Raw genomic sequence first — 57,671 nt, 5'->3', positions numbered from 1 at the left:
CTTTCTAATACTCGAACAAGTAAACCAATATTTATTTCATCCGCTGGTTTAGCAAGGCGAAATCCCCCATTTCTCCCTCTTATTGTTTCTAGCAATTCCAGTTTATTTAATTGATGTACTATTTTACCTAAATGATTTGGAGATATATTAAATACTTGAGAGATTTCCTTTATATTAGCAAGTTCCTCTCCCGACTTCATACCTGTGAAAATTAAAACACGCAACGAGTAATCTGTATACTTTTTTAATTGCAAATTATCTTACCTCACTTAAATGTGTGTTTGAATAACCTCTTTATCGCTTTCACAATATTGTAACACAATTACCGTTTTCCCTATTGCTACAATGTAAATATTTTATATACAATAAAGATGTATATAAAATACATGTTTAAAAAACCTATAGAATGGAGTGGTTTTTAATGGCTACAGAAACATTAACATTAGACCAAAAAACAATCGATACTGTAAAGGCAACTGTTCCAGCACTTCAAGAACATGGTACTAAAATAACAAAACATTTTTATAAAACAATGTTTAAAAATCATCCGGAATTAAAAAATATTTTTAACCAAACAAACCAACGAAAGGGAGATCAACAAAAGGCGCTTGCAAATACTGTTCTTGCTGCAGCGATGTACATTGATAACCTTGGAGCAATTTTACCCGTTGTAAAACAGATTGGCGAGAAGCATAGAAGTTTAAATATTAAACCAGAACATTACCCAATCGTCGGTGAAAATCTATTAATTGCAATTAAAGAAGTATTAGGAGATGCTGCAACAGACGATATCATGACTGCCTGGGAAAAGGCATATGGTGTTATTGCTGATGTATTTATCTCTACTGAAAAGGAAATGTATGAAGAAGTTGCAAATAAAAAAGGTGGTTGGGTAGATTACCGTGACTTTAAAGTAGTAGAAAAAGTAAAGGAAAGTGATGTTATTACCTCATTCTATCTACAACCTGTTGATGGTGGGGAAATAGCAACGTTTTTACCTGGACAATATATTACTGTTAAAGCAGAAATAGAAGATCAACCTTATAATCATCTACGTCAATATAGCTTGTCTTGTGCTCCAGGACAAAATTATTATCGTATTAGTGTAAAACGGGAAGACGCAATTGGTGATAATCCAGCTGGTATTGTTTCTAATTTCTTACACAAACGTTTGGAAGAAGGTAGTGTTCTCCCAATAAGTGCACCTGGTGGGGATTTCGTTTTAGACTTAGAAGATAATCGTCCGCTTGTCCTAATCAGTGGTGGTGTAGGGTTAACACCAATGATGAGTATGCTTGAAACAGTGATTAAAGAACAGCCTGAACGTGAAGTCTACTACATTCATGCAGCAAAAAATGGAAAATTCCATGCTATGAAAGCTCGAGTAGATGAAATTACACGTAATCACTCACAAGTAAAAAGCTATACCGTTTATGACAATCCAGTTGAAGGAGATCAATTTGATAAAGAAGGCTATATTGATTATGAATGGTTACGCACTATTTTACCAACTAACGATGCCGCATTTTACTTCTGTGGACCAAAAGGATTTATGAGAGCTATGTACCAAAACTTAACTAAATTTGGTGCGAATGAATCAGATATCCATTTCGAAATATTTGGACCCGCTGACGATATAACGAATTAATATCGTTTCATGGTAGATTACTAAAAGGTAAAAAATAATAAGCGTGATGCCTTACAACTATTTGCTTGTAGGTAATACGCTTATTATTTTTAGCAAGAAGGAAAATATAAAAGTCCTTCCCATGTGAGACTCCGATTACTCGTCCCACTGTAAAGATTTGCATAAGTACAACTTGGCATTCGCTCAAGCTAAAGCGAACGCCAAGTTTTTTAACATTCTTTAATTTTCTAATGTAGACGTGTCGCCTGTTGGCAACCCTAACTCCCAAGATTTCAATAAACGGCGCATAATTTTCCCGCTACGTGTTTTTGGAATACTATCCGTTATTTCTATTTCACGTGGAGCGGCATGTGCACTTAAGCCAGTTTTTACAAATTGTCGAATATCCTCTAATAACTCAGGCGATTCTTCATATCCCTCATTTAATGTAATAAAGGCTTTTATAATTTCCCCACGCTCTGGATGTGGTTTACCAATCACACCAGCTTCTGCTACCGCTTCATGTTCAATTAATTTACTTTCCACTTCAAATGGACCAACTCGCTCACCAGAGGTATTAATGACATCATCCAATCTACCTTGGAACCAGAAGTACCCATCTTCATCACGGTAAGCACTATCCCCAGAAACATACCATCCATTAATAAAATAACTTTCATATTTAGAAGGATTATTCCAAATCTTACGCATCATTGCTGGCCATCCAGCTTTTATAGCCAAGTTTCCCATCTGATTTGGAGGTAACTCATTCCCCTCATTATCGACGATAGAAGCTTCGATACCAGGAATTGGTTTACCCATGGATCCGGGACGTATTTCTAAGGCAGGTATATTAGCAATAAGTTGTGCACCTGTTTCTGTCATCCACCATGTATCGTGAATTCTTAAATTAAATGCCTTCATTCCCCATGTAATGACTTCAGGGTTAAGTGGTTCCCCAACACTCATAATATGTCTAAGGGAAGTTAAATTATATCTTCTTAGTTTATCCTCGCCATAGCTAACCAACATGCGTAGCGCTGTAGGTGCCGTATACCAGACTGTAACTTTATTTTTTTCTAATGTTTGATACCAATCATCAGGTGTGAATCTCCCACCACGAATGACGTTTGTCACTCCATGCAACCAAGGAGCAAATATTCCATAGCTAGTCCCTGTAACCCAACCAGGATCAGCAGTACACCAATAAATATCATCTTGTTTCAAATCTAAAACCCATGATGCCGTAGCATAATGCTGAATCATTGCATTATGAACATGGTACACCCCTTTTGGTTTTCCTGTAGATCCGGAAGTATAATGAAGAATCATTCCGTCCTCTAAGTCAACCCATTCCATTTCAAATTCCTCTGAAGCGTCCTCCATTTCTTCAGCATATCGAATATATTTTTTGGAGTTATCATTTATTTCCCCGACAATAATGATTTTTTCCAAGTCTGGTAAGTCGGCTTGTGGTACCCTTTCAAGAAGATCAGGTGTTGTAATAAGAATTCTTGCCTCACTATCTTTTAAACGGTCACGTACCGCCTGCTCCATAAAGGCTTCAAAAAGCGGACCTGCAACGGCACCCACTTTTAAAATACCAAAGAAGGCTGTATAAAATTCAGGACTCCTTGGCATGAAAAGAAATACTCTATCCCCTTTTTCAGTACCATATTTCTTAAGAACATTAGCAAATTTATTACTATCCTTACTCAATTGAGAAAAAGTTAATGTTTCTTCCCTCTCTGGTGAAGAATATAATAAAGCAATCTTATCTTTAGTAATTGGATTTTCCGCATGACGGTCTAGCGCCTCATACGCCATGTTTACTTTTCCAGTCTCATACCAGGAAAAGTTCCTTTCTATAGCATCCCATGAAAAATTCTCACGGAACTCATCATAATTCTTTAAGTTATAATCTCCCTCTCTTACTGAAACCACTTTCATATCCATTACTTTCACCTCACCATTTGGAATCGATTACATTTCTAATTAAATAAAATAATTAAAATATTAGGTATCTTAATTCCATTTTAGAATATTTTGTGACAATTTTAAAGTGTGAAGTTTTAAAAATTAAAAAAAGCATGCTAAATTAATAAGCATGCCTTAATATAAGTGGCCCCGGCAGGATTCGAACCTGCGGCACATGGTTTAGGAAACCATTGCTCTATCCCCTGAGCTACGAGGCCATATCGAATGAAATCCGTATCTTATATTATACAAAAAACTTCACAAAATGAAAAGACCTATAACTAATCTTATTCAACTGAATTTCAAAACTAGCTGTTCATTTAATAGAACAACTAGTTTTTTATATGAAGATTAGTTTTTTCCCAATTCCTCAGAACGTTCTTTAGCCTTATTTACACAATCCATCACAATACGTTGAAAATGGTTTTGTTCTAAGACATTTATCCCGGCCTCTGTAGTGCCATTTGGGCTAGTTATTTTTTTTCGTAATGTACTAGGAGAGTCATCCGATTGTTGCAACATTTCTCCAGCACCTTTTATCGTTTGTGTAATTAGTTCTTTTGCTGTTTGTTGATCAAAGCCTGATTCTACAGCAGCCTTTACCATAGCTTCGACCATATAGTAAAAGTAAGCAGGACCACTACCAGCAATTGCTGTTACAATATGCATGTCATCTTCTTTCACTAGAGTTGTTGTTCCAATGGTTTTAAAAAGTTCCTCAGCTATCCTTAAATGCTCTTCTGAAGCATGCTGACCTTTACTTAATGCAGTTGCAGAATGCCCGATCATTGCCGATGTGTTTGGCATTACTCGAATAACAGGGGAAGCCATTTCTAATTCTTTCGTTATCGTATCTGTTGAAATACCTGCAAGAATAGAAATAATTAATTGTCCTTTATGAATAAACCCTTTAAGACCCTGTAAAGATTCGTGAAGATCATATGGCTTCATAGCTAAAATAAGTATATCGGCAGAACGGATTGCCATTTCTTTATTCTGTACCGTTGTTACTCCGTACTTTTCCTCTAAATACTCTAAGCGTTGTTGATTACTTCTATTTGTAACAAAGATGTTTTCCTTTTCAATTATCTCCGCATTTACAATTCCAGATAAAATTGCCTCAGCGATTGACCCTGCCCCTAAAAAAGTTATGTTTTTTTTCACTTCACTTCCCCCTTTTTGAACAACCTCTTATAAAATAATATAAAAAACCCATTCCGCCCTATCATAACATTTAGGACGGAATGGGTTCCGCGGTACCACCTAATTTGGTAAATTCATTACCCTCTCTTTTTTGATAACACAGTATTCTGTGGTTAGCTTCTTAACTAACGACTCATAGGTAGGTTCATACACTTTCTTTCGTAGGAAACTTTCAGCCTATGGCTTCCTTCTCTTTTCGAATAAATATGTACTACTAGCCTATTCTTTGCCTTACTTATTTAGTTATTTAAAGTAATATATGCTTTATTAAAAATAATGTTCGTATATTAGAAGACACCATTACAATAAGTAACGGTGTCCTTTTATCTCCAAAGTTATGTGCGCGTTAATTAAAAATGGAGGAGGTAGAGGGATTCGAACCCCCGCGCGGTTTGACCCGCCTCTCGGTTTTCAAGACCGACCCCTTCAGCCAGACTTGGGTATACCTCCGTAACAACAAAAATTAATATACCATCTTTCGACAAGCATGTCAATAATTTTTATGAAAAAAAGGGAGAAATACTCCCCCTTTTTTTACTTCAAATATTCTAAACCACCCATATAAGGAACCAAGACTTTTGGTACTTTAACTGAGCCATCTTCCTGTTGATAGTTCTCAAGAATTGCTGCAACTGTTCTTCCAATTGCTAATCCGGATCCATTCAATGTATGAACAAATTCAGGCTTACCATTTGCTTCTCTACGGAATCGAATTCCTGCACGTCTTGCTTGGAAGTCTTCAAAATTAGAACAAGAAGAAATTTCACGGTACGTATTTTGATTCGGAATCCATACCTCTATGTCATACTTTTTAGCTGCTGTAAATCCTAGGTCTCCAGTACACATACTCATTACTCGATAAGGTAATTCAAGTAATTGTAGTACTTTTTCCGCATGATTTGTCAATGTTTCTAATGTTTCATAAGACTCTTCTGGCTTCACAAATTGGACCAATTCTACTTTATTAAATTGATGTTGGCGAATTAATCCTCTTGTATCGCGACCAGCAGATCCCGCTTCAGAACGGAAACATGCACTATATGCTACATATTTTCGTGGTAAATCATCCACATTTAAAATTTCATCACGATGATAATTCGTAACAGGGACCTCTGCTGTAGGGGCTAGGAAATAATCCCAATCTTCTACTTTAAATGCATCTTCTTCAAACTTTGGCAATTGTCCAGTACCAGTCATGCTTGTGCGATTTACAATAGACGGTGGGAGGACTTCGGTATAACCATGTTTATCTGCATGTAAATCCATCATAAAGTTAAGAAGTGCACGTTCTAATCTAGCACCCAATCCTTTATAAAAAACAAACCGACTTCCCGTAACTTTTCCAGCTCGTTCGAAATCTAAAATATCAAGATCTGTTGCGATATCCCAATGTGCTTTATCCTCAAAATCAAATGTTGGAACGTCACCCCACCTGCGAACTTCCACATTATCATCCTCATCTTCACCTACAGGGACACTTTCATGGGGAATATTAGGGATAGAAAGCATGATCTGTTGTAATTTATCTTCTAACTCTTTTAATTCTTTGTCTAATTTCGCTATTTGGTCTCCTACTTCACGCATTTCCTTTATTGCAGGCTCAGCATCTTTTTTCTCCCTTTTTAGGGCGGAAATTTGCTTAGTCACTTCATTTCGTTTTGCTTTTAAAGTTTCTGTTTCTAAAATAAGTCGTCTACGTCTTTCATCGACCTCACCAAAATGGTCTAATTCTGATAAATCTTCACCGCGGTGGTTAAGTTTTGTTTTTACTTCTTCAAAATTATTACGTAAATATTTTAAATCTAACATGACACTTCCTCCTTAAATTTTGGATAAATACAAAAAACCCCCGTCCCAAATAGATAGGGACGAGAGTATAATTCCCGCGTTGCCACCCTTATTGAAGAGATAATCTCTTCCGGCTTTCACGTTGTAACGGCACTTACCGGGTTTACTTACTTGGAGGGAATTCCTTTCCGTAAACCAGTTCAAGGATGGATTCACAGCACTCTAACATCGATTTCCACCAACCATCGACTCTCTTTAGATAGGTGTTACTGTTACTAATTCCTTTCAACACTGTTGATAAGATTGTTTTATTATCATTATCATAATCATTTTTTAATAAAGATGCAAATTAAAATAAACCTTTAATCCAATCTACTGCTGAAGAAAATATATTAGCAAAGAAGTCACCAATAGCTCCGATTGTAAGCATAAACCAATTTGCTTTTTCTACCGCTTGGTCTGTTACAATTGGTACAGACCCTTGATCATCCGTAATATATCCATAATCATTATCGCCTTTATAAACAAGTTTAGCTGTACCAATTACTTCGCCTTTTTCAATTGGTGCAATTAATTCACCATCTTCATTTAATTTGGATTTATCTAATTCATATTTAAGAGTATAATTTTCAGCATCGTCACCTTTAACTGGTACGGTAATGCCTTCAGCTAAAGAAACCTCTACATTCTTTTCTTTCCCTTTAGATACAGGAACCTCCGTTTGTCCTTTTAGTTGATAACCTTTAGGGAATAATTCCTGTGCTGTAAAGTTATTATAACCATAATCTAAAAGTTTACTTGTTTGTTGGAAACGTTGTGCTTCACTTTCCGACTTCATCACAACAGAAATTAATCGTTGTCCGTTTCTTACAGCTGTTCCTGTAAAATTATATCCACCACTATCCGTAAAGCCGGTCTTTAGTCCGTCTACACCTTCGTAATAAAACTGTTTAAAGTTTACTCCCTCATGTGGAAGCATTCTATTCCAGTTATCTATCTCTTGTCCATCAAATGTTGTTTTCGGGATAGAAGCAATTTCTAAGACCTCTGGGAAATCTTTTATAAGGTTATATGCTAGTATTGCCGTAGAACGGGCAGTTAATAAATTTAAATCTTCCACACTAGTACCTTCCGGCTGATTTCCTTCTAAATCTTTATTGTCTAATCCTGAAGCATTAACAAATTTGGATTCTAGGCCTAATTCCTTGGCCTTTTGATTCATCATTTTAACAAATTCAGTTTCAGAGCCGCCAACAAGTTCCGCAAGTGCAATTGTTGTTGCATTGTCTGAGTTAATCGCCATTGCTTGATATAAGTCTTTTACAGTATACTGCTTATTTTGTACTAAACCTACGCCTGATAATGAGGTGTTAGCTGAGATAGCATAAGCATAATCACTAATTTGTGTAGTTGTATCCCATGAAATTTTTCCTTCTTTAATTGCCTCCATTACTAAATACTCTGTCATCATTTTCGTCATACTTGCTGGAGGAAGTAACACGTTCTCATTTTTTGCGTATAATATCTTCCCTGTATCAAAGTCAACTAGAATAGCTGCCTCTGCATCTATATCTAAGGAAGCCTCCGCTTTTATATTATTAGGATGATAGGTAAGAATTCCTAGTGAAACCGTTAGTAGGAAAAATAACGATATAATTTTCTTGTGATGTTTAAACATTTTTTACCTCCAAAAATTCCCTTTGTCTATTTTTATTAGGTAGAAAGAAATAAAACTTTCTTTTTTTACAAAAATGGCATGTTTTCTATATAAAATTTCACAGATACTTTGTTATTTTAACATAGCATCTCAAAAAAAAATAGATGAGGAAAGTCCTCACCTTAAAAAAATTTTATAGAGGTTGTTCAAAAGGTTTTACCTAACCATTTAGTTATTGAACGGAATAGTTAGGAGCCTCTTTTGTAATTTGGACATCATGTGGATGGCTTTCACGTATACCAGCATTAGTAATTCTTACAAATTGAGCTTCATTTCGTAAAGCATCAATGGTTGCTGTTCCACAGTAGCCCATACCAGAACGAAGACCACCGCTTAATTGATGAATCGTATCTGCTAACGAACCTTTATAAGGTACTCTACCTTCAATACCTTCAGGAACTAGTTTTTTATTATCTGTATCGCCTTGGAAATAACGGTCTTTAGAGCCGGCTTTCATAGCCCCGACAGATCCCATACCACGATATACTTTATATTTTCTTCCTTGATAGATTTCTGTTTCACCAGGACTTTCAGTAGTACCAGCAAACATACTACCCACCATAACAGCATGCGCACCTGCTGCCATTGCTTTAACGATATCTCCAGAATATTTAAGACCACCATCTGCAATAATTGGTACACCATATTCTTGTGCCGCCATAGCGCAATCGTTTACCGCTGTAATTTGTGGTACTCCAACACCCGCTACGACACGTGTCGTACATATTGATCCCGGTCCGATACCAACTTTAACAATGGAGGCACCCGCTTCAATAAGTTCTCTAGTACCATCTGCAGTTGCAACATTACCAGCAATAATATTTAATTCAGGGTATTCTTTACGTACTTCTTTAACCTGGTCAAGAACACCTTTAGAATGACCATGTGCTGTATCGATGACAATAACGTCTACACCCGCTTCTACTAGCTTATCGATACGCTTCATTGCATCCTTCGTTACCCCAACAGCTGCTCCGACTAAAAGTCTGCCTTGAGCATCTTTAGCAGCATTTGGGAACTCAATTACTTTTTCAATATCTTTAATCGTAATTAAACCTTTTAATACGTTATTCCCGTCCACTAATGGTAATTTCTCAATTTTATATTTTTGGAGGATTTTTTCCGCTTCTTCCAATGTTGTTCCAACCGGCGCAGTAATTAAATCAGTACTAGTCATCACTTCAGAAATAGAAATAGAATAATCTTGAATAAAGCGTAAATCACGGTTGGTAATAATACCAACTAATTGTTGTTCTTCTACAGAATTTACAATTGGCACACCTGAAATACGGAATTTACCCATTAAATGTTCGGCATCATATACTTGATGTTCTGGTGTTAAGAAAAATGGATTAGTAATAACACCACTCTCTGAACGTTTTACACGGTCAACTTGTTCAGCTTGTTCTTCAATCGACATGTTTTTATGAATGACTCCAAAACCACCTTGACGAGCCATAGCAATTGCCATTTCAGCTTCTGTTACGGTATCCATTCCGGCACTTATAAATGGCGTATTTAATTTTAAACTTGGCGTAAGCTCCGTACTCAATTGAACTTGATTAGGTAAAACTTCAGATTTCGCTGGTATTAATAATACATCATCAAACGTTAAACCTTCTTTTGCAAATTTATCTTTTCGCAATGTAACTCCTCCTTCTCAAATTTAAAAGGTATTTAATAAAAGATGAATGACTAAACTAGTAGATAATCTCTATTTTTATATACAATACGCCAACTATCCTTCTTTTTCAACAACATATTATTGAAAAATGAGAAGTAAATAGATTCTGAAAATTACCTTAGGAGATTATTATGAGTAAATCAGATGGATTTTTTTCATTTTTAACCTCACAACAAACTGCTCAAGTTTACTTACAAAGCTGTTATAAAAAGATAAATGAACAGGATGTTGAAGCTAAAAGTTACCAAAATTATAATGCTTTATTATATTATCTTGATCATGGTAGGAAATTTTATGAAATTGGCCATAAGGTAGAGCTTTTTGCTAAACCTGTTTTATATTTTTATGGATTAACCCATTTATTAAAAGCCTGTTTATTAACTAAGCGTCCGAATTACCCAGAATCTACCGTTTTATTGTCACATGGAGTTACATCTAGGAAGAGAAAAAAGCGTAATTATACATTTATGTCGGATGAAGTGAAAGTCCAAATTAATGGGCTTTTTCCATACCTTTCGAAGCATCTATATTCTATTAATCCTGTTCCTTTTGACAAGATTCAAATGGTGGACTTATTTTCCCTTATACCAGAAATGCAAACCTTCTTTTCCTTCCAAGGAACTGAAAAAATGGTAGTGGTTGGTTCAAAGGATTCTCCAATACTTCAATTTCCTACTACAATACTGGATTATTATCACATAACGAAAGATGCTTTTCTCAATCGAATCAAACCCTATTTATCGGTAATCAAACATATGGAAGAGCGTCAGTCCGTCATTACTGTTCAGTTGGAAGAAAGGCTAGAATCATTTAATGGGCCTTTTTACAAACACATGGACGATGATAAAATATATTTTCCACTTAATAGAGAACATTTTCTACCAATATCGGATGTCATGATTCATTATTTACTTTTATATAATCTAAGTATGCTTTGTCGTTATGAAGCCGAATGGTGGGGGGACTTATTATCATCAAAACCGGAAATGGATTACCCTTTCATATTACAGTTTTTAGATATAACAGCAAAAAAGATTCCAAAAATACTAGAAGATGAATTATACAAAAATATGGATAAAGGAAATTAAAATATGGCAATTCCTATGTCCATTTTATTTAAAAAGCTTTGGTGGACAGGGAAAGCCCTTCTTACCAGCTAAAAAAGGTGGCTTTAAAGCCACCTTTTTTATTCATCTATTTTGTTATCTGTTTCCGTTTCAGTTTCTTCTTTAGACCCTAATTCAGTAGCATCTTCATTTTCAGCATCATTTTCTTCTTGTTCAATTTTAGCAACTGTAGCTACCTCTTCATCATCATGTAAGCGAATGAGTCGGACACCCATTGTACTTCTTCCAGTTATAGAAATATCTTTTACAGGAATACGAATGAGTACGCCTCCTACAGTAATTACCATTAAATCTTCTTCGCCATTAACAGCTTTAACAGCAGAGACATGCCCTGTTTTATCATTTAACTTACATGTAATAACGCCTTTACCACCACGGTTTATTCTACGATATTCAGATTCCGGTGTTTGTTTTCCGTAACCTTTATTCGTCACATGAAGAATATGAGAGCCTTCTTCTAATACTTCCATTGATACTACTTCATCATCATCACGTAAAGATATACCTCTTACACCTGCAGCAGTTCTACCCATCGCTCTAATCTGGGTTTCCTCAAAGCGAATAAGATACCCTTGTTTCGTTGCAATCATAATATCTTTACTTCCATTGGTCAATTTAACGGATATAAGTTCATCATCTTCTCGTAATCCAAGAGCAATAAGTCCACCTTTACGTATGTTAGCAAACATAGATAAAGATGTACGTTTGGTAATACCAAATTTTGTAGTAAAGAATAGATAGGCCTCTTCCTTATATTCACTTACCGAAATAACTGCATTAACCCATTCTCCACTTTCTACTTGAAGCATATTAATGATTGGTATACCTTTTGCCGTTCTTGAAAACTCAGGAACTTCATATCCCTTAGCTCTATAAACTTTTCCTTTATTCGTAAAGAATAGAATCGTATCATGGGTAGATGTAGAAACTAAATGTTCTACAAAATCATCTTCATTTGTACCCATACCTTGGATTCCACGTCCACCCCGTTTTTGGGTACGATAAGTTGAGGACGGAAGACGTTTAATATACCCTTTATGAGTTAATGTAATGACGATATTTTCTTCTGGAATAAGGTCTTCATCTTCAAAGAAATCAGTTCCACCAACGACAATTTCTGTACGTCTATCATCATTATATTTTTCCTTAATTTCTAATAGCTCTTCACGGATAATTTCAAGTATTTTCTCGTCATCCGCTAAAATTGCTCTTAATTCAGCAATAAGCTTTTGTAATTCAGTATATTCCTCTTCAATTTTATCTCGTTCTAGTCCTGTTAAACGTTGCAAACGCATATCCAAGATTGCTTGTGCTTGTTTTTCGGATAGATGGAATGTTTCCATTAAACCTGTACGAGCAATATCAGTTGTTTTCGAATTACGGATAAGTGTAATTACTTCGTCTATATGGTCTAAAGCAATGCGTAGTCCTTCTAAAATATGGGCACGTGCTTCTGCTTTCCTTAATTCAAATTCCGTTCTTCTTCTAATAATCACTCTTTGGTGGTTTAAATAATGTACTAAACACTCTTTAATGTTCAATACCTTAGGTTGACCGTCAACAAGAGCTAGTGTGTTAATACCAAATGTTGTTTGCATAGAGGTTTGTTTATATAAATTATTTAAAACGACATTGGCATTTGCATCTCGACGTAATTCAATTACGATTCGCATTCCATTACGGTCAGATTCATCTCTAAGATCTGTAATACCTTCAATTCTTTTATCACGAACAAGTTCTGCTATTTTTTCAACCAATTTTGACTTGTTTACTTGATAAGGGAGTTCAGTGACAATAATGGAAGACTTCCCATTAGCATGTTCTTCAATATTGGCCTTTGCACGAACGGTAATAGAACCTTTTCCTGTCTCATAAGCCTTACGGATACCACTTCTACCGAGAATTTGCCCAGCAGTAGGGAAATCAGGTCCTGGCAAATAGCTTTCCATGATTTCTTCAATTGTAATTTCTGGATCTTTACTTACGGCTAATACCGCATCAATGGTCTCACCTAGATTATGTGGAGGAATATTGGTTGCCATTCCAACGGCAATTCCCGAGGTCCCATTGACTAATAAATTAGGAAAGCGAGATGGAAAGACAACTGGTTCGCGTTCTGAACCATCATAGTTATCCTGATAATCAATGGTATCTTTGTTAATATCACGAACTAATTCCATAGATATTTTGGACATTCTTGCTTCTGTATAACGCATTGCAGCTGCGGAGTCACCATCAACCGATCCAAAGTTGCCGTGACCATCAACAAGCATATATCGATAACTAAAATCTTGTGCCATACGTACCATCGTTTCATAAACTGCTGAATCACCATGTGGATGGTATTTACCGATTACTTCACCAACGATACGAGCTGATTTTTTATGAGCCTTATCTGAATGCATACCTAAATCATTCATTGCATATAAAATTCTACGATGAACAGGCTTCATTCCATCCCTAACATCTGGGAGGGCACGCGATACAATAACACTCATCGCATAATCTAAGAAAGATGTACGCATCTCTTTACTAATATTAACATCCTGTACACTAGGACGGCTTTCTTCAGCCATATATTTTATACCTCCTATGAAAAGCAAAAGAGTAAACATTAGAAAAACTCACATTCGCTTGTCCTTAAGCGAATGTGTTAGCTTTTCTTATACTTGGAACATTAAAATTTTTTGCTACACCGAATCCGCTTCTCGCTCAAATTTTATCCTTTGCCAAGTATAAAAGAATGAGCTAATTGCTCATTCATATATCTTTTACTTCTACTTACCTATCTTTAAATATCTAAATTCTTCACATATTGAGCATTTTCTTCTATGAACTGACGTCTTGGCTCTACTTTATCACCCATTAACATATCAAATACTTGGTCTGCATCAATCGCATCTTCTAATTCAACCCTTAGTAAAGTACGTTTATCTGGATCCATTGTTGTTTCCCATAATTGTTCTGCGTTCATTTCGCCAAGACCTTTATAACGCTGAATACCAGGTTTTGGATTTTGAGGTAATTTATCTAAAATTTCTTGTAATTCCTTGTCATCATAAACGTAATGAACGGCTTTTCCTTGTTTGATCTGGTATAAAGGTGGTTGTGCAATATAAATATATCCATTTTCTATTAATGGGCGCATATAACGATAGAAAAATGTTAATAGTAATGTACGTATATGTGCTCCATCTACGTCAGCATCTGTCATGATAACTACTTTATGATATCTTGCTTTAGAAATATCAAAGTCCTCAGAAATCCCTGTCCCTAAAGCTGTAATCATCGCTCGAACTTCATTATTTGACAGAATTCGGTCTAAACGTGCTTTTTCTACGTTTAAAATTTTGCCTCGTAAAGGGAGAATTGCTTGGAAGTGACGGTCTCGCCCTGATTTAGCTGAACCACCAGCTGAGTCTCCCTCAACGATATAAAGTTCACTAATAGATGCATCCCTAGAAGAACAATCAGCTAGCTTCCCAGGTAAACTTGACACATCTAAGGCACCTTTTCTTCTTGTTAATTCACGTGCCTTTTTAGCTGCCATACGTGCTCTTGATGCCATTAATCCCTTTTCTACAATAATTTTCGCAACGCTAGGGTTTTCAAAAAGAAATGCAGAAAATTTATCGCTGAAAACAGCATCCGTTACTGTTCTTACTTCACTATTTCCAAGTTTTGTTTTCGTTTGGCCTTCAAATTGTGGATTAGGATGTTTTATAGAGACAATTGCGGTGATACCTTCTCTCACATCATCCCCAGTAAGATTGGCGTCTCTCTCTTTGATTAAATTATTTTTACGCGCATAATCATTTATTACACGGGTTAACCCTGTTCTAAATCCAACTTCATGTGTTCCGCCTTCATACGTGTGAATATTGTTTGCAAAAGAGTATATATTTGTAGCAAATCCATCATTATATTGGATGGAGACCTCTACAGAAATTTCCTGATCTTCTCCTTCAGCATAAAAGGGCTCATGTAAGACTTCCTTTTTGGAGTTAATATATTCAACGTAAGATTTAATTCCACCTTCATAATGGAAACTTACAGGTTCTTGATCAATTCTTTTATCTTCAAGTGATATTCTTAGTCCTTTATTTAAGAAAGCTAATTCACGAACACGTTGAGTTAGTGTTTCCATGTTATATTCCAATGTTTCAGTAAAAATTTCTGGATCTGGCTTAAAATGTGTAACCGTGCCTGTTATATCCGTTTCTCCAATTACTTTAATTTCGTTTTGTGGAATACCTTTTTCATAACCTTGAAAGTGGATTTTACCATCACGATGCACATAGACCTCCATATTAGCTGATAAGGCATTAACAACCGATGCACCAACACCATGAAGTCCACCAGAAACCTTATATCCGCCACCGCCAAACTTACCGCCAGCATGGAGAACCGTCATAATAACTTCTAAAGCTGGTCTGCCTGTCTTCTTCTGAATATCTACTGGAATACCACGTCCATTATCTTGAACCGTAATACTATTATCTTTTTCAATAGCGATTTCAATGTGATCACAATATCCAGCCAAGGCTTCATCGATACTATTATCAACAATTTCCCAAACAAGATGATGCAATCCACGTTCAGATGTAGAACCAATATACATTCCGGGTCTTTTTCGAACAGCTTCTAACCCTTCTAAAACTTGTATTTGATCAGCATCATAAGCTTGTTCTGTTGTTGTATTTTCTTCCATTGCCATTCTCTCACACTCATTTCTTATGAAAACTAAATCTATTTTAAGAGGTTGTTCAAAAGTCCGATTAATAAAGACACTTCGGTACTAAAGACTTTAGCCGACTCGATCCTTTTTATTCTCCTTTTTGAACCTCGTTTTAATGATAGAAATCATGAATTTATTTGAAATCAAATTTATAGAGAAATTTCATCAGAAAAATCTTGTTCATTACTAATTCCCTGTGTTATGCCTGTACGTTTTTTAAGTGTTGAAACGGAAACTGCCGTATAATATATTTGATTTTCCGTTACAATAACTGATTTGGCATTACTTTTTGGTCCAACAATTTTCTTTTCCTTTTTCCAAGCTTGTATCATTTCTTCCATAATCACAGACGAAGAAATGCTTTGATAATCGATAATTGCTATGACATCTTTAGATTGAATAACATTACCATTTCCTATATGAATAAACATTTTCCAAATCCTTTCTAATTGATTTGGCTAAAGTTCAATGTTACCTTTACTGACACGAAATAACTCCGCTTTTTTTAATGTTTCGTGGTGAATACCATCTACGCTAGTAGTAGAAACAAAGGTTTGTACTTTTCCTTGAATGGTATTTAATAAATGTGATTGTCTATAATCATCTAATTCGCTTAAAACATCATCAAGAAGTAATATGGGATATTCTCCAACTTCTTTATGGATCAATTCAATCTCTGCTAGCTTTAAAGATAGGGCTGTTGTCCGTTGCTGTCCTTGTGAACCGTATGTTTGAACATCTTTCTCATTAACTAAAAAAATTAAATCATCACGATGAGGACCGATAAGAGTGGTTCCCCGTTCTATCTCTTTGTCTCTTATTTCCTGAAATTTATCAAAATAGATACTATTTATTTTCTCCTTATTTCCATCGTCTGATACTTCTATTGTCGCACTATACTTAATTTCTAGTTTCTCTAATCCTCTACTAATGCCATGATGAATGGAATTAGCCCAACCCTTTAGTAAATTTAGAAATATAAAACGTTTCTCTAAAATAATAGCTGCGTGTTCAACTAATTGTGTCGTTAATACTTCTAACATGGCCATATCTGTTTTTTCTCTTCGTTGCATTTGTTTTAAAAGAAAGTTTCTTTGTTTTAAAATTCTTTGATATTGCCCTAGATGATAAATATAGGTAGGTTGAATTTGCCCTAATTCCATATCAATGAATCTGCGTCTAATCTGTGGTGGCCCTTTGACAAGAGTTAAATCTTCGGGCGCAAACATGACGATATTCATTGCACCTATATAGTCACTTAATCTTTTTTGCTCGAGATGATTCAATTTTGCCCTCTTGCCCTTTTTAGAAATAATAAATTCCAATGGGACAGATTGATTTCTCTTCTTTACTCTACCTTCTATTTTAGCATACTCTTTATCCCATTGGATAAGTTCTTTTTCATGTGAAGTACGGTGAGACTTTGTGAAAGCTAATACATAAATTGCCTCCATCAAATTTGTTTTGCCTTGGGCATTTTCTCCAATGATGACATTTACTTTGTCATCAAATTCAATAGATTGACTCTCGTAATTCCGATAATTTTTTAGCTCTAGCCTTTCTATGTGCATAATTAGGCCTCTTTTTTTACAATATAAGAACCATGCTCTTCTATTTCTACGACATCATTTGGATATAGCTTTCTTCCTCGACGATGTTCTTTCTCACTATTAACCATTACACCAACATCTTGTAAGTAAGCTTTAACCATACCACCCGAATCAAAAATGTTTAGAAGTTTAATTAATTGTCCTAATGTAATATAATCCGTTCCAATTTTTACTTCTTCATGCAAATTTCTCACCACAATCTATTTTAATATTTTTATGTCTATTAACCTTCTTATCCTTCTAAAACTTTTATATACCTATTTTACTAAAGTTTTTGCTTTTAGGGAAGGTAAACCCCTAGAAAATAAAATAAATCGCTTAAAAAGGCCTATATTTGATTTTTAGCATAAGGTTTATTTCAGAATACAAAAAAGGAAATTAGTATGAACCAATTTCCTTTTTTCTTTCTACATAGTTTTTTAATACGTTCTTACTGGAAGTATAAGTTGTAAAATAGAATCATCATTTACAGGGCGGATGACAAATGGTCTCATTGCACCAGTAAATGCAATAGATACCTCATCATATTCAATTGCCTTTAATGCATCAATCATATATTTGGAGCTGAAAGAGATCTTTAATTCTTCTCCTTCCATTAGTTGAGCCATTATTTCTTCCGTTACATTCCCAATTTCTGGTGAGTTACTACTAATTTCAATTAATTGTGATTCCTGTGTAGTTAATCGGACAACATTATTACGTTCCTCTTTTGCTAGTAACGAAGCACGATCAATAGTACTCAAAAGTTCTTTTGTTTTGACTTGAATTTGTGTTTTATATTGTTCTGGAATTAAACGTGCAGTTTCTGGATAATTCCCATCTAATAAACGAGATAGGAAATTTAAGTATTTTGTACGGAATAATATTTGATTATTTGTAACACTTATTTCTACCGTTTCTTCTGAGTCAACTAATATTTTATTTAGCTCATTTAAACTTTTTCCAGGTACTACAATATTTTTAAATTCAAGATTTGTATTAGAAATAGGTACTTCTCTTGAAGCTAAACGGTGACTATCTGTTGCTACAAACTTTAATACATTATTGCTTAAATTTAAATTAACCCCAGTTAAAATCGGGCGTGTTTCCATGGTAGAGACAGCAAATACGGTTTGTTTAATCATACCTTTTAATAAATCAATTGGTATTTCAAAACTATCGTCTGTTTGAATTGTTGGTAGCTGTGGATATTCATCCGCATCTTGTCCATTTAGAATAAATTCTGCTTTACCTGATCGAATCGTTACTTTTAAATTAGGATCCGATTCAATTTCGACTGTTTTCTCTGGCAATTTACGTACAATATCAGGGAAATATTTAGCCTGTAAAACAATGTTACCTTCTTCAATTTGCTCTACATTAACATTTCCATCTTCTTCACGTGGAATATAGGATTCAATTGACACATCTGAGTCACTACCTGTTAACGTAATTCCATGTTCTTTTGCTTCAATCTTAATTCCTGTCAAAATCGGAATAACTGGTCGGGATGATACAGCCTTCATTACATTTTGAACACTAGAAATCAATTGCTCTCTTTGAATAATAAATTTCATAAAAAAATCCTCCTAGTTGGAAGTTCTATTTATATTATTTATTTATAAAAATATAATAATAATAGTAATAATACCTGTTATTATGTGGATAAGTGCATTTTATAGTTTTAAACCTTTGTTTTCCACATGTGGATATAGTGTTTATAATTATGATGTTCCATTAACAATATTCACATGTGGATTACTGTTAGTTTCGTCATAATGATTTAATTGTTTCTTTAAGATCTTCAATATCTCGATTAAAATCGGAGTCTTTTTCTAGTAATTTAGATATTTTTTCATGAGCGTGTATAACTGTTGTGTGATCACGCCCACCAAATTCTTCTCCAATTTTAGGCAATGAAAAATCTGTCATTTCACGTGATAGATACATTGCTATCTGCCTGGGAAAGGCAATAGATTTCGTCCTTTTCTTAGCTGCAAAATCCTCCAATTTCACATTATATTTTTCACCAACTGCTTCTTGAATCCCTAGAATCGTTACTACTTTTGGTTTATTTGAAGGAATAATATCTTTTAATGCATCCGCTGCAAGTGAAGCATCAATGTCTTTATTTACTAGAGAAGAATACGCTACTACTCTAATTAGCGCTCCTTCTAATTCACGAATATTCGTATCGATTTGATTAGCAATATAAAGCATAACTTCATTAGGAATATCAAGTCCGTCTGCTTTAGCTTTTTTATTCAAAATAGCAATTCTTGTTTCTAAATCAGGTGGTGTAATATCGGTAATTAATCCCCATTCAAAACGAGAGCGTAAACGATCTTCTAGTGTAGGAATCTCTTTAGGTGGACGGTCACTAGAAATAATAATTTGTTTACTTTCCTCATGTAATGTATTGAATGTATGGAAAAATTCTTCCTGAGTTGATTCTTTTCCGGCTATAAATTGAATATCATCTATTAATAGGACATCAACATTTCGATACTTATTGCGAAAACTTGTTGTTTTATTATCCATAATCCCATCAATAAATTCATTCGTAAATTTTTCAGATGTAATATATACTACTTTTGCTTTAGGATTATGTTCTAATACATAATGGCCAATTGCGTGCATTAAATGGGTTTTTCCTAAACCAACGCCCCCATAAATAAAAAGAGGGTTATACGCCTTAGCAGGTGCTTCTGCAACAGCTAAAGATGCTGCATGAGCAAATCTATTACCAGCACCTATAACAAAAGTATCAAACGTATACTTTGGATTTAGCATCGTTTTTGGAAAATCATTTGCTGTGTCTTTAACCTTTGGAATTGGTTTTAATTCTTCTACTTCCGGGGTTATATCCGGAATAATGAACTTTGTTTTAAGACGTGATCCGGTTATTTCACCGATAATGTCAGAAATTAAATCAGTGTATTGGTTTTCTAGCCAATCTCTAGCAAATTCATTTGGAGCCGATACAACTAACGTATCTTTTTCTAGTGCTTCAGCTTTTGTATTCTTTAGCCATGTATCAAAACTTGGTTTACTAATTTTTTCTTCGATTTTTTCTAAAGTAGCAACCCAAAGCTCCTCAATATTTTCCAATACGGAGTTCACTCCTTTCAAAAAATAACAGAAAAAGCATCCCTCATTTCATACCGAATGATGGAAAAGGCATGCTGAATATAAAGTATATGATGATTTTTGTAGAATTCTTTTGTGGATAATTAAAATATGAATAAAGAAGGGTTAGAAAAGGTTATATACGTTATCCACATGTATGTTTATAAAATTGTTATATAGGGTGTTAATAAATATCCACAGCTTATTCACAGTTTGTGGATAAATTATTTACCAGTTATTTTTTCCACAAGTGAAAACATTAATATGATAACAAAAAAAAACTAGATGTGCAATGGTTTTTGAACACTTATCCACAAAGACAACTACTTGTGCAAAAACACTATCCACACTACTATATTTTGTTATTTACTTGTCGATAATTGTTGTGGATAGAAAAATATTGTCGATTTTTTGTTAAGATAGGATTGTGGATAAAAAATTAATTGAAATATATAGGCGTTTTGGGGGAAGTTAAAATATTTGGGTGGATCTGAGTGAGGATATTAATTTGGAGTAAAGGATGTTCAATTGAAGGAGCTTTAAGTGGGTGATTAAAAAGAAGGATGAAGCGAGGTCGACTAAAAGCGTAATGTATATAGTTAATAGATGAGCAAGTGCACTTCATTCCAGAAAAGTGAGCCAACTAGAAACTTCGAAGTATTATTTCCATTGAACTTTTTGAAAAGAAAGTATAAAAAAATAGCTTATTAAATCTTGTCATAGGGAGGACCACGTCCGGCTCCAGCGCCCAGCGACTAGCGAGACTTCCTTCACCTCCGTACGATAAGTCAACATCGACTCACTCCGTTCGTCGTGTTTCCTTTATCTCCTGCGGAAGTGGAATGTCCGATTAAAACCGCCGCTTTGCGCGGCAACATCGGACCACCTGGCATGGCCAGGCGCAGTCCGTACGTCGCTAAACGGGCGCTTTCGCCTTTGTTCAAAAATAGATTTGACAAATCACCTAGAAATTACGTATAATTACAAAGACTGTCTGATAGATAAGTTATGAACATTAATTTTAGATATGAAGTTTTCCCTTAGGGAGGTGCAAGATAAATGAAAAGAACATTCCAACCAAATAATCGTAAACGTAAAAAAGTACACGGTTTTCGCGCTCGTATGAGCACAAAAAATGGACGTAAAGTTCTAGCTCGTCGTCGCCGTAAAGGAAGAAAAGTATTATCAGCATAGGCCACTGTTGACTCAGTGGTCTTTTTCTACATATCATTACATTAATGAAAGATTGTACATATTAAAAACAAATAGGACAGGCTTGTAAGGGTTAGATAGGTGGTAAGAATGAAAAAAAGATTTCGTATTAAAAATAATGAGGAATTCCAGTTTGTGTTTAAAAAAGGTAAATCCTTTGCTAACCGTCAGCTTGTTATTTACTACATAGAAAAACCTGGACAGAGTCATTTTAGAGTTGGACTTTCGGTCGGTAAAAAAATCGGAAATGCTGTGACACGTAATAGAATTAAAAGATATTTGCGTCAAGCTTTTCAAGAATTGGAAGGTCAAATAAAATACCCACATGATATCGTAATTATTGCTAGAAATCAGACGAAAGATATGGGGTATGAAGAAGTAAAAAAGAGTTTAACCCATCTTTTATATAAAGAACGTTTATTAAAAAGGTAAATGTTTTGGTTAGGTATAAAGTCCTTCCCATTTCATAAGTGCAACAAGGCATTTGTTTAAAGGCTTGGTAAATGCCAAGTTGTTTAAGTTTAAAATAGAAAGTTATGTCTTTTTAATATAAAATATCAATTAGTATATATCCGTGTTTATTTGAGGAGGAAAAGAATTGCGCAAGAAGTATTTATTGCTTCTGGCTTTCGTTGGATTGGTCGTACTACTCGCCGGCTGTACGCAAACTGGCCAACCGATAACGTCAGAAAGTGAAGGTATTTGGAATGAGGTTTTTGTTTATCCGCTTTCATGGGTAATTATTAAAATAGCCCAAATATTTAACAATAGTTATGGTCTATCTATTATTATTGTTACTATTTTCCTTAGACTTTTGATATTACCTTTAAGTGTGAAGCAAATCAAAAGTTCAAAAGCAATGCAGGAAGTTCAACCTAAATTACAAGAAATTCAGAAGAAGTATAGCTCTAAAGATGCTAACACTCAACAAAAGCTTCAACAAGAAACAATGAAGTTAATGCAAGAGCATAATGTAAATCCACTCGCAGGTTGTTTGCCAATTATCGTTCAAATGCCGATTTTAATTGCGATGTACCATGCGATTGTTCGTACTTATGAAATTAGTAACTATAGCTTTCTATGGTTTGAATTAGGATCACCAGATAATATTTTACCATTTATTACAGGTATTCTTACTTTTTTCCAATCCAAATTAATGATGTCAACTAATACATCTGCAAACTCTAACCCACAAGTAGCAATGCAGATGAAAATGATGTTATATGTGATGCCAATTATGATTACGGTTATGGCATTCATGTTCCCAGCTGCGTTAGCTTTATATTGGGCAACTGGTAATGTCTTCATGATTTTACAAACTATTCTTATCAATAAACCTTTGATGAGTAACAATAATAGTGGAGGAGTTAAAAAGTGAAAGAGATAACTGCTAGTGGACAAACAGTTGAAGAGGCGGTCCAATCAGCATTAGAGCAGTTAAACACCACGAAAGACCAAGTGGAAATTACCATTATTGATGAAGGCAAGAAGGGAATATTGGGTTTATTTGGTGCAAAGCCTGCCATTGTAAAAGTTGAAATGTTACCTGATCCAATTGAAGAGGCTGAAAACTATATTAAACAAGTGACAGCTAATATGAATCTGGATGTTCATATAAATACAACAGTAGATGGAAAGCATGTAACATTTGAGTTAAATGGGGGAAATCTTGCAATTATTATCGGAAAACGAGGACAAACATTAAATGCACTTCAATATTTAGTTCGACTTGTGATTAATAAAAATAGTAAAAAGTATTACACTGTAACATTAGATGCGGAAGGCTATCGGGAGAGAAGAAGAGAAACATTGGAATCATTAGCTTCACGAATGGCGGATAAAGTTATTCGTACAAAGACGAAAGTTGCTCTTGAACCAATGCCAGCTTATGAGCGGAAAATTATCCATAGTGTTTTACAGGACATCCCCGAAGTTTCGACTTGTTCCGATGGTCAAGAACCACATCGTCATATTGTAATTAAACCATCTTAAGAACAAAAGCGGAAGCCCCCTTACAGGCTAAAAACGAGACGTACGGGCTGGACGTGGCGATTCTTAAGAAAAGCTTAAACAAACTAAATCTAATACTTACTTTTAAAACCTTGGAAGATCTCCAAGGTTTTTTGTTTAAAAATCGCTAATTAGCATAAATTAATATCAAATTCCTTTTTCACATTATGAATGCAATAGGAGATAAATCTAATACTATGCATAATGATTAATTGAAAAAGGAGTTTTTTTTATGGAGCAATATAACGGAGATATATTTAGTGGGGAATTTCTTGAAGACAATGAGAACTTTTATTTAACACAAGTAAAAAGTATGGAAACAGGATCTGAATTGTCTTTAACCCAGCTTATTCAATTACGTAATTATTTAGCGAAACAACAGGATAGCTTTATGCTCACAGTGAATGATCAAATACCTATCATGTTAAAAGAAGAGGAAATGGATTTATTATTAGACGATCTCTCTAACATCTTAAATATTTTAGAATACGGAGGAACTGGACATGCCTAAAAAGGATAGAACAAAATCGGTAGTAGGAGATAAGACGTATCAGCATTCGGATTATCATAGTAATGACCAGCTTTCAAAAGGGATGGCAGAGACCCATGAACAAGTTTCTGATTCGTATATGGAAGGATCAATAGAAGAACATAATATAACCGATGGTAAGGATGGGAAATTACCAAGAGAGTAATTGTCAAAGAGGTGTTCAATAATAGGGAAAAGGTGGATAAAATGGCAAAGAAAAATAAAATTCTTGTCCCAGAAGCTAGAAATGGCCTTGATCAACTTAAAGCAAAAGTAACAGAAGCGAATAGTCCAGACCAAGCTAAATATGAGGTTGCTAAAGAACATGGTATTCCGCTAAGCAACGGTTATAACGGAAATATAAAAGCAAAAGATGCTGGTAAGATTGGCGGAAATATTGGTGGAAACATGGTTAAAGAATTGGTACAAATGGCTAAAAACGAATTAAATAAATAAGATTAAAGCTCTGCAAAAAATTGCAGAGCTTTTTAATGGAAAAATATATGGTTGATAATTTTTTATAGGGCGTTATAATAAAGTGTCTGAAATATTATCCACATGTTGATAATATATTTATTGATTGTTTTTATACCGATTATTGTGGATAAGTTTATTATTTTGAATTTATGTGTTATCCTATTATGTTAGAGACTAAAATTTAAAGTTTATCCACTTAAACGGGCAGTAAGACTTCCACTTCAAGTTTCTAGGGAAATAGAGTAGGTGGTAGGTCAACTGCCCATAAAGGTTCGATAAGTACAATTAACCATCAGTGGGGATGAAGGGCAACTCCTACTGATGGAAGTTTTCTTTATAATATAGATTAGTGTTGAGGAAATGTTGGAGGTGAAGGTAATGATGGAGGCAGATACAATTACTGCAATTTCAACCCCAATTGGTGAAGGGGCCATTGCGATTGTTAGATTAAGTGGGAAAGAAGCAATTCAAATAACGGCTAAGGTATTTAAGGGGAAAGATTTATTGAATGTGGATTCGCATACGATTAATTATGGGAAAATCATCAATCCGGAAACGAAGGAATTAGTGGATGAAGTGATGGTTTCCATCATGCATGCGCCTAAGACATTTACTCGCGAAGATGTAGTAGAAATCAATTGTCATGGTGGTATGGTGGCAGTTAATCGTATTTTAGATTTATTATTATCGAATGGTGCTAGACTTGCAGAACCGGGTGAGTTTACGAAAAGAGCATTTTTAAATGGACGAATTGACTTATCTCAGGCGGAAGCAGTAATGGATTTAATTCGAGCCAAAACAGATAAAGCAATGAATGTGGCATTAAAACAAATGGATGGTAGATTATCAGGTCTCATTCAACGTTTACGACAAGATTTACTAGAAACGGTTGCTCATGTTGAGGTAAATATTGATTATCCAGAATACGATGATGTGGAAGAAATGTCGCATGAAATGATGCGAACAAAAACGAAAGAAGTTCATGCTGAAATAGAAAAGCTTTTAGAAGTAGCAAAACAAGGGAAAATTTTACGAGAAGGTCTTGGAACTGCTATTATAGGTAGACCAAACGTAGGGAAATCTTCTTTAATGAATACACTTGTTCAAGAAAATAAAGCAATTGTTACAGAGGTTCCGGGCACTACCCGTGATATTATAGAAGAATATGTAAATGTAAGAGGGGTTCCATTACGATTAATAGACACAGCTGGTATCCGAGAAACAGAGGATATTGTTGAAAGAATTGGTGTGGAACGATCAAGACAAGTATTAAAAGAATCAGATCTCATTTTATTTGTTTTGAATTATAATGAAGAACTATCTGAAGAAGATATTCGATTATTCGAAGCAGTAAAAGGTCTAGAATATATCGTAATCGTAAATAAAACAGACTTGGAGAAAAAACTCGATCTGGAGCAGGTTAAAGAACTTGCTCATGGTAAACTATTGGTTACTACCTCATTATTACAAGAGGAAGGTATTAACGAATTGGAAAAGGCTATTGCCAACACGTTCTTTTCTGGTGAAATTGATGCTGGCGATATGACGTATGTTTCAAATGTTCGACATATACAACTATTAAATAAAGCCAAAAAAGCCTTAGAAGATGCGATGGAGGGCATTGAACTTGGGATGCCTTTAGATATTGTTCAAATAGATGTGACAAGAACATGGGAATTTCTTGGTGAAATTATAGGTGATACAGCTAGTGATAGTTTGATTGATCAATTATTTTCACAATTTTGTTTAGGAAAATAAAAATAATAGTGGTTGTTCAAAAGGGAGGATGAAAAGGACCGAGGTCGGCTAAAGTCGCAACGTCCTGGGGCTCCGATTACTCGCCCCACCGTAAAGATTTGTTGCAACGCCGACACTAGCACGTCCTGTGCGTCGCAGTTCGAGGCGGCGTAGCTCCCGTTACCGGAACGTATGCAGTTAATACGTAGGGAACGGTGTGTCTTGCCAACTAGAAACGTCGAAGTGTCATTTTCACCGGACTTTTTGAACATATTCTTATAGAGAGGATGAAAATATATGACATACAATGCAGGACGTTATGATGTCATCGTTGTAGGTGCTGGTCATGCTGGTGTAGAAGCTGGTGTTGCGGCAGCACGAATGGGAGCAAAGACATTAATGCTCACACTAAATTTAGATATGATCGCTTTTATGCCATGTAATCCATCCATTGGGGGTCCTGCAAAAGGTATTGTTGTTCGTGAAGTGGATGCTCTAGGTGGAATCATGGGCAAAATGATTGATAAAACCTATATTCAAATGCGTATGCTAAATACTGGGAAGGGCCCCGCAGTACAGGCATTGCGTGCACAAGCGGATAAAGCTTTATATAGTAGAGAAATGAAAAAGTTAATTGAAAATGAAAAGAATTTAACTATACGTCAGGCAATGGTGGAAGAAATTATTGTAGAAGACGGGGTATGTAAAGGAGTTATAACAGAAACTCATGCTGCTTATTATGCAGATGCAGTTATTTTGACTACTGGGACATACATGCGTGGTAAAGTATTGATGGGGGACCTTGAATATGAAAGTGGTCCAAACAACCAACGTCCATCCCTTAAATTATCAAGTAATTTAGAAGCATTAGGATTGGAATTGGTTAGATTTAAAACGGGAACTCCACCACGTGTAAACCATCATACGATTGATTATTCCAAAACGGAGATTCAACCAGGGGATGAAAATCCTAAATATTTTTCATATGAAACAACGGAAAATTTGGTTGAACAAATCCCATGTTGGTTAACTTATACGAATGAATTTACTCACCAAGTTATTAACGATAATTTAGGGTTATCTGCTATGTATTCAGGGGCTAAACGAGGAACAGGTCCACGTTATTGCCCATCTATTGAAGATAAAATTGTTCGTTTTAATGATAAACCTCGTCATCAAGTGTTTTTAGAACCTGAAGGAAGAAACACAGAAGAGGTTTATGTACAAGGATTGTCTACCTCATTACCAGAGGCGGTTCAGCATAAGCTTGTCCGTTCTATTCCTGGTTTAGAAAATGCTGAAATCATGCGTCCTGGTTATGCCATTGAATATGATGCAGTAGTTCCAACACAATTATGGCCAACACTTGAAACAAAGGCAATCCCCGGACTATTTACAGCTGGACAAATTAATGGTACATCTGGATATGAAGAAGCAGCTGGTCAAGGTATTATGGCTGGTATTAATGCAGTTAGAAAAGTATTTGAGAAAGAGCCTATTATTTTAGATAGATCACAAGGTTATATTGGGGTTATGATTGATGACCTTGTTACTAAAGGAACGAACGAACCCTATCGTTTATTAACTTCTCGTGCGGAATATCGTTTATTGCTAAGACATGATAATGCAGATTTACGTTTAACAGATATAGGATATGAAATTGGTTTAATTTCGGAAGAACGCTATGAAAAATTCCTTAACAAAAAACGTTTAATTGAGGAAGAAAAAGCTCGCTTGAAAACAGTAACGATTAAACCAACCGAAACAGTCTTACAAATGATGAGTGAAGCAGGGGCATCACCATTAAAAGAGCCGACAAAAGCGTATGATTTATTGAAGAGACCGGAACTCGAATATGAAAATATCGAAGGAATCATTGAGTCGAACCCTGAGTTAAATAATGAAGTAAAAGATCAAGTAGGTATTCAAATTAAATATGAAGGGTATATTAAAAAGGCAATCGACCAAGTAAGACGTATGCTAAAAATGGAGGATAAGAAGATCCCAGAAAACATTGATTATGATGCTATTAGTGGTTTAGCAACAGAAGCTAGACAAAAACTAAAGAAAATCCAACCATTGTCTATTGGTCAAGCATCACGAATTTCAGGGGTAAACCCAGCTGATATTTCCATTTTACTTGTGTATATTGAACAAGGAAATATAGCAAGAGTCGCTAATTAATAGAATGAATTTGTCCATTAGCCAAAGACGGTTAATGGACGACTTTACATATGTAACATAAATTTTAAAAAACTTGGCATTCACTATTAGACTGGGTGAATGCCTTAGTTGCACTTTTGCAGATTTTTACGTCGGTGCGAGTAATCGGAGCCCCAGAAAGAAAGTCTTATACTTTCCTACCTGCCAAATTAGTATAATAAAGGAGTTTATTACTCTATGAACCCAGAACAATTTAAAAATGCCTTAAAGGAAAAGGGAATAGAATTAACTAAAAAACAACTAGATCAATTTGCCGAGTATTATAAAATCCTTGTGGAATGGAATGAAAAAATTAATTTAACCGCACTAACAAGTGAAGAAGATGTTTATTTAAAACATTTTTATGACTCTATTTCTGCTAGCTTTTTTTATGATTTTACTAAGGAGCAGACTTTATGTGACGTTGGAGCGGGAGCTGGTTTTCCAAGTATTCCTTTGAAAATTGTTTTTCCAAACATAAAGGTGACTATTGTTGATTCATTACAAAAACGTATTGGGTTTTTAAATCATCTTGCAGCTCAACTAGACTTAACAAACATAGCATTTTACCATGATCGGGCCGAAACATTTGGGAAAAATAAGGATCATAGGGAATCATTCGATATTGTTACTGCTAGAGCTGTTGCGCGTATGTCGGTATTAAGTGAACTTTGTCTACCATTGGTTAAAAAGGGTGGAAAATTCATTGCAATGAAAGGCGCACAAGCAACAGATGAATTATCGGATGCGAAGAAAGCCATTGACTTATTAGGTGGGGAGGTAGAGGAATCACATACATTCTTACTTCCAGAAGAGGAAAGTGAGCGAAATGTCATTTTGATTCACAAAAAAGGAAAAACACCAAATAAATATCCAAGAAAGCCTGGCACACCAAATAAAATGCCATTATAATGAACGAATTTAAACATAATTTTTCTTGCTTGTTGTCTAGGAAGTTATAAAATTTGTATGGCTGTGGCTAACTTAGATACAGAAATAGCCACGTCCGGCTCCAGCGCCCAGCGACTAGCGAGACTTCCTTCACCTCCGTACGATAAGTCAACATCGACTCACTCCGTTCGTCGTGTTTCCTTTATCTCCTACGGCTCAGTCCAGTCCGTACGTCGCTAAACGGGCGCTTGCGCCTTTGTTCTGTAAAACTAGGTATTTGCCAAAGGACTTGGCGAATGCCTAGTTTTCTAATAATGTTAACTTTTTGATGCCTTTATAAGTCTATATATGGTAAAATGGAATGTGAGATTAATACCAATCTAGTCGTATATAATTAGTTTCATATACTGAATTTTTATTATATATATTTAAAGCAAATTGTTTCACGTGAAACAATTTTTTACATAGATAAAAACTAGTCTTATAGAATTTAAGGTGGTGTCAAATGTGGTGCATCCTTTTAATCGATTTTTTGGATTGGGCGATAAAACATCTTCCAAAGACATAGATGAGGAATCTTACCAGTCAGATGAAGTAATTCAACTTCCTGTAAAAGATATAATACCAAACCGTTATCAGCCGAGGTCTATTTTTGATAATGAAAAAATTCAGGAATTAGCGCAAACGATTCATACACATGGGATGATACAACCGATTGTTGTTAGAAAATATGAAAATGATCAATATGAAATAATTGCTGGTGAGAGAAGATGGAGAGCTGTCCAATCATTGGGCTGGGAAACAATCTCTGCTATTGTACGTGAAATGACTGATACAGAAACGGCTTCAGTTGCTTTAATTGAGAACTTACAACGTGAAGAATTAACAGTAATAGAGGAAGCCTTCGCATACTCTAAATTATTAGAAATGCATTCATTAACCCAAGAAGCGCTAGCACAAAGGCTTGGAAAAAATCAATCTACCATTGCTAATAAATTACGGCTTTTAAAACTCCCAAAAGAAGTACAAGATGCATTATTGAATAAATTAATTACAGAACGACATGCTAGAGCTTTAATTAAACTTAAAGACGAAGAAAAACAAAATAAAATTTTACAAATTATTATTGAAAATGAATTGAATGTGAAACAAACAGAAGAACGAGTTGCAAAAATGCAGGAGCCGAAAGAACCTAAAAAGAAACGTCCGAAACTAAAAGGTATTAATAAAGATATTCGTATTGCAATGAACACCATTCGGCAATCATTGAGTATGGTTACCAAAACTGGTGTGGATGTAGAATCCGATGAAAAGGAATTTGATGAGTACTATCAAATAACTGTAAAAATACCGAAAAAGAAATAGCAATTATACACTTCTAATCTAACCCATCTTACAGATATAAGGTGGGTATTTGTATAGGATTAAGAAATATAATTTTCCACTAGGCTATTCTCTATAAAGAGGCTGTGGTTACTTGGCAGATGGGAAAGTATAAAACTTTCTTTCTGGGGTCCTCCACTGTAAAGATTTGCATAAGTACAACTATGTCATTCTCCCAGCTTAATAGAGAATGCCAAATTTTCTAATTCAACCGAATAAATTTGTCAGTTAATTACTCAGCTACGTAAAGATTTTTATATAGAGTAGCTGCCTGCAGAAAGCTAATTAGCAAAGTATACCCAAACAGCCTTTAACTATAAGGATATGAAAAAAGTGTAAATAATATAACCGTTTTAATAGAAAGAGTGATAGAATAACAGTATATAGTTTTAGGAAGGTGTCAACATGGGGAAAATAATGTCCATCGCTAATCAAAAAGGTGGCGTAGGAAAAACAACTTCATCGGTGAATTTAAGTGCATGTCTTGCCCACTTAGGAAATAAAGTGTTATTAATCGATACAGATCCACAAGGGAATGCAACAAGTGGAGTAGGGGTTAATAAGGCAGATGTTAGTCATTGTATATATAATGTCCTTGTTGATGATGTAGAAGCAGAGGATGTTATCATTTCAACTAATGTAAATAATTTAGATTTAATTCCGGCTACCATTCAACTAGCTGGTGCAGAAATTGAACTCGTTCCAGTCATATCTAGGGAAATTCGTTTAAAAAGAGCATTAGAAAGTATAAAGGATTCTTATGACTATATAATAATAGATTGTCCTCCTTCGTTAGGCTTACTCACTTTAAATGCTCTAACAGCTTCAGATACAATCATTATTCCGGTTCAATGTGAATATTATGCTTTGGAAGGTTTAAGCCAATTATTGAATACCATTCGGTTAGTTCAAAAACATTTAAATAAATCATTAATGATTGAAGGAGTACTTCTAACGATGTTAGATGCCCGAACAAATTTGGGGCTTCAAGTAATCGAAGAGGTTAAGAAGTATTTTCAAGATAAAGTATATCAATCTATCATTCCAAGAAATGTACGATTAGGTGAAGCGCCTAGTCATGGACAACCAATTATTACGTATGATCCAAAATCAAAAGGAGCAGAAGTATATCTTGAATTAGCAAAGGAAGTGGTGGCTAGTGGCGAAAGGGTTGGGTAAAGGTATAAGTGCATTATTCCCAGAAGTCGAAGATACAGGTAAAGCTTCCGTTCAGGAGATAGCTATTAAAGAGTGTAGGCCAAATCCGTATCAGCCGAGAAAAACGTTTCATGCTGATGCTATTGAGGAGTTAAAAGAGTCTATCATTCAACACGGCATTCTTCAGCCGATTATTGTACGTCAAAGTATAAAAGGGTTTGAAATTGTAGTAGGGGAAAGACGATTCCGAGCTGCAAAAGAGGCTGGATTAAAGAAAGTTCCTGCCATCGTTAAAGAACTAACAGATGAAAAAATGATGGAGCTTGCTTTATTGGAGAATTTACAGCGAGAGGATTTAACACCAATTGAGGAAGCACAAGCTTATTCGAATTTAATGAATGAGCTAGGCATTACCCAGGAGGACTTGTCAAAGCGACTAGGAAAAAGTAGATCCCATATTGCTAATATGGTTCGCTTATTATCATTACCAGAAAATATTGTTGCTTATATTAACAATGGAGAGCTCTCTATGGGGCATGGTAGAGCATTACTTGGTTTAAAAGATAAAGAACGGTTGATTCCTTTAGTTAATAAAATCAGAAGTGAGAAGTTAAATGTTAGACAAGTTGAAAGGTTAATTTCTACTTTAAATGAAAAACAGCCAATAAAGAAGAAGGATAATCCTAAAAAGGATATATTCCTTGCAGAAAGGGAATCTGTTCTACGTGACCATCTAGGTACAGCTGTATCTATTCATCGTGGAAAACGTAAAGGGAAAATTGAAATAGAATTTTATACAGATGATGATCTTGAGAGAATTATTGAGTTATTAGAAAAATAATAAGAAATGAATGAAGGCTGATGTAAAACATCAGCCTATTTTGGTGTTAGGAAGGTTATCTTACATAAGTACAACTAAGTGTTAAATGTCCATAAAGATGTTTCATTTAAAATAATGTTGTTAAAAGCTACAATCTTTTTATTCCATTAAAGGTACAGATGGTTGGGTAAATTAATTAAGTGAGGTGGTTACTATACCAAATGTAGTTAATAAAACTGTTTTTAAAAGATCAATTAAGTTTTTAATAATTGCTGTAGTACTAACAACTGTTGCAACGGTAATAACATACATAATCAATCCGGATTTAAAAGAAATAACAGAAGGAATTGGAAATAATTTACCGGATCAAGTGAAAGAATCTAATGGTATTAAGAAAGTATGGTCATTTATTGTTAATAACGGATTTATGGTTCCTTTACAAATGCTTATCTTGGCTTCAATTCCAATACAATTTCTATATCTCTTGAATATAATTTCAACTGTTTCTCTTCCCGGAATTCTTTTTGGGATTGCTTTAAAGGCCAATTTCAAAAAAGGCCTTGGCATAATCATTTCAACTATCCCTCATTATATTTTTGAGGTTTACGCCTTTTGTTTACTTGCTGCAGTTCTATTTGAATTAAATCAAGTTGTTAGAGTTAAAATAAGAAGTGTATTTAAGGCAGACGAAGTAGAAACATCCCTAATAATGAAGGTTCTAGAGACAATAAAGATTTACTTCCTTTTAATTTTACCGATAATTATTATGGCGGCATTTTTGGAAACTTATATAGCTGATATTATATTTAGCTTATTTGAATAGCAGATTTTAATAAAAGGAGTGTGAATGTGCAATGCACCTTCCATATTTTCGGATGGTGTATTGCACATTTTTAGTTCGAAAAATAAATAACTTTATTGACATTTCATACTAAGGTGTTCGCTCAGTAGTAATTTCCAGGCTTTCCAAGTGTTCGACAAATTATATGAGAATATAAGTTTTTTAAACATAAATTGTTCCACGTGAAACAATTTGTTATTCTTATAAGAAAGAAAAAATAGTTTAGGTGTTAGTTCTTCATAAATTAATCTTTTTAAAAAATAGGGGATGTTGAGAGAATGGCGTTGTTTGGTACTTTAGTTAATGGGGGATTAATTATTCTGGGGTCTATTATAGGCTTGTTTTTTACTAAAATTCCAGAAAGAATGAAAGAAACAGTTATGCAAGGAATTGGACTAGCAATTATTTTGATAGGATTACAGATGGCCTTTTCCACAGAGCAAATTATTATCGTTCTACTAAGTTTATTAACAGGTGGTATTTTAGGAGAATTAATCAATGTGGAAGAATGGCTTAATAGATTTGGGAATTGGTTAGGAAGTAAATTTACAACAAAAAATGAAAAAATAAGTGTTTCGCAAGGATTTGTAACAGCAACTTTAATCTTCTGTATTGGAGCTATGGGTATCATTGGTGCATTAGATGGCGGAATTAGAAATGATCATGAAGTATTAATTACGAAAGGGATATTAGATGGTTTTACTTCTTTAGTTTTAACTACTACGCTCGGATTTGGAGTTATATTTTCAGTTGTTCCTGTTGTACTATACCAAGGATTTATTGCATTATTCGCTACACAAATTGAAAAATTCCTACCAGAGGCTTTTTTAAATGGTTTAATCACGGAATTGACTGCGGTTGGAGGGTTAATGATTGTGGCAATTGGATTAAATATGTTGAAAATCACTCAAATAAGAATTGGAAATTTACTTCCAGCTATCGTTTCCGTCGTAGTCATTTTTTACATATACCAATTATTCTAACGAGAGAGATAAAAAGTTGGTTGCACTTATGCAGAAAGAAGGTTTTATACATTTCTATCTGCTAAAAAGATACACCATGATGTTAGGTTAAATATCCCATCACGTGTATCTTTTTTTATGAAGGTAATTCTGCTGTCTGTAAACGTCCGATAAGTTCTTCTTTATATTGTTCGTTTCTCCTCTGAATTGCTCCTTAATACAATGGACATTGGGTAGTGGTGTTTTAAATGTTGATCAATAAAATCTAAAACATTCGCCAACTGTTTTGCCATATCCATTACAAATGATAGTCTTGTATTTTGTAAGACTGAATATTCCATAAAGCCCCCAATATTAACAACCGCAGTAATGTGCATGTCGCCGACTAGAGGGAGGGTTTTATTTAATGCTGCACCTGGTTTTAGTGGCCCTTTTGCAGCGATTAAATGTCCAATGGAACTATTTTTCCCTAAGCAGGCATCAATAGCAATAATGTAAGGATTTTTATGCTTTTCCATAATCATTTCCATTGTTTCATGGAGATTGGTTGCATGCACTGGCTGATGTAATGTTCCATATACAGTCATATGTTTAAGCTTTAACTCATTTAAGAAGGTGCCAGTTAGTGGGCCTAGTGAATCACCCGTGGAACGATCTGTCCCGATACATACGATGACATAATCTCGGGGGATTTCCGGCATCCAAGATATGATTTTTTCACTCATTCTTTGATTTAGCGATGGATCGGTATATAACATGCGGAAATTTTCATTAAAATTACTAAATCGTCTTTTTAGACTCATAGCTTATCCTCCAAAATCATATTGGTATAGTATACGGAAATTTTTATTTTTCTATACATGGATTATTAAATATTGGAGGATATTAAATGATAAAAGCGGGCATAAAGTGGATGTTTTTGATCATCGGTACAACAATTGGGGCAGGGTATGCATCCGGGAGGGAAATATGGCAGTTTTTTGGTCATGAAAGTGGACTTGCTATTCTTTTATTTGCTATCTTTTTTATGATTTGCTGTGCAGTCATCATGTATGTAAGTTATCATCATAAGTCTAATCAATATTTACCAGTATTAAAAGAAATTGTTGGAATACGTTTAACGAAGTTTTATGATTTTATGATTTTTTTCTACTTGTTCTCTGTTACCGTTGTTATGATTGCTGGAAGTGGGGCAACGGGACAAGCTTTTAATTTTTCAAAATGGTGGGGAATAATTATCATTGTCATCGTCTTAATTTTACTATTTATGAAAAATATTAATGGACTCCTATCTATTAATTTATTGATTATGCCGATTTTAATAGGTGGGTTACTATTTATTTTAATGAAGTTTATTAATGATCAAGATTTGCAATTATTTTCTCATTGGCATGAACAACGAAATTGGGCGACCGTATTTCCATTTACTGCATTAAATATCTTACCTTTAATAGCAGTACTAGGAGCAGTAGGAGATAAAGTCAAAACAAAAGGGGAAATATATATTGCAAGTATTGGAAGTGGGTTAATACTAGGGGTCATTACTTATATTTATAACAATAGTCTTATTCAAATAGCAGACGAAATTTTGTTATATGAAATTCCTTTGTTTGCCATATTAAAGGATTATCCATTTGAAATTTTAATCTTTATGTCTGTTATGTTATGGTTTGCTATTTTAACTACTGCTGCATCTGGAGTGTTAGGTATTGTTACACGTATACAGGAGAATTTTAATCAACCATTTTCTTTACTTGTAATTGTAACCCTTTTGCTTATGGTCCCTCTTACAACTTTTGGATTTTCTCAATTAATAAGTGTTTTATATCCATTGTATGGTATCTTAAATTTATATGTTTTAACGCGATTACTATTATTTCCGTTATGGCTGAGAAAGGATAGGAATCATAAATTACGATAATAAATCGATAGGCATTTCTATTCATTTTAAGTTATAATAAATATAATAGAGATCCAGTAGTTAAGGAAGGTAAGGCTTCGTTATATGTTGACGTAAGCCTTACTTCTATGTCTGCAGGAGAATGGTATTCATTGAAAAAAGGAGTGGCTAAATTGGTAGAAAAAGAATTCGGATTAAATGATGTAGTACAAATGAAGAAGCCTCATCCATGTGGAGAAAATAAATGGAGAATCATTCGTATGGGCATGGATATTCGGATTAAATGTTTAGGTTGTAGTCATAGCGTGATGCTTCCTAGAAGAGAGTTTACGAAGAAAATGAAAAAAGTACTAGAAAGAGCAGAAACAGAATAAGAAAAAGATCGTTTTTAGATAGACGGATATCTAACTAAAATGATAAAATGTCATAGTATAAGTGTTAAAAATCGTAAATTACTAGGTATATAAAGCAAAAATAGGTATAGGTAGCATGCCTATTTTTGCTTTTTGTTTATTTGTCTTTCTTCGTATGAATCATCTATAATTAGTTTATCGAACGCGTTCTATATGAAAGAATCCTTAAGGAGTGGAATTTTAATGGCATTAACAGCAGGAATTGTGGGACTACCGAATGTAGGAAAATCAACATTATTTAATGCAATAACGCAAGCAGGGGCAGAAGCAGCAAATTATCCATTTGCTACCATTGATCCGAATGTAGGAATTGTAGAAGTTCCTGATGAGCGTTTAAATAAATTAACGGAATTAGTTAAACCAAAGAAAACCGTACCGACAACATTTGAATTTACAGATATTGCCGGTATTGTTAAGGGTGCGAGCAAAGGAGAAGGACTAGGAAACCAATTTCTTTCGCATATCCGTCAAGTTGATGCTATTTGTCAAGTTGTTCGTTGTTTTGAAGATGAAAATATTACCCACGTATCTGGTAAAGTGGATCCAATTGATGATATCGAAGTCATTAATCTAGAATTAATTTTAGCTGACCTTGAAACAGTGAACAAACGTTATCAACGTGTTGAGAAGCTAGCTAAACAAAAGGATAAAGATGCTATAGCTGAATTTGATGTTCTTTCTAAATTAAAAGCAGGTTTAGAAGAAGAAAAACCTGCTCGTGCATTAGAGTTTGGTGAAGAACAATGGAAAATTGTAAAAGGATTACATCTATTAACCAGTAAACCAATTCTTTACGTAGCGAATGTCAGTGAAGATGAAGTAGCCAATGCGGATTCTAATAAAAACGTTCAATTAGTAAGAGATTATGCTGCTAAAGAAAATGCAGAAGTAATTGTTATTTGTGCGAAAATTGAAGAGGAAATATCTGAGTTAGAACAGGAAGAAAAGGAAATGTTTCTAGAAGAACTAGGGATTAGTGAATCTGGCTTGGATAAATTAATTAAAGCTTCCTATAGTCTATTAGGACTTGCAACATATTTTACGGCAGGTGAACAAGAAGTTCGTGCATGGACTTTTAGAAAAGGAATCAAAGCACCACAAGCAGCTGGAATTATTCATTCTGATTTTGAACGTGGTTTTATTCGTGCCGAAACGGTTTCTTATGAGGACCTTCTAGAAGCAGGTACTATGGGGAATGCAAGAGAAAAAGGAAAAGTACGCTTAGAAGGTAAAGATTATATCGTTCAAGATGGAGATGTTATACATTTCCGCTTTAATGTTTAATTATAAAAAGGATAATATGTATCATAAATCAGGATCTCTCGAATGCTTGTCTTTTATAAAAAAATTTGATATAATACATTATTGTGAGTAATTAAACCCAAAATTGCTCCTTGCTCTTTTTTTTAAAAAAAGGGCCGCTAAGACCAAAAGGAGGTGTAACGGATGAGAAAATATGAAATCATGTACATCATCCGCCCAGACATGGAAGAGGAAGCTCAAAAAGGTTTAATTGAGCGTTTCAACACAGTTTTAACTGACAATGGGGCGGAGATTGAAAAAGTAAAAGAAGTAGGTAAAAAACGCCTAGCTTATGAAATTGAAGACTATCGTGATGGATATTATGTCTTAATTAACTTTAGCGGTGATGAAAATTCAGTTAATGAATTCGATCGTTTAGCTAAATTTAGTGATGATATTATTCGTCATATGGCAGTTCGAGAAGATGATCAATAATAAGGAGTGGTTCTGATGTTAAATCGTGTCGTATTAGTAGGCAGATTAACGAGGGATCCTGATTTACGTTATACACCAACTGGAGTTGCTGTTGCTAACTTTACTTTAGCAGTGAATCGCCCTTTTACGAATCAACAAGGAAATCGTGAAGCTGACTTTATTAACTGTGTTGCGTGGCGCCGGCAAGCTGAGAATCTAGCTAACTATATGAAAAAAGGAAGTATGGTTGGGGTAGATGGGCGTGTACAAACACGTAGTTATGAAGGTCAGGATGGTAAAACCGTATATGTAACAGAGGTTCTAGCCGAAAGTATACAGTTTTTAGAATCAAGAGGTTCTGCTACGGGTGGACAAAGCGCATCAGGATTTCAACCGAATCAAAATCAGAACCAATTTCAGCCTAATCATAATCAGTTTCAACCGAATCAAAATCAGCCAAACCAAAACCAACCAGAGGACCCATTCAGTAATAATGGGGAACCTATTGATATATCAGATGATGATTTACCATTCTAAAGGATCGCTCTTTAGAAGGAATGAAATTAACGGAAGGAGTGTTCTACATGGCAGCTCGTCGTGGTCGTGCTAAACGCCGTAAAGTTTGTTACTTTACTGCTAACGGAATTACACACATCGATTATAAAGACGTTGATTTATTAAGACGTTTCATTTCTGAACGTGGAAAGATTCTTCCTCGTCGTGTAACTGGAACTTCTGCTAAATACCAACGTAAATTAACAAAAGCAATCAAACGCGCTCGTCAAATGGCTTTATTGCCATATGTTGCGGATTGATTAATAAAACCTCTAATCATATTGATTAGAGGTTTTTGTTTGTAGATAAGGTATATAAACTTTCTTATCTTCCTTTAGCTTCTTAATAATTGGTTATTCTAAATTCTCCTCTTTGGATAATGTAATATCATTTTACATAGAAGAACTGCTGAATAGATAAATGCTATCATTAAATAACTGTCATCCACAGTGAAAAATATGGAAATAATGGTGTATAAAAGAAATGGGATAGTAATGGTAAATGCAGTCATTTTCCATAATAAGGAGTAGTGTAATTTTCTATTTAGTATTTTTGATAATAATTTTCCCAGATAGGATGTAATAAAGATTATCCCAAATACAATAATAGTAAGTGGGAGATAATAAAAAATAAAAAAGTAGATAAGTGTAAAAACGAAATTCATATCTGAGCCAAAACGATCCATGTCTGTTAAACGATGGATGAACGATGGGATGGAAGTAAGAAATAATATCAATAATATATAAAAGATAGCAATGTCTAATCCTACCCGATTAAGTTGAAACATGGCCTTTTTATTTGGAAGCTTTACACTATTTAAAAATACGTTCCAGAAAATCATGAAGTTCATTCCTATTCTATAAATTAATCATAGCTATATTATAGTAGATTTTTTCACTAAAATCGTATATAATCTCTTCTTTTGTATGTAATTGTTTTTATAGCGTAATTATAATTTAATACTGTTAACAAAATGTTACATTTAAAGAAATAGGGTTTTTGCGTTATAATGGAATGTAGGATTTAAAAAGAAGAGAAATAAGAAGATTTATATTTTCCCTCTATATTAGACAACAAATTCAGTAGTGTATGTTATCATATAGGTTGACTAGGACTATTGAATAGGTAAATTTCTCCCTTTATAGAAGATTATTTGAGGTGCTATAATGAATCAATCCAAAAAAATTATGGATGGAACATTAGTGATAGTTATTTATATGATGCTATTATTTATTACTATTTTTGTTCCATTTTTATCGATGGTTAGTATATTTTTATTGCCAGTACCTTTTGTGCTTTATGCAGCAAAATATAATTGGAAACCATCCTTAGTAGTATGGGTATTAGCTATTTTATTTACTGTCTTGTTAGCATCTATTTATACCATAGCAATACCTATAGTAGTAGGGCTTGGTGGAATTATAATCGGTAGTGCAATTTATAAAGACTTATCAGCATATGAAACATTAGCAAGAGGTGCATTCGGTTTTGTAATTGGATTATTGTTACTTTTTGTATCGACTCAGGTCCTTTTCCAAGTAAACTTTATGACCGAGTTACGTACAATGATTTCTGAATCTGTAGAAATGAGTACGGCCTTTCTTGAAAGTGTAGGAATGCAAGGTCAAACAGAACACATTCAGGAATTAATGGAAATCCAAATACAGCACTTTATCGATATTCTACCAGTACTATTAATCACAACTGCATTCCTTTTAGCTTTAATTAGCCAATGGGTCAGTTATAAGATGTTAAATAGAATACAGAAGAGGGATTTGTACTTCCCTCCATTTCGTACGTTACGTTTTCCTACAAGCATACTTGGACTATACTTGATTGTAATTATTTTTTCCCTTTTTGAACTAAACTCGTCTGGGATTGTATATTTAATATTTCAAAATGCGGATGTGTTACTTAGTTTCTTGTTAGCAATACAAGGTTTTTCTTTTATCTTTTATTATACACATCATAAGAAATTACCAAAGTTTATCCCAATCTTGAGTATTATACTTACGGTTTTACTTCCTGTCATATTCTTAACCCTTGTACGTATTATAGGTATATTTGATATTGGTTTTAATATGAGGGAACGCCTGATGAGGAAAAAATAAAAGAAGGTGCTTTATAGGAGTTGAAATCTATGCCGAATAACCAAAAGAAACCTACACTTAGTAAGCACTTATGGGTAATCTATACGTTATCCGTGATATTACTCGCATTGATCTGGTATTACGAGTGGATGTTAGGTGTTTTCATGACTATATTACTCTTAGCCTCCATATACTATTCCATTCGAACAGAAAGAACTTTGATAGATAAAACGGAAGCGTATATTTCAACGATTTCCCATAGGGTTAAAAAAGTAGGGGAAGAGGCACTACTTGAAATGCCTTTTGGAATTATACTGTTTAATGACGATTATAAAATTGAGTGGTCTAATCCCTATATGAATAAATTAAGTGAGAAGGATTCTATTGTAGGTGAATCCTTAAATATCATTTCTGAACAACTAATTCCCATGATTAAAGAGGATAAGGAAGAGGTTTTAGTTGAGTTAAATGAATTAAAATTTCTCACTATGATTCGTAAAGAAGAGAAGTTGCTATACTTTTTTGATCGAACGGCGCAAGTGGAACTTAAAGCTAAATATGAAAGTGAACAAACCGTTTTAGCTGTTATCTTTTTAGATAATTATGAGGAAATCACCCAAAACATGGATGATACGGCTAAAAGCCAATTGAACTCCCAGGTAACATCGGTATTAAATAATTGGGCTAGTGAATATGGCCTTTATTTGAAACGTACCTCACAGGAACGTTTTTTAGCAGTAGGAACGAAACAAATATTACAACAACTGGAAAAGGTTAAATTTGATATATTAGATGAAGTTCGAGAGTTGATAGTTGAACAGAATAATCCTGTTACACTAAGTATAGGAGTAGGGACAGGTAATTTGCCTTTACCAGATTTGGGTGAACTAGCACAATCATGTTTAGACCTTGCTTTAGGTCGTGGTGGTGACCAAGTGGCAATTAAGGATGAGTCTGGCAAGGTCCGTTTTTATGGCGGAAAAACAAATCCAATGGAAAAACGGACTCGAGTTAGAGCTAGAGTTATTTCTCATGCGCTGACCGAGCTTGTAAAAACGAGTGATAATGTTATTATTATGGGTCATAAATCCCCAGATATGGATTCATTAGGGTCTGCGATTGGTATTTTAAATATTGCCAAAGCGAATAATGCAAAAGGTTATATCGTATTTGATCCAGATGATGTAGACACAGGTGTTCATCGTTTAGTAGATGCTTTAAAAGCAGACGAAGAGCTATGGCGATATTTTATAGAGCCATTTGAAGCGGAGGAAATCATGACAAGCCAGAGTCTCATTGTTGTGGTAGATACGCATAAGCCTTCTATGGTAGCAGATGCCAGTCTCTTAAACAAAACTGACAATACAGTTGTAATTGACCATCACCGAAGAGGGGAAGACTTTATCGGAAATCCTACATTAGTTTACATGGAACCTTATGCTTCTTCTACTGCCGAGCTAGTTACGGAGTTATTGGAATATCAGCCAAAAAGTTTAAAATTAAAAATGGTTGAAGCAACAGCCCTGTTAGCTGGAATTATTGTCGATACGAAGAGTTTTACATTAAGAACGGGATCACGAACCTTTGATGCGGCATCTTATTTACGTTCAAGAGGTGCGGATACTGTTCTCGTTCAGCAGTTTATGAAAGAAGACATTGATTTGTATATAAAACGTGCTAAATTAATTGAACGTGCAGAGATTTTCAAAGGTAATATAGCTATAGCGAAAGCAGAATCAGGGGAAATATTTGGTCCTGTATTAATAGCACAAGCTGCTGATACATTACTTACGATGACAGGTATTACAGCTTCCTTCGTTATATCAGAACGGGACGATGGTAGAATAGGTATAAGTGCAAGGTCGTTAGGCAAAGTGAATGTACAAGTTATCATGGAAAAAATGAATGGTGGCGGTCATTTAACGAATGCAGCAACTCAGATAGAAGATACAACGATTGATGATGCTACTGAGCTTTTAAAAGATATTATAACGGAATATTTAGAGGGGAGAGAATCGGAATGAGAGTAATATTTCTTAAAGATGTTAAAGGAAAAGGCAAAAAAGGAGATGTAAAAAACGTTTCAGATGGTTATGCACGTAATTTCTTATTAAAGAATAACTTAGCCGAAGAAGCGACTCCTGGTAATTTAAAAGCACTTGAGGCGAAAAAGAAAAAAGATGCTGCAATCGAACAAAAAGAAAAAGATGATGCAGTTAAATTGAAAGAAGAGATTGAGAATTTAACAGTGGAAATTAAGGCTAAATCAGGAGATAGTGGCAGATTATTTGGATCTATTACAAGTAAACAAATTGCAGATGTTTTAAATAAAAACTATGGATATAAAATTGATAAAAGGAAAATTGAGTTAGACCAACCCATTAGGTCTTTAGGATACACGAATGTTCCTGTAAAATTACATCATGAAGTATCTGGAACTATCAAAGTTCATGTAGTGGAACAATAAAGTAAATACTTTATAAAATAAAAGGAAGGAAATCGGCTTAGTGCCGATTTCTTCTGCTTCAAAGACACCAACTTCAATATATAAATCAACGCATCCAAAATCTTCAACTAATACTTTGTTTTCAGAGTGAGGATCAAAAGGACCGAGGTCGGCAAATGCGCTATCACCAACGAAGAAATGTGAAGTGTCATTTTCACCGGACTTTTTGAACATCCTCTAACAGATAAATTTCTAAGTAGAGCTAAAGGGAGAGAACGAAAAAACTATGAGCCAAACATGGAATGAACGTACACCGCCTCATAATATGGAGGCTGAGCAATCCGTTATCGGTGCTGTTTTTCTAGAACCTGAGGCCTTTTCTACAGCATCAGAAAAATTAGTTCCCGAAGATTTTTATCGTGCCGCACATCAAAGAATCTTTGCAGCTATGATGAAACTTGCAGATCGTGGGGAGCCTATAGATGTCATTACAGTTACATCTTACCTAAATGATGCTAAACAACTAGATGAAGTTGGTGGAGTTGTATATCTCACACAACTAGCTGAAAGTGTCCCAACCGCGGCTAATATAGAATATTATTGTAAGATTGTAGAGGAAAAGGCACTTTTAAGACGTCTCATTCGAACAGCTACTGATATTGTGACTTCCAGTTTTGAAAAGGAAGACGATGTAGCAGATGTTCTAAATGACGCGGAAAAAGGGATACTAGAGGTTTCCAGTCGAAAAAACTCAGGAGCATTCAAATCTATTAAAGATGTATTAATAGATGTATATGATAATATTGAGAGATTACATCAACAAAACGGGGATGTAACAGGAATACCAACTGGCTTTAGAGATTTGGATAAAATTACATCAGGGTTTCAACGGAATGATCTTATCATTATCGCAGCACGCCCATCGGTAGGTAAAACGGCGTTTGCTTTGAATGTTGCCCAAAGTGTTGCAGTGAATACAGACGAAAACGTCGCGATATTCAGTCTAGAAATGGGTGCGGATCAATTGGTTCAACGTATGCTTTGTGCGGAAGGAAATATCGATGCTCAGAGATTGCGTAATGGACAATTAGAGGCAGAAGACTGGACAAAACTAACGATGGCAATGGGGTCTTTATCTAATGCTGGAATCTATATTGATGACTCCCCAGGTATACGAGTTAGTGAAATTCGTTCTAAATGTCGTCGTTTAAAACAGGAACATGGTCTTGGTATGATATTGATTGATTACCTACAATTAATTCAGGGAAGTGGAAATTCAGGAGAAAACCGTCAACAAGAGGTTTCCGAGATATCGAGATCGTTAAAAGGATTAGCGCGTGAATTAGATGTGCCACTAATAGCCTTATCACAGTTATCTCGTGGTGTAGAATCCCGTCAAGATAAACGGCCGATGATGTCTGACTTACGTGAATCGGGAAGTATAGAGCAGGATGCGGATATTGTTGGTTTCTTATATCGAGATGATTACTATGATAAAGAATCCGAAAAGCAAAATATCATTGAAATCATACTTGCAAAACAACGTAATGGTCCAGTTGGTACGGTTGAGCTTGCCTTTGTGAAAGAATACAATAAATTCGTAGACTTAGATCATAGATATAGCACAAGTGATATCCCGCCAGTAGCGATGTCATAAGAATAAAAAACAGCCTCACTAGGCTGTTTTTTATGTTAAGCCTTTTGTCATAATTGGGTATAAATTGCCGCTTAAAGCAAATGTGGCTCTACCTGTTTCCTCAGATACAACGAGAACTAATGTATCAGTTAATTCTGTAATTCCGATTGCTGCGCGATGTCTAGTTCCAACTTTTAAATGGATTTCTTTTGTTGACAGTGGAAGAACATTTCCAGCTGAAACAATCCTATCTTTACAGATTAAAACCGCTCCATCATGCAAGGGATTACCCGTATAAAAGATAGACTCTAGTAAAGGGGAGGATAACTTTGCTTGAACGTTAATTCCAGAATGGATAAAGGAATCTAAATGATCATGGCGTTGAATAACAATAAGTGCTCCATGATTTCGTTTAGATAGATGTTGAATAGCGGTAGACAGTACCTCGAATTGATCAGTAAATGGAGCAAGAAAACTCCGTAAATAAAAAGATGCTGCATTTACTTGAACATCATGAAAGAGCTGATGAAGTTCTTCAAAGTCATTAAGAATATCTGTTTTCGTAATATCAGTATGTTCAAGCATGTTATGGATTTGATTAGATAGAATTTCTAGATTTCCTCTTAATTGTGTTATTAAAGGAATAGGCAAGTTAGTGTTTGGCATTCATTAACACCCCATGTTTAATATAAACATTATTTTTTGCTATATGATTGTTATTATACAGAGTTATTATGTAAATTATTTAGTTAGATGAAATTAGCCCAAATAAAGACATATTGTTTAATTTGCGGTAAAATAGAGTAAGCAATTGCAAAAGGAAGTGAGAGTATGGCTCAGAAGATTTTAGTAGTTGATGATGAACAGCCAATTGCAGATATATTACAATTCAACTTAGAAAAAGAAGGATACCAGGTTATTTGTGCGTACGATGGTGATGATGCCATCAAATTAGCAGAAAATGAAAAACCTGATTTAATTTTATTAGATATAATGCTTCCAAATAAAGATGGAAATGAAGTATTACGTGAAATTAGAAAAACACAAACAATGCCAATTATTATGTTAACGGCAAAGGATTCTGAAATAGATAAAGTATTAGGTTTAGAACTTGGAGCGGATGACTATGTGACAAAGCCTTTCAGTAACCGCGAATTAATTGCCCGAGTAAAGGCAAATTTACGTAGACAACAAGTTCCTGACGTTGAACCTGAAAAGGAATCTAGCGACATAGAAATTGGTAACTTAACAATACATCCAGATGCTTATGTAGTGTCACGAGATGGAATTCAAATAGAGCTTACACACCGTGAATTCGAATTACTACATTATTTAGCTCGACATATCGGACAGGTTATGACTCGTGAACATCTACTTGAAACGGTATGGGGCTATGATTATTTCGGTGATGTTCGTACGGTGGATGTAACCGTTAGAAGACTACGTGAGAAAATTGAGGAGAACCCTAGTAATCCGACTTGGATTATCACTCGACGAGGTGTTGGGTATTATTTACGTAATCCTGAACAGGAGTAATGTTGCATGAATAAAGTTGGTTTTTTCCGTTCTATACAATTAAAATTCATTATTATATACATTCTATTACTGTTATTAGCAATGCAGGTAATAGGTACCTTTTTTATGAAAAAGCTTGAAGATGAGCTCTTAATGAACTACACCGAATCGATTAGTGAGCGTATGGACCTGCTTAGTTATAATTTAGAACAAGCTTTTAATAAGGAAAGAACGGAAGACGGGGAAGGACTAACATTACATCAAGAAGTTCAGCAAATAGTAGATGAGATAAGTATTGATACAGCATTAACAAGTATTCAGGTGATTAATAATCAAGGTCGTATTATTGGGACTAATGATTCTAACTATCAGAAAGATATTGGTAAGAAAACAAGTCAGGATATTATTGATAATGCGTTATTCTTTAATTCCTTTAAAGACGATATCATGTTGGATGAGGAAACACAGGAGCGTGTATATGTACAAGCATTACCTTTATATGACAAAGAAGGTACAGTTGTCGGTATTATCTATGCTAAAGCTCCCATTCAAACCGTTTACGACCAATTAAATGAAATTAATGATATTTTTATTCAAGGGTCTATCCTAGCTATAGGTATATCCGCATTTTTAGGCATATTAGTGGCTCGAACCATTACGAAGCCAATAATGGAAATGCGAAGACAGGCACAAATAATGGCTAAAGGGGACTTTACACAGAAAGTAAATGTTTATGGTAAAGATGAGATTGGCCAATTGGCTGAGACTTTTAATGATTTAAATAGTAGATTAAAACACTCCTATGCAACAATTGAAGAGGAACGGCGAAAACTAAGCTCGGTACTATTGAACATGTCAGATGGAGTTATCTCAATTGATAATTCTGGAATCATCACGCTGACAAATGAATCTGCTGGAAGATTAATCGGTCAAAATCCTGATGATATTATCGGGGATTACTTTTTAGATGTTTTACAATTAGAAGATAAAATTGTTGATATAACGGAGCTCCAAGATAGTGGTTCCATTATTATTGATTTTAGTGAAGATGATGAACCTTTATTAATTCGGGCTAACTTCTCTACTGTAGTTGACGATGAGGACGAAATAACTGGGTTTATTGCTGTTTTAAGCGATGTAACAGAACAAGAAAAGGTAGAACAAGAACGACGAGAGTTTGTTTCAAATGTATCTCATGAACTAAGAACACCTTTAACGACGATGAAGAGTTACATTGAGGCATTAACAGAAGGGGCTTGGCAAGATAAAGAAATTGCTCCACGCTTTTTAAATGTTGCACAAAACGAGACAGACCGTATGATTAGAATGGTCAATGATCTATTGCAATTATCTAAGCTGGATCAAGATGAATATCCAATGCATAAGGAACGAACGGAATTTATAGGTTATTTCCATCACGTGATAGATCGATTAGAAATGAATATTCCGGAGCAACTTACTTTTAAACGTGAACTACCTAAAGGCCTGTTTTATGTTTGGATTGATAAAGATAAAATGACCCAAGTATTGGATAATATTATTTCAAATGCAATTAAATATTCCCCTGAGGGTGGAGAAATCCGACTTAAGGTAGAGCAGAAAAGACATCACTTGTTGATAAGTGTAAAAGACGAAGGAATAGGAATAGCGTACGATAAATTAGACAAGATATTTGAACGTTTTTATCGTGCTGACAAGGCAAGATCAAGAAAATTAGGTGGAACGGGATTAGGACTAGCAATTACAAAAGAACTCATTGAAGCCCACCACGGTAAAATTTGGGCTAAAAGTAAAGAAGGTAAAGGGACAACTATTCTCTTTACACTTCCGCTGATGAATCAGAAGCGGAGGGGTAGATGATGAAACTTGAAACGATAAAATCATTTATTTTAATCTTTTTAATAGGAACTAGTTTATTACTTACGTTTGGAATGTGGAATTATAAACCAAGTATAGAACTATTAAGTGATGCGAAGCCTGAGGATTTTAGTCTAAATGGTACGGAGGAGTCCATTCGTACACTCATTGAACCGAGGCAAATAGTTTTTCAAGTTTTAAATCAGCATTATGGGTTCAAAAATCCAGTAGAACAAAGCGACTTTTTTAAGGAAATTCAACAATGGGAATTGTATAACTTTGAATTAGAAAAGATAGAGGACAATAATCGTGCACATGATGTAGAGATTACTTTTCCCACTCCTTTACCAATGGAATTATTAGATAATATTTTTACCTTTCAAGTTAACAATTTAGAATTACCAATATGGTCATTTGATAAGGTTTATCTCACATTGGATAAGGAATTACGTGTTATAAGAGTTGAGTTTCCTTCTATAGATGGAAGGGATAAAGCTGTTGCTGTTATCCAAGACAGAAAGAACTATGAAGAATTAGCATCTTATTTAGAAAAACAAGATCTTAGAAAATTATCTGTATTTAAAAATGGAAACGATAGGTCTATATATATTCCTGAAGGACCTATAAAATTAACAAGACAAACAAAGACATTCAGTAAAATCAATCCGAATAATCTAGTTGATGTATTATTTTCAGATCCCTCTATTGTAAGACAATCGAATTATACTAATCTAGGGACAACGTATTTTACGGATAGTAGCCAAATGAGTGTGACACAAGATGAAGCAAGAATAGAGTATATCAGTCCAGGTTCGATTAATGAAAATCAAGAACCCTTATTTGCAGAGGATTTATTAAACAAAAGTATTTCAGACATAAACTCCTACCAGGGATGGACAGAAACATTTAAATTAATGGATATTAATACAAATGAAAATGTCATTCGTTATCAGATGTATTATAGTGGATATCCAGTATTTAGTCCTTTAAGCATTATGGAACAAAGATGGGGACAACGATTAATAGAGTATAATCGTCCGCTTTTCCGTAGCAATAACTCTCTTAGTGATAATGAGGTTACACTACCTTCTAGTGATGAAATCTTAGATTATCTGAAGCAAAATTATAAACTTGAAGATATAAACGATATACAAATTGGATATCAACTAAATTATGAGAAGGATGAAAACATTATCGTCTATGAACCAAGTTGGTTTATACAACAGCAAATTAATAAAGAGTGGATTCCAATTAATCCTAAAGAAAATGAAAAATAAAAAGGGGGGACTAAGAGATGCAATGGGGTCATATAAAAACACTATTTATCCTTAGTTTCCTAATTCTTAATATCTATTTAGTCTTTCAATTTGTTCATAAGCAGCAAGATGCCGATCTAGGGATTATTTTTAGCCAAGAAACGACAATCGAAGACCAATTAGAAGCAGATAATATAAGTCTTCCTGAATTGGATACGAATGTAAAAGAAGAAACATATATTTTAACTTCGGAAAGAGTTTTTGATGAAAAAGAATTAGAAAAGATTCAAAATAAAGATGGGCAACAAACAGCTGTTATTAATGGTAATTCTATTGTATCTCAACTAGATGATCCAATACCTATCCCGAAGAATGCTACAAAACAAGAAATATCTGATTTAGTAAAAGGTCAAATATTTTTTCCGGACGAATTCGTATATTGGGATTGGTATAAGGATTTAAATGTGTTGATTTTCTTCCAGCAAATTGAAGGTCGTACGGTGTATTATAATGAACATGGACCTGGCCTTTTATTGGTCTATTTAAATGATAAAAATGAAATAACACATTATACAGAAACCTTATTAAGTAAAACAGATGCTCAAGGTTCTGGTTCTAAGCCATTAATTCAGCAAATGCAAGCTATTGAAGCATTATATAATTCAAACGATTTGCATCCTAATGATAAAGTAACAAAAATAGAGTTAGGATATTATTCCAGGTTAATTGAAGAGGGAGAGCAAGTATTTGCTCCTACATGGAATGTAACGGTAAATGGCGGGGAGCGTAATTACTTTATTAATGCTATTGAAGGTTTTACATTCTCCAGCTTCGATAAAACTTTTCTTAATACTATGATTGAAGATAACATCTATAAGATTCATTCTTTAGATGATAAAGATGAGAAGAAATTTGAACCATTTTTAGACTTGTTAAACAAAAAGCAACAGTTCAAAAATCGGAGTGAAATAGAAAAATGACTTTACGTTTTAGTGTATTAGCATCTGGGAGTACAGGAAATGCCTTTTATATCGAATCAGAACGGCAGAAGTTATTAGTGGATGCTGGTTTAAGTGGAAAGAAGCTTACTGAATTATTTCAAAAAATCCAGGTAGATCCGTCTGATCTATCTGGTATTTTAGTTACACATGAGCATAGTGATCATATTAAAGGATTAGGAATCTTTGCACGCAAATACAATCTACCAATCTATGCAAATGAAAAAACGTGGAAAGCTATGGATAAGTCAATTGGAAAATTGTCAGTAGATCAAAGGTTTTTATTTCAGATGGAAGAAGTTAAGACCTTTGAGGATATGGATGTAGAATCATTTGGTGTATCCCATGATGCAGCAGAACCAATGTTTTATACATTTCACAGTAACGGGAAGAAAGTGGCGCTTGTGACAGACTTAGGTTATGTTTCTGAGCGAATTAAGAAGACCGTGGAAGACGCAGATGCCTATATCTTTGAAGCGAATCATGATGTGGAAATGCTACGTATGGGCAGGTATCCTTGGAGTGTAAAACGTCGAATTTTAGGGGACTCCGGCCATGTTTCTAATGAAGATAGTGGATTAGCATTAGCAGATATTATTAGTAATCGTACAAAGCGAATTTATTTAGCACACTTAAGTTTAGATAACAATATGAAAGATCTAGCACGTATGTCTGTTGATCAAGTACTTCAAGAACGCGGAATTAACATTGGTTTATATGACACGGATCCAGAAGAGCCAACATCATTATTTGAAGTAAGTTAATTTTCCCGTGTATTTTCCCTAAAAGTAGGAAAACTACTGTAATAGTAAATACTAATAAAAAGAGGGAAAATATATGGGCTATTATAACGAAGGGTATCCCCCAAATCCACATCGTAGAAAGAAACGCAAATATTATTGGGTTTTATCCATGTTAGTTGGACTAGGTATTGGAGTATTTCTCGCAGTTCAAGTTATACCATCTTTTGCTGGAACACAAAATGAAAAGACAGAGAGCTTCAATAAAGTGAATATGGAGCAGAATGGTCAGGGTGAAATTCCTGGTGAAATCATTAATACTTCTGTTAATGTAGATGTCTCCACTCAAATTACTGAAATAGTGAATAAGGTTACCCCAGCAGTTGTAGGTGTTTCGAATCTCATGGAAAGTGCTGATTATTGGCATCAATCAGAGGTAAGCGAGGTTGCTACAGGGTCTGGGGTTATCTATAAGGTAAAAGATGGAAATGCTTATGTTGTGACAAACCATCATGTTATTGAAGGTGCAGATGAGGTTGAGGTTATATTATATAATGAAACCTCCATTCCAGCAGAGATAATCGGAAGCGATATTTTTACCGATTTAGCTGTATTACGAATGGACGCCTCAAATGTAGAAAAGGTAATAGATATTGGTTCATCCGGTAATGTTAAGGTAGGCGAACCTGCTATTGCGATAGGAAATCCTCTTGGTCATATGTTCTCAAGTACAGTAACACAAGGTGTAATAAGTGGAAAAGAACGTACGATACCACAAGATTTTGATCAAGATGGTAGAGCGGATTGGCAGGCGGAAGTAATTCAAACAGATGCGGCAATCAACCCGGGTAACAGTGGTGGGGCACTTATTAATATTTCCGGCCAATTAATTGGTATTAATTCGATGAAAATTAACCAAGAAGCGGTGGAAGGAATTGCTTTTTCTATTCCCATCGACTTTGCACTGCCAGTTATGAATGAATTAGAGAATACCGGAGAAGTGGTTCGGCCATACTTAGGCGTAGAAATCTATTCACTAGATGAAGTCCCGCAAGCGGAATGGAAGGATACTTTAAAACTACCTAAGGATGTAGAAGGCGGAGTATATGTTTGGACTGTCGAACCGTTATCCCCGGCTGATAGAGCTGGTTTAAAGCAGTTGGACGTAATTACTGCACTAGATGATAAACCAACAATGTCAATGATTGATTTACGCAAGATTTTATATCAAGAAAAGAAAATTGGGGAAAAGGTAAAAGTAACCTATTATCGCAATGGAAAACGAAAAGAAACAACTTTTGAACTCGGAGCACAATAAAGAACAAAAGCGGAAGCGCCCGTTTAGTGACGTACGGACTGGACTGAGCCGCAGGAGATAAAGGAAACATGCCCCTTCATAGGGGTATGTCGACGTTGGCCGCAAAGGCCGGTTTTAGTCGACCTTCCTTAACAGTGAGTCGATGTTGACTTATCGTACGGAGGTGAGGGAAGTCTCGCTAGGCGCTGGAGCTGGACGTGTCCTTCTTTAAGAAAGAATTTAATAAGCTCATTTGTATACTTCTGTTCATAAATTTATACACAAGAAAACAGCTATCTTCTGGATGGAAGATAGCTGTTTGTTATTCACAGGTATTATCCACAGCGTGTGGATATACCTGTAGATAAATACAATATATGGTATAGAAAGAATGTTCGGTAACAAAATAACTACGAACATTTGTGCATATGTTGATAAGTTTGTGGATAAATAGCAATAATGTGGAATAAAAGTGCTGTTATTAACTAATTATCAACAGATTTCCAATAATGGTTAATTGTATTTATAAACTGCTAACAATAAAAGAAGCATTACAAAATCTAGCCTAGCTTCAAATAAGAAGTGTAAGAAGGCTCCACTTGAAAGCAGAGGTAATTTGGTCAGAAGAACGGCAGCTAACATAATAACAATTAGTATGGACGAAGCCTTTCTTATATACATTCGAGCACAAATTAAAGTCCCACACACAATTTCTGCTATTGCAACGAGAAACAATAAGAGTTCTGGATAAGGAATACCCAAATTCGCAAAAATTATTTTAAAATCACCATTAATTAATTTAATAACTCCTGATGTGATAAAAACGTAGCCAATTGCATAACAAACCCACCTTGTCATCTGCATCTCTTTCTCAACCCCCTAAATACATTATTACTATATTCATATGCTAAAAGGTGGACAACATTGACAAGCAGTTGATGTGTTTCCTGTTTTTGTGGATATCTTAAATGGTTACATAGAAAAAATACCAGCCTACTTAATGCGAAAGAGACTGGTATTTTTAATGATCAATATTAAATGGTATAGTCCTATTTCTCTTTACCTTATAGTGAAAGGTGCTATCCTTAATTCAAGATTGGCAGTCTACTGCTATAGAAAAATCACCCTATCTTTCCTTTTTCCTTTTACTCCAATCATATGGTTTGTTTATCCACTTCCCAATAGGATAAATTAAAAATAAAAGCACAGAAAAAATAATGTTGTCAACCCAATGTATGTCACTGTTAAAAATGAATTGCTTTACGGTTAAAAAAAGAAATGCAATTATTGGGATTCCAATATTCTTTTTAAACATACTATCCTCCCCATAAGAAGCTATAATTTATTGCTTCCTTTATAAGTAAAAAATAAAAAAAGTAGAAAGATTATCCCCAAGCTTTTGTTATAAGTCTTTTTACAACTTTATGTATGTGTTATGTTCAGCCATTTCATAATGGACTCCGTTATCTCTTCTTTTTACTCTGTTTCCTTGTATTTAATATAACCATGCCTCCAATAATCGCAGAAAAAACAGCCAAGAAAACTATTATGAGTTCATTATCCAACATAATCACCTCGTGTATTTGAAAGTATTTATTTAGGCTAACTCCTTAACAAACTTGACCTTTAGCTCCATAATTCATAATAATAAGTAAAACTAATGAGCAATGATTACACAATTTCCTTTTCAAAAATAAGCTGCAACTTCAATGTCAGTCCGTATAAATCTACTTCCCGAAAACAACAGCATTACCAGCACTAATCAATTAATAATAAATACTGAAATCAATAAACTGATTGCAATGAAAATATATGCGATTTGTATGATTATGTACATTGTAAATTCAAGGGTTGAAAGTTTTCTTTGTTTTTTAGTCTTTTCTAAATGCCGTAAATAGAATGCGGAACTCAAAACAAGTAATGTGCTAGCAACTGCACGTAAAATTTCTACAAAGATGATCAAGTATATTAGCCCCTTTCCCGAACATTGGAACTAAAATTTGGATTTTAATAATCTAACCTTGGTTCCCCGATATCCCTTCAGTTTTAAATTATTTTCACTATGGAGCAAAGCCGATTTGACCAGTGAACAATAAGATAATCACAATGATCCAAAATATAAAGAAAGACGATGAGAGGATTAAAGAAATAATAGGGATTACATTTTTCTCCGTTTTCTTAACTATTCCAATGAGGGATAGTACGATGCCAGTTCCCGTAAGTAAAAATGTTATATTATCACCAACTGAATTCCCGATATTTGCTATTCTTGTCGGCGTTATAAATACAATAAAAAAGCAAATAATGCCATTAACCAAAGAAATATAGCTAATGATACTATGCTTCTTTGATGTAATATTGTTCTTCAAATAATCACAGCCCTCCGTGGTCACAGTTGCTCCTTTTTCATGCAGACGGCGAGCAATGGCCCGGCCAATCCCCGAACGCCCTCCTGGTCACTAGCGCCACCTTATTTTCAAAATGCTTCATTTGCTATGTCATTATAATGTGTCTCCTTATTAAACAAATCCCGCCCGCTCACTCACTTAATCTCTCCTTCCCATACTAACATAATATTCGAATAACATTTTTGTATAAAAGAAAAAGACGCCTTCCTATTAAAGAAAAGCGCCCATTAATGGAACATCTAGTTAGTATTTAACAAGAAAATATTTTGACTCGCTTAAATGGATAAATCAAATGATAAAAACTCAGGCAGTTGTTGTTCACGCTTGTCAAGCATAATCTGTTCTGGTTTGATGCCCTGCTCACGTAGTACTTCAATGTTCTGCACGAGGAATTCATCGCTACCGACAACATAGAAGAGTCCATCCTTGTCTGCAGCAAGATTTTTCACTTCTTCATAGTAGTCTTTACGGTTATCGACAAACTGTGATGTGAACTTCTTGTCAGGCGCGGATTCAAAAATATTAGGGAATAAGAATTCTTTTGCTGAATCAATGTTCAGGGAATGAATTTGATTGACGTTGTCAGCACGTTCGAAATAATCAAGTACAAGCGGTCTAAAAGTTGCTAGGCCAACACCCGATGACAGCAGGTAAACATTTTTGTTTTCTCTTTTAAGTGGTACATTCGAATGGGTTTTAAATATTGCAACTTCATTGCCGACTTCAAGGTTTCTTAAAATCGATTTAAACTCAGAGCACTGCTCTCTGATGCGTGTTGTGATACCGATTGAATTTTCATGTGGTAAAGTGGAGATGGACATGTGGCGAATTAAGCTGCGGTTTGGTTTATCTCCGGCATTAAAACCTTCCAGTCCGAAGTGTGTATGGGAACCTTCTTCCCATGTAAAGTCTTCCGGACAGTCAAGCAGGTACGTTTTAACTTCAGGCGTTTCATCAATAATTTTATTTATTTTAGTCCAGTATATTTGCATTATATCTTCTCCTAACTCAATTATTTGTATCGTTACTATCTAATATACAACAATTGATAATAATTCTCAATTAAACGGATTGGTTATTCAGATTCATTATCAGCATATTTTTGTAACCTACTTTCAAAAGTATTTTTCTAGATAATGGCCCACTGCTGAACAGGGCTCTACTAGGTAATTCCACAATCACTCATTCTTTTACAACTAATCAAAAGATTCCTCGTTATCGTCCCATTTCACTTCAACATGAACGACCATATCCTTTCTCATAATCGCTCCAGATCCACCACCCCTTGAAGTAAACTCTTTAACAGAGACAGGTTCATCAAAGGTTTCCGATAAACTACCTCCTCCAGTTGGACCGTTATATTCATAATCTAATTGTTTCATGGAAGCAATTTCGTTTAAATCTCCTTTATATGTTAACTTAAAGGTATACTCATCTTCACTTGAATACGTGTTTATATCATCGGCATCTTTTCCCCATACTTCTTCTGCTTTATATATTAATTCAGCCGACCAGTATTTTCCTTCTCCTACAAATAGATAGTTATGTTGAGTTACCTCTTCATTGTTAGAACAGGCACTTATTAACCCTGTAAATAGAATTAATATAATTATTCTTTTTATTGAAACCCCGCTCCATATATCGATTGCTGTTAAACCGTTGCACTAGTTAGCTTATTGATTTTCCTTTATTTCTTTTAATAAATTTATGATTTCCTCATTTTGTTTAGATGCCTTTCTAAGATGCCCTTCTACTGCTAAAAGTGTGATAACTATGACGACAAAGCCAATGAATATCAATAAAAATCCTCCTACTAATCTGCCATTAAGTTAAGTGTCTTTTTATACAATATTACCATAATGGTTCACCTGTTTAGGGAAAATTAAGACAATTAATTTAGGATTGGCTTCTAAATATTTTAATAAAAAAACTATCCTTAAGAAATGTGAGGATAGTTTTTGTATGTGTCAAGTTTTTCTCGGTGTGTCTTTCACACCAATATTTCCGGCACTCTATTTTTGTACACTTTTTCGGCTACCGCGC

The 57,671-nt window shown here is 34.6% G+C and carries 55 protein-coding genes, 2 tRNA genes and 2 other annotated features (1 of these 59 running past the window's edge); of the genes, 33 read left to right on the top strand and 24 right to left on the bottom strand.

Annotated elements, in window-relative coordinates:
• Positions 1 to 254: the 5' portion of an RrF2 family transcriptional regulator gene (locus KM885_RS08840; protein WP_060669076.1), read on the bottom strand. It extends 187 nt beyond the left edge of the window; the window shows 254 of its 441 coding nt (coding positions 1-254); the start codon lies at positions 252 to 254; the stop codon falls past the left edge of the window.
• A 167-nt stretch (positions 255 to 421) separates the two neighbouring features.
• Here KM885_RS08840 and hmpA point away from each other — a divergent pair, with 167 nt between their 5' ends.
• Positions 422 to 1,648, top strand: a complete 1,227-nt coding sequence (gene hmpA, locus KM885_RS08835) for an NO-inducible flavohemoprotein (protein ID WP_216883796.1) — start codon at positions 422 to 424, stop codon at positions 1,646 to 1,648.
• Positions 1,649 to 1,867: 219 nt separating this feature from the next.
• On the opposite strand, the gene acsA is transcribed toward hmpA, so the two are convergent.
• From acsA to guaB, 7 genes are all read right to left on the bottom strand, one after another.
• Complete coding sequence (gene acsA, locus KM885_RS08830; RefSeq protein WP_216883793.1) at positions 1,868 to 3,583, bottom strand: acetate--CoA ligase; 1,716 nt, start codon at positions 3,581 to 3,583, stop codon at positions 1,868 to 1,870.
• 166 nt (positions 3,584 to 3,749) lie between these two features.
• Positions 3,750 to 3,822 (bottom strand) — tRNA-Arg (locus tag KM885_RS08825).
• Between the two features lie 133 nt (positions 3,823 to 3,955).
• The gene (gene proC / locus KM885_RS08820; protein ID WP_204798320.1) at positions 3,956 to 4,768 is read right to left on the bottom strand and encodes a pyrroline-5-carboxylate reductase; all 813 of its coding nucleotides are present in this window, start codon (positions 4,766 to 4,768) and stop codon (positions 3,956 to 3,958) included.
• 68 nt (positions 4,769 to 4,836) lie between these two features.
• Positions 4,837 to 5,043: a binding site (T-box leader), on the bottom strand.
• 121 nt (positions 5,044 to 5,164) lie between these two features.
• Positions 5,165 to 5,257 (bottom strand) — tRNA-Ser (locus tag KM885_RS08815).
• Positions 5,258 to 5,341: 84 nt separating this feature from the next.
• The gene (gene serS / locus KM885_RS08810; RefSeq protein ID WP_047186865.1) at positions 5,342 to 6,616 is read right to left on the bottom strand and encodes a serine--tRNA ligase; all 1,275 of its coding nucleotides are present in this window, start codon (positions 6,614 to 6,616) and stop codon (positions 5,342 to 5,344) included.
• Positions 6,617 to 6,668: 52 nt separating this feature from the next.
• Positions 6,669 to 6,893 (bottom strand) — a binding site (T-box leader).
• Positions 6,894 to 6,944: 51 nt separating this feature from the next.
• Positions 6,945 to 8,273, bottom strand: a complete 1,329-nt coding sequence (locus KM885_RS08805) for a D-alanyl-D-alanine carboxypeptidase family protein (RefSeq protein WP_052771800.1) — start codon at positions 8,271 to 8,273, stop codon at positions 6,945 to 6,947.
• Between the two features lie 211 nt (positions 8,274 to 8,484).
• Entirely contained in the window at positions 8,485 to 9,957 is a 1,473-nt protein-coding gene (gene guaB / locus KM885_RS08800) for an IMP dehydrogenase (RefSeq protein ID WP_060668658.1), read from the bottom strand.
• Between the two features lie 170 nt (positions 9,958 to 10,127).
• Between guaB and KM885_RS08795 the strand changes: the two genes are divergently transcribed.
• Positions 10,128 to 11,084: a YaaC family protein gene (locus KM885_RS08795; protein ID WP_047186863.1), complete on the top strand. Its 957-nt coding sequence runs from the start codon at positions 10,128 to 10,130 to the stop codon at positions 11,082 to 11,084.
• Between the two features lie 98 nt (positions 11,085 to 11,182).
• Here the strand turns inward: KM885_RS08795 and gyrA are convergent, their stop codons facing one another.
• From gyrA to dnaA, 7 genes are all read right to left on the bottom strand, one after another.
• Entirely contained in the window at positions 11,183 to 13,699 is a 2,517-nt protein-coding gene (gyrA, locus tag KM885_RS08790) for a DNA gyrase subunit A (RefSeq protein ID WP_060668660.1), read from the bottom strand.
• Positions 13,700 to 13,914: 215 nt separating this feature from the next.
• Positions 13,915 to 15,834, bottom strand: a complete 1,920-nt coding sequence (gene gyrB / locus KM885_RS08785) for a DNA topoisomerase (ATP-hydrolyzing) subunit B (RefSeq protein ID WP_204798324.1) — start codon at positions 15,832 to 15,834, stop codon at positions 13,915 to 13,917.
• 176 nt (positions 15,835 to 16,010) lie between these two features.
• Positions 16,011 to 16,292 carry an extracellular matrix regulator RemB gene (gene remB, locus KM885_RS08780; protein WP_145524099.1) on the bottom strand — a complete coding sequence of 94 codons (282 nt, stop codon included), beginning with the start codon at positions 16,290 to 16,292 and terminating at the stop codon, positions 16,011 to 16,013.
• Between the two features lie 27 nt (positions 16,293 to 16,319).
• Positions 16,320 to 17,432, bottom strand: coding sequence for a DNA replication/repair protein RecF (recF, locus tag KM885_RS08775; protein WP_145524098.1), 1,113 nt, complete (start codon positions 17,430 to 17,432; stop codon positions 16,320 to 16,322).
• Positions 17,433 to 17,434: 2 nt separating this feature from the next.
• Complete coding sequence (gene yaaA, locus KM885_RS08770) at positions 17,435 to 17,656, bottom strand: S4 domain-containing protein YaaA (RefSeq protein WP_060668663.1); 222 nt, start codon at positions 17,654 to 17,656, stop codon at positions 17,435 to 17,437.
• A gap of 234 nt (positions 17,657 to 17,890) precedes the next feature.
• Positions 17,891 to 19,027, bottom strand: a complete 1,137-nt coding sequence (gene dnaN, locus KM885_RS08765) for a DNA polymerase III subunit beta (RefSeq protein WP_047186857.1) — start codon at positions 19,025 to 19,027, stop codon at positions 17,891 to 17,893.
• 196 nt (positions 19,028 to 19,223) lie between these two features.
• A complete protein-coding gene (gene dnaA / locus KM885_RS08760) occupies positions 19,224 to 20,561 on the bottom strand; it encodes a chromosomal replication initiator protein DnaA (RefSeq protein WP_047186856.1) in 1,338 nt (445 codons plus the stop codon).
• A gap of 1,077 nt (positions 20,562 to 21,638) precedes the next feature.
• On the opposite strand from dnaA, the gene rpmH reads away from it, so the two are divergent.
• From rpmH to KM885_RS08685, 15 genes are all read left to right on the top strand, one after another.
• Positions 21,639 to 21,773 carry a 50S ribosomal protein L34 gene (gene rpmH, locus KM885_RS08755; RefSeq protein ID WP_010094630.1) on the top strand — a complete coding sequence of 45 codons (135 nt, stop codon included), beginning with the start codon at positions 21,639 to 21,641 and terminating at the stop codon, positions 21,771 to 21,773.
• A 108-nt stretch (positions 21,774 to 21,881) separates the two neighbouring features.
• Positions 21,882 to 22,223 (top strand): ribonuclease P protein component, encoded by a 342-nt coding sequence (gene rnpA, locus KM885_RS08750; protein ID WP_204798321.1) that lies wholly within the window; start codon positions 21,882 to 21,884, stop codon positions 22,221 to 22,223.
• Positions 22,224 to 22,389: 166 nt separating this feature from the next.
• A complete protein-coding gene (yidC, locus tag KM885_RS08745) occupies positions 22,390 to 23,169 on the top strand; it encodes a membrane protein insertase YidC (RefSeq protein WP_047186854.1) in 780 nt (259 codons plus the stop codon).
• Complete coding sequence (gene jag, locus KM885_RS08740) at positions 23,166 to 23,783, top strand: RNA-binding cell elongation regulator Jag/EloR (protein ID WP_047186853.1); 618 nt, start codon at positions 23,166 to 23,168, stop codon at positions 23,781 to 23,783. Before yidC ends, jag begins: the two co-directional genes overlap by 4 nt.
• A 250-nt stretch (positions 23,784 to 24,033) precedes the next feature.
• Entirely contained in the window at positions 24,034 to 24,312 is a 279-nt protein-coding gene (locus KM885_RS08735; protein ID WP_145524096.1) for a hypothetical protein, read from the top strand.
• Positions 24,305 to 24,496, top strand: coding sequence for a YozQ family protein (locus KM885_RS08730; protein ID WP_047186851.1), 192 nt, complete (start codon positions 24,305 to 24,307; stop codon positions 24,494 to 24,496). The genes KM885_RS08735 and KM885_RS08730 overlap by 8 nt, the downstream gene beginning before the upstream one ends.
• A gap of 41 nt (positions 24,497 to 24,537) precedes the next feature.
• On the top strand, positions 24,538 to 24,786 hold the full coding sequence (locus KM885_RS08725) for an alpha/beta-type small acid-soluble spore protein (protein ID WP_060668667.1): 249 nt from the start codon (positions 24,538 to 24,540) through the stop codon (positions 24,784 to 24,786).
• 402 nt (positions 24,787 to 25,188) lie between these two features.
• Positions 25,189 to 26,565, top strand: a complete 1,377-nt coding sequence (gene mnmE, locus KM885_RS08720) for a tRNA uridine-5-carboxymethylaminomethyl(34) synthesis GTPase MnmE (protein WP_047186927.1) — start codon at positions 25,189 to 25,191, stop codon at positions 26,563 to 26,565.
• A 276-nt stretch (positions 26,566 to 26,841) separates the two neighbouring features.
• Positions 26,842 to 28,728 carry a tRNA uridine-5-carboxymethylaminomethyl(34) synthesis enzyme MnmG gene (mnmG, locus tag KM885_RS08715; RefSeq protein ID WP_145524095.1) on the top strand — a complete coding sequence of 629 codons (1,887 nt, stop codon included), beginning with the start codon at positions 26,842 to 26,844 and terminating at the stop codon, positions 28,726 to 28,728.
• Between the two features lie 216 nt (positions 28,729 to 28,944).
• Positions 28,945 to 29,658, top strand: coding sequence for a 16S rRNA (guanine(527)-N(7))-methyltransferase RsmG (rsmG, locus tag KM885_RS08710; protein WP_145524094.1), 714 nt, complete (start codon positions 28,945 to 28,947; stop codon positions 29,656 to 29,658).
• A gap of 486 nt (positions 29,659 to 30,144) precedes the next feature.
• Positions 30,145 to 31,002 (top strand): nucleoid occlusion protein, encoded by an 858-nt coding sequence (gene noc / locus KM885_RS08705; protein ID WP_047186847.1) that lies wholly within the window; start codon positions 30,145 to 30,147, stop codon positions 31,000 to 31,002.
• Positions 31,003 to 31,425: 423 nt separating this feature from the next.
• Entirely contained in the window at positions 31,426 to 32,199 is a 774-nt protein-coding gene (locus KM885_RS08700; RefSeq protein ID WP_047186846.1) for a ParA family protein, read from the top strand.
• A complete protein-coding gene (locus tag KM885_RS08695; RefSeq protein ID WP_047186845.1) occupies positions 32,180 to 33,019 on the top strand; it encodes a ParB/RepB/Spo0J family partition protein in 840 nt (279 codons plus the stop codon). The genes KM885_RS08700 and KM885_RS08695 overlap by 20 nt, the downstream gene beginning before the upstream one ends.
• 184 nt (positions 33,020 to 33,203) lie before the next feature.
• Positions 33,204 to 33,821 carry a stage II sporulation protein M gene (locus KM885_RS08690; protein ID WP_047186844.1) on the top strand — a complete coding sequence of 206 codons (618 nt, stop codon included), beginning with the start codon at positions 33,204 to 33,206 and terminating at the stop codon, positions 33,819 to 33,821.
• 296 nt (positions 33,822 to 34,117) lie between these two features.
• Positions 34,118 to 34,822, top strand: coding sequence for a DUF554 domain-containing protein (locus KM885_RS08685; RefSeq protein ID WP_047186843.1), 705 nt, complete (start codon positions 34,118 to 34,120; stop codon positions 34,820 to 34,822).
• A gap of 161 nt (positions 34,823 to 34,983) precedes the next feature.
• Here KM885_RS08685 and yyaC read toward each other — a convergent pair whose 3' ends face one another.
• Positions 34,984 to 35,604 (bottom strand): spore protease YyaC, encoded by a 621-nt coding sequence (yyaC, locus tag KM885_RS08680; RefSeq protein ID WP_216883791.1) that lies wholly within the window; start codon positions 35,602 to 35,604, stop codon positions 34,984 to 34,986.
• Positions 35,605 to 35,690: 86 nt separating this feature from the next.
• On the opposite strand from yyaC, the gene KM885_RS08675 reads away from it, so the two are divergent.
• The 6 genes from KM885_RS08675 to rpsR all read left to right on the top strand — a co-directional run bounded on the left by KM885_RS08675 (position 35,691) and on the right by rpsR (position 39,645).
• Complete coding sequence (locus KM885_RS08675; protein WP_204798089.1) at positions 35,691 to 36,722, top strand: YkvI family membrane protein; 1,032 nt, start codon at positions 35,691 to 35,693, stop codon at positions 36,720 to 36,722.
• Between the two features lie 152 nt (positions 36,723 to 36,874).
• Complete coding sequence (locus KM885_RS08670) at positions 36,875 to 37,075, top strand: DUF951 domain-containing protein (protein WP_047186200.1); 201 nt, start codon at positions 36,875 to 36,877, stop codon at positions 37,073 to 37,075.
• A 222-nt stretch (positions 37,076 to 37,297) separates the two neighbouring features.
• On the top strand, positions 37,298 to 38,398 hold the full coding sequence (gene ychF / locus KM885_RS08665) for a redox-regulated ATPase YchF (protein WP_047186188.1): 1,101 nt from the start codon (positions 37,298 to 37,300) through the stop codon (positions 38,396 to 38,398).
• A gap of 162 nt (positions 38,399 to 38,560) precedes the next feature.
• Complete coding sequence (gene rpsF / locus KM885_RS08660; RefSeq protein ID WP_047186187.1) at positions 38,561 to 38,851, top strand: 30S ribosomal protein S6; 291 nt, start codon at positions 38,561 to 38,563, stop codon at positions 38,849 to 38,851.
• A gap of 15 nt (positions 38,852 to 38,866) precedes the next feature.
• Positions 38,867 to 39,367 carry a single-stranded DNA-binding protein gene (ssb, locus tag KM885_RS08655; protein WP_047186186.1) on the top strand — a complete coding sequence of 167 codons (501 nt, stop codon included), beginning with the start codon at positions 38,867 to 38,869 and terminating at the stop codon, positions 39,365 to 39,367.
• A 47-nt stretch (positions 39,368 to 39,414) separates the two neighbouring features.
• The gene (rpsR, locus tag KM885_RS08650; protein WP_047186185.1) at positions 39,415 to 39,645 is read left to right on the top strand and encodes a 30S ribosomal protein S18; all 231 of its coding nucleotides are present in this window, start codon (positions 39,415 to 39,417) and stop codon (positions 39,643 to 39,645) included.
• A gap of 98 nt (positions 39,646 to 39,743) precedes the next feature.
• On the opposite strand, the gene KM885_RS08645 is transcribed toward rpsR, so the two are convergent.
• On the bottom strand, positions 39,744 to 40,226 hold the full coding sequence (locus KM885_RS08645) for a DUF1189 family protein (RefSeq protein WP_047186184.1): 483 nt from the start codon (positions 40,224 to 40,226) through the stop codon (positions 39,744 to 39,746).
• A 325-nt stretch (positions 40,227 to 40,551) separates the two neighbouring features.
• Between KM885_RS08645 and KM885_RS08640 the strand changes: the two genes are divergently transcribed.
• The 4 genes from KM885_RS08640 (at position 40,552) to dnaB (ending at position 45,578) form a co-directional block, all read left to right on the top strand.
• The gene (locus tag KM885_RS08640; RefSeq protein ID WP_216883789.1) at positions 40,552 to 41,496 is read left to right on the top strand and encodes a YybS family protein; all 945 of its coding nucleotides are present in this window, start codon (positions 40,552 to 40,554) and stop codon (positions 41,494 to 41,496) included.
• A gap of 29 nt (positions 41,497 to 41,525) precedes the next feature.
• Positions 41,526 to 43,499, top strand: coding sequence for a DHH family phosphoesterase (locus KM885_RS08635; RefSeq protein ID WP_060668968.1), 1,974 nt, complete (start codon positions 41,526 to 41,528; stop codon positions 43,497 to 43,499).
• Entirely contained in the window at positions 43,496 to 43,942 is a 447-nt protein-coding gene (rplI, locus tag KM885_RS08630; protein WP_060668969.1) for a 50S ribosomal protein L9, read from the top strand. Before KM885_RS08635 ends, rplI begins: the two co-directional genes overlap by 4 nt.
• 265 nt (positions 43,943 to 44,207) lie before the next feature.
• On the top strand, positions 44,208 to 45,578 hold the full coding sequence (gene dnaB / locus KM885_RS08625) for a replicative DNA helicase (protein ID WP_047186180.1): 1,371 nt from the start codon (positions 44,208 to 44,210) through the stop codon (positions 45,576 to 45,578).
• A gap of 30 nt (positions 45,579 to 45,608) precedes the next feature.
• Here dnaB and cdaS read toward each other — a convergent pair whose 3' ends face one another.
• A complete protein-coding gene (cdaS, locus tag KM885_RS08620; protein WP_145524157.1) occupies positions 45,609 to 46,223 on the bottom strand; it encodes a sporulation-specific diadenylate cyclase CdaS in 615 nt (204 codons plus the stop codon).
• Between the two features lie 165 nt (positions 46,224 to 46,388).
• Between cdaS and yycF the strand changes: the two genes are divergently transcribed.
• The 6 genes from yycF to KM885_RS08590 all read left to right on the top strand — a co-directional run bounded on the left by yycF (position 46,389) and on the right by KM885_RS08590 (position 53,241).
• A complete protein-coding gene (gene yycF, locus KM885_RS08615; RefSeq protein WP_145524158.1) occupies positions 46,389 to 47,093 on the top strand; it encodes a response regulator YycF in 705 nt (234 codons plus the stop codon).
• Positions 47,094 to 47,099: 6 nt separating this feature from the next.
• On the top strand, positions 47,100 to 48,932 hold the full coding sequence (gene walK / locus KM885_RS08610) for a cell wall metabolism sensor histidine kinase WalK (RefSeq protein ID WP_047186177.1): 1,833 nt from the start codon (positions 47,100 to 47,102) through the stop codon (positions 48,930 to 48,932).
• Positions 48,932 to 50,206, top strand: a complete 1,275-nt coding sequence (locus KM885_RS08605) for a YycH family regulatory protein (RefSeq protein WP_047186176.1) — start codon at positions 48,932 to 48,934, stop codon at positions 50,204 to 50,206. Before walK ends, KM885_RS08605 begins: the two co-directional genes overlap by 1 nt.
• Positions 50,207 to 50,223: 17 nt before the next feature.
• The gene (locus KM885_RS08600; RefSeq protein ID WP_060668974.1) at positions 50,224 to 51,165 is read left to right on the top strand and encodes a two-component system regulatory protein YycI; all 942 of its coding nucleotides are present in this window, start codon (positions 50,224 to 50,226) and stop codon (positions 51,163 to 51,165) included.
• Positions 51,162 to 51,947 carry an MBL fold metallo-hydrolase gene (locus KM885_RS08595; RefSeq protein WP_060668975.1) on the top strand — a complete coding sequence of 262 codons (786 nt, stop codon included), beginning with the start codon at positions 51,162 to 51,164 and terminating at the stop codon, positions 51,945 to 51,947. Before KM885_RS08600 ends, KM885_RS08595 begins: the two co-directional genes overlap by 4 nt.
• A 73-nt stretch (positions 51,948 to 52,020) precedes the next feature.
• Positions 52,021 to 53,241: a S1C family serine protease gene (locus KM885_RS08590; RefSeq protein WP_060668976.1), complete on the top strand. Its 1,221-nt coding sequence runs from the start codon at positions 52,021 to 52,023 to the stop codon at positions 53,239 to 53,241.
• A gap of 492 nt (positions 53,242 to 53,733) precedes the next feature.
• On the opposite strand, the gene KM885_RS08585 is transcribed toward KM885_RS08590, so the two are convergent.
• From KM885_RS08585 to KM885_RS18085, 6 genes are all read right to left on the bottom strand, one after another.
• Positions 53,734 to 54,084: a DoxX family protein gene (locus KM885_RS08585; protein WP_060668977.1), complete on the bottom strand. Its 351-nt coding sequence runs from the start codon at positions 54,082 to 54,084 to the stop codon at positions 53,734 to 53,736.
• A gap of 262 nt (positions 54,085 to 54,346) precedes the next feature.
• The gene (locus tag KM885_RS08580) at positions 54,347 to 54,535 is read right to left on the bottom strand and encodes a hypothetical protein (protein ID WP_047186199.1); all 189 of its coding nucleotides are present in this window, start codon (positions 54,533 to 54,535) and stop codon (positions 54,347 to 54,349) included.
• A 745-nt stretch (positions 54,536 to 55,280) separates the two neighbouring features.
• Positions 55,281 to 55,589 carry a hypothetical protein gene (locus tag KM885_RS08575; RefSeq protein WP_047186170.1) on the bottom strand — a complete coding sequence of 103 codons (309 nt, stop codon included), beginning with the start codon at positions 55,587 to 55,589 and terminating at the stop codon, positions 55,281 to 55,283.
• A gap of 314 nt (positions 55,590 to 55,903) precedes the next feature.
• Positions 55,904 to 56,620, bottom strand: a complete 717-nt coding sequence (locus tag KM885_RS08570) for a ferredoxin reductase domain-containing protein (RefSeq protein ID WP_060668979.1) — start codon at positions 56,618 to 56,620, stop codon at positions 55,904 to 55,906.
• A gap of 204 nt (positions 56,621 to 56,824) precedes the next feature.
• Positions 56,825 to 57,010 (bottom strand): hypothetical protein, encoded by a 186-nt coding sequence (locus tag KM885_RS08565; RefSeq protein ID WP_060668980.1) that lies wholly within the window; start codon positions 57,008 to 57,010, stop codon positions 56,825 to 56,827.
• 291 nt (positions 57,011 to 57,301) lie between these two features.
• Positions 57,302 to 57,427 carry a hypothetical protein gene (locus tag KM885_RS18085; RefSeq protein WP_255376722.1) on the bottom strand — a complete coding sequence of 42 codons (126 nt, stop codon included), beginning with the start codon at positions 57,425 to 57,427 and terminating at the stop codon, positions 57,302 to 57,304.
• Between the last annotated feature and the right edge of the window lie 244 nt (positions 57,428 to 57,671).

The organism is Oceanobacillus caeni (assembly GCF_019037185.1).
In the GTDB taxonomy this organism is placed as follows: domain Bacteria; phylum Bacillota; class Bacilli; order Bacillales; family Amphibacillaceae; genus Oceanobacillus; species Oceanobacillus caeni.
This window is presented reverse-complemented; position numbering and strand designations above follow the sequence as displayed.

Excerpts from the sequence above, each read along its gene's own strand:
- hmpA (WP_216883796.1), top strand. The coding sequence starts at position 422 with ATGGCTACAGAAACATTAACATTAGACCAAAAAACAATCGATACTGTA.
- acsA (WP_216883793.1), bottom strand. The coding sequence starts at position 3,583 with ATGGATATGAAAGTGGTTTCAGTAAGAGAGGGAGATTATAACTTAAAG.
- serS (WP_047186865.1), bottom strand. The coding sequence starts at position 6,616 with ATGTTAGATTTAAAATATTTACGTAATAATTTTGAAGAAGTAAAAACA.
- KM885_RS08805 (WP_052771800.1), bottom strand. The coding sequence starts at position 8,273 with ATGTTTAAACATCACAAGAAAATTATATCGTTATTTTTCCTACTAACG.
- KM885_RS08795 (WP_047186863.1), top strand. The coding sequence starts at position 10,128 with ATGAGTAAATCAGATGGATTTTTTTCATTTTTAACCTCACAACAAACT.
- gyrA (WP_060668660.1), bottom strand. The coding sequence starts at position 13,699 with ATGGCTGAAGAAAGCCGTCCTAGTGTACAGGATGTTAATATTAGTAAA.
- gyrB (WP_204798324.1), bottom strand. The coding sequence starts at position 15,834 with ATGGAAGAAAATACAACAACAGAACAAGCTTATGATGCTGATCAAATA.
- remB (WP_145524099.1), bottom strand. The coding sequence starts at position 16,292 with ATGTTTATTCATATAGGAAATGGTAATGTTATTCAATCTAAAGATGTC.
- recF (WP_145524098.1), bottom strand. The coding sequence starts at position 17,432 with ATGCACATAGAAAGGCTAGAGCTAAAAAATTATCGGAATTACGAGAGT.
- dnaN (WP_047186857.1), bottom strand. The coding sequence starts at position 19,027 with ATGAAATTTATTATTCAAAGAGAGCAATTGATTTCTAGTGTTCAAAAT.
- rpmH (WP_010094630.1), top strand. The coding sequence starts at position 21,639 with ATGAAAAGAACATTCCAACCAAATAATCGTAAACGTAAAAAAGTACAC.
- rnpA (WP_204798321.1), top strand. The coding sequence starts at position 21,882 with ATGAAAAAAAGATTTCGTATTAAAAATAATGAGGAATTCCAGTTTGTG.
- KM885_RS08735 (WP_145524096.1), top strand. The coding sequence starts at position 24,034 with ATGGAGCAATATAACGGAGATATATTTAGTGGGGAATTTCTTGAAGAC.
- KM885_RS08730 (WP_047186851.1), top strand. The coding sequence starts at position 24,305 with ATGCCTAAAAAGGATAGAACAAAATCGGTAGTAGGAGATAAGACGTAT.
- KM885_RS08725 (WP_060668667.1), top strand. The coding sequence starts at position 24,538 with ATGGCAAAGAAAAATAAAATTCTTGTCCCAGAAGCTAGAAATGGCCTT.
- mnmE (WP_047186927.1), top strand. The coding sequence starts at position 25,189 with ATGGAGGCAGATACAATTACTGCAATTTCAACCCCAATTGGTGAAGGG.
- mnmG (WP_145524095.1), top strand. The coding sequence starts at position 26,842 with ATGACATACAATGCAGGACGTTATGATGTCATCGTTGTAGGTGCTGGT.
- rsmG (WP_145524094.1), top strand. The coding sequence starts at position 28,945 with ATGAACCCAGAACAATTTAAAAATGCCTTAAAGGAAAAGGGAATAGAA.
- KM885_RS08700 (WP_047186846.1), top strand. The coding sequence starts at position 31,426 with ATGGGGAAAATAATGTCCATCGCTAATCAAAAAGGTGGCGTAGGAAAA.
- KM885_RS08685 (WP_047186843.1), top strand. The coding sequence starts at position 34,118 with ATGGCGTTGTTTGGTACTTTAGTTAATGGGGGATTAATTATTCTGGGG.
- yyaC (WP_216883791.1), bottom strand. The coding sequence starts at position 35,604 with ATGAGTCTAAAAAGACGATTTAGTAATTTTAATGAAAATTTCCGCATG.
- KM885_RS08675 (WP_204798089.1), top strand. The coding sequence starts at position 35,691 with ATGATAAAAGCGGGCATAAAGTGGATGTTTTTGATCATCGGTACAACA.
- ychF (WP_047186188.1), top strand. The coding sequence starts at position 37,298 with ATGGCATTAACAGCAGGAATTGTGGGACTACCGAATGTAGGAAAATCA.
- rpsF (WP_047186187.1), top strand. The coding sequence starts at position 38,561 with ATGAGAAAATATGAAATCATGTACATCATCCGCCCAGACATGGAAGAG.
- ssb (WP_047186186.1), top strand. The coding sequence starts at position 38,867 with ATGTTAAATCGTGTCGTATTAGTAGGCAGATTAACGAGGGATCCTGAT.
- rpsR (WP_047186185.1), top strand. The coding sequence starts at position 39,415 with ATGGCAGCTCGTCGTGGTCGTGCTAAACGCCGTAAAGTTTGTTACTTT.
- KM885_RS08645 (WP_047186184.1), bottom strand. The coding sequence starts at position 40,226 with ATGATTTTCTGGAACGTATTTTTAAATAGTGTAAAGCTTCCAAATAAA.
- KM885_RS08640 (WP_216883789.1), top strand. The coding sequence starts at position 40,552 with ATGAATCAATCCAAAAAAATTATGGATGGAACATTAGTGATAGTTATT.
- KM885_RS08635 (WP_060668968.1), top strand. The coding sequence starts at position 41,526 with ATGCCGAATAACCAAAAGAAACCTACACTTAGTAAGCACTTATGGGTA.
- rplI (WP_060668969.1), top strand. The coding sequence starts at position 43,496 with ATGAGAGTAATATTTCTTAAAGATGTTAAAGGAAAAGGCAAAAAAGGA.
- dnaB (WP_047186180.1), top strand. The coding sequence starts at position 44,208 with ATGAGCCAAACATGGAATGAACGTACACCGCCTCATAATATGGAGGCT.
- cdaS (WP_145524157.1), bottom strand. The coding sequence starts at position 46,223 with ATGCCAAACACTAACTTGCCTATTCCTTTAATAACACAATTAAGAGGA.
- yycF (WP_145524158.1), top strand. The coding sequence starts at position 46,389 with ATGGCTCAGAAGATTTTAGTAGTTGATGATGAACAGCCAATTGCAGAT.
- walK (WP_047186177.1), top strand. The coding sequence starts at position 47,100 with ATGAATAAAGTTGGTTTTTTCCGTTCTATACAATTAAAATTCATTATT.
- KM885_RS08605 (WP_047186176.1), top strand. The coding sequence starts at position 48,932 with ATGAAACTTGAAACGATAAAATCATTTATTTTAATCTTTTTAATAGGA.
- KM885_RS08600 (WP_060668974.1), top strand. The coding sequence starts at position 50,224 with ATGCAATGGGGTCATATAAAAACACTATTTATCCTTAGTTTCCTAATT.
- KM885_RS08595 (WP_060668975.1), top strand. The coding sequence starts at position 51,162 with ATGACTTTACGTTTTAGTGTATTAGCATCTGGGAGTACAGGAAATGCC.
- KM885_RS08590 (WP_060668976.1), top strand. The coding sequence starts at position 52,021 with ATGGGCTATTATAACGAAGGGTATCCCCCAAATCCACATCGTAGAAAG.
- KM885_RS08585 (WP_060668977.1), bottom strand. The coding sequence starts at position 54,084 with ATGCAGATGACAAGGTGGGTTTGTTATGCAATTGGCTACGTTTTTATC.
- KM885_RS08580 (WP_047186199.1), bottom strand. The coding sequence starts at position 54,535 with ATGTTTAAAAAGAATATTGGAATCCCAATAATTGCATTTCTTTTTTTA.
- KM885_RS08570 (WP_060668979.1), bottom strand. The coding sequence starts at position 56,620 with ATGCAAATATACTGGACTAAAATAAATAAAATTATTGATGAAACGCCT.
- KM885_RS08565 (WP_060668980.1), bottom strand. The coding sequence starts at position 57,010 with ATGAAACAATTAGATTATGAATATAACGGTCCAACTGGAGGAGGTAGT.